Annotated in this window: 13 protein-coding genes (2 of these 13 cut by a window edge); all 13 read left to right on the top strand. The window is 68.5% G+C overall.

Annotated features, from left to right (window positions below):
* Positions 1–18,687 carry the 3' portion of an SDR family NAD(P)-dependent oxidoreductase gene (locus LVJ94_06295; protein WXB06843.1) on the top strand. 114 nt of this gene lie to the left of the window's left edge, so the window shows 18,687 of its 18,801 coding nt (coding positions 115–18,801); its start codon lies beyond the left edge, outside the window; it ends in the stop codon at positions 18,685–18,687.
* 2 nt (positions 18,688–18,689) lie between these two features.
* The gene (locus tag LVJ94_06290) at positions 18,690–24,215 is read left to right on the top strand and encodes an SDR family NAD(P)-dependent oxidoreductase (GenBank protein ID WXB06842.1); all 5,526 of its coding nucleotides are present in this window, start codon (positions 18,690–18,692) and stop codon (positions 24,213–24,215) included.
* A complete protein-coding gene (locus tag LVJ94_06285; protein ID WXB06841.1) occupies positions 24,202–43,905 on the top strand; it encodes an SDR family NAD(P)-dependent oxidoreductase in 19,704 nt (6,567 codons plus the stop codon). Before LVJ94_06290 ends, LVJ94_06285 begins: the two co-directional genes overlap by 14 nt.
* The gene (locus LVJ94_06280) at positions 43,902–45,368 is read left to right on the top strand and encodes a polyketide synthase docking domain-containing protein (protein ID WXB06840.1); all 1,467 of its coding nucleotides are present in this window, start codon (positions 43,902–43,904) and stop codon (positions 45,366–45,368) included. Before LVJ94_06285 ends, LVJ94_06280 begins: the two co-directional genes overlap by 4 nt.
* 68 nt (positions 45,369–45,436) lie before the next feature.
* Positions 45,437–49,996, top strand: coding sequence for an SDR family NAD(P)-dependent oxidoreductase (locus LVJ94_06275; protein ID WXB06839.1), 4,560 nt, complete (start codon positions 45,437–45,439; stop codon positions 49,994–49,996).
* A gap of 23 nt (positions 49,997–50,019) precedes the next feature.
* Complete coding sequence (locus tag LVJ94_06270) at positions 50,020–51,354, top strand: hypothetical protein (GenBank protein ID WXB06838.1); 1,335 nt, start codon at positions 50,020–50,022, stop codon at positions 51,352–51,354.
* 17 nt (positions 51,355–51,371) lie between these two features.
* Positions 51,372–52,091: a class I SAM-dependent methyltransferase gene (locus LVJ94_06265; GenBank protein WXB06837.1), complete on the top strand. Its 720-nt coding sequence runs from the start codon at positions 51,372–51,374 to the stop codon at positions 52,089–52,091.
* On the top strand, positions 52,088–52,957 hold the full coding sequence (locus tag LVJ94_06260) for a 3-hydroxyacyl-CoA dehydrogenase NAD-binding domain-containing protein (protein WXB06836.1): 870 nt from the start codon (positions 52,088–52,090) through the stop codon (positions 52,955–52,957). The genes LVJ94_06265 and LVJ94_06260 overlap by 4 nt, the downstream gene beginning before the upstream one ends.
* Positions 52,954–54,015, top strand: coding sequence for an HAD-IIIC family phosphatase (locus tag LVJ94_06255; GenBank protein ID WXB06835.1), 1,062 nt, complete (start codon positions 52,954–52,956; stop codon positions 54,013–54,015). The genes LVJ94_06260 and LVJ94_06255 overlap by 4 nt, the downstream gene beginning before the upstream one ends.
* A gap of 372 nt (positions 54,016–54,387) precedes the next feature.
* The gene (locus tag LVJ94_06250) at positions 54,388–54,648 is read left to right on the top strand and encodes a phosphopantetheine-binding protein (protein WXB06834.1); all 261 of its coding nucleotides are present in this window, start codon (positions 54,388–54,390) and stop codon (positions 54,646–54,648) included.
* Positions 54,645–55,805 (top strand): acyl-CoA dehydrogenase family protein, encoded by a 1,161-nt coding sequence (locus LVJ94_06245; protein WXB06833.1) that lies wholly within the window; start codon positions 54,645–54,647, stop codon positions 55,803–55,805. Before LVJ94_06250 ends, LVJ94_06245 begins: the two co-directional genes overlap by 4 nt.
* Positions 55,802–56,521, top strand: a complete 720-nt coding sequence (locus tag LVJ94_06240; GenBank protein WXB06832.1) for an alpha/beta fold hydrolase — start codon at positions 55,802–55,804, stop codon at positions 56,519–56,521. The genes LVJ94_06245 and LVJ94_06240 overlap by 4 nt, the downstream gene beginning before the upstream one ends.
* A gap of 21 nt (positions 56,522–56,542) precedes the next feature.
* Positions 56,543–57,671: the 5' portion of a cytochrome P450 gene (locus tag LVJ94_06235; GenBank protein WXB06831.1), read on the top strand. It continues 101 nt past the right edge of the window; only the first 1,129 of its 1,230 coding nucleotides appear in the window; the start codon lies at positions 56,543–56,545; the stop codon falls past the right edge of the window.

The following is a 57,671-nucleotide window of genomic DNA, read 5'->3' as shown; positions in this document are numbered from 1 at the left end:
GTCGTCGGGATGGCGTGCCGGTTCCCCGGCGGCGACGGACTCGAGCCGTTCTGGGAGACGTTGCAATCGCATCGGGACATGATCCGCGAGGTACCCGATTCGCGCCTCGTGGGACCTTGGCCGGCCGGGGTTCCGCGATGGGCGGGTCTGCTCGACGAGGAACCGGATGGTTTCGATGCGGACTTTTTCGGCATGGCACCGCGCGAGGCCATCGCGCTCGATCCGCAACAGAGGCTGCTGCTCGAGATGGGTTGGAATGCGTTGGAGCACGCGGGAATCGTCCCGGAGCGATTGCATGCGTCGCGAACGGGGGTATTCGTCGGGCTTTGCTTCAACGACTACCAGCACCACGTGAGGCGCCGTGCGGATGGGGAACGCGACGCGTACGAGGTCACGGGCAACATGGCCAGCACCGCGGCGGGCCGGCTCTCATACGTGTTCGGGTTCTCCGGCCCCGCGGTGACCCTCGACACGGCGTGTTCGAGCTCCCTCGTGGCCATTCACATGGCGTGTCAGAGTCTCCTCACGCGCGAGTCCGATTTGGCCCTGGCGGGTGGGGTAAACCTGATTCTGTCGGAGCACACGACGGCGGCCCTGGCGCGAACCCAGGCCTTCTCGCCCGATGGGCGGTGCAAGACGTTCGATGCGTCGGCGAACGGGTTCGTGCGGGGCGAGGGCTGCGGCATCGTGGTGCTCAAGCGCCTCTCGGATGCAAAGAGGGACGGCGACGACGTCTTGGCCGTGGTGCGGGGCTCCGCGGTCAATCAAGACGGGCGCTCGACCGGGCTCACGGCGCCGAACGTGCTCGCGCAGGAGAGGTTGCTTCGGGATGCGTTGGAACGCGCCGGGGTGGATCCGAATGTGGTGGGGTTCATCGAATGCCATGGGACGGGAACGTCGCTTGGGGATCCGATCGAGACGGATGCCCTGCGGGCGGTGTTCGGGGCGGCGCGCGCGGATGGGTCGAAGGTGTGGCTCGGGGCGCTCAAGACGAACATTGGGCACTTGGAGGCTGCGGCCGGGGTGGCGGGGCTCATCAAGGTGGTCCTGGCGCTTCGGCATCGGAGGCTGCCGGCGAATTTGCACCTTCGGCATATGAGCCCGCTGGTGCGGCTCGCGGGGACGCCGCTGTGTCCATTGACGGAAGGGGTGGAGTGGACGGCGATTGAGGGGCGGCGCGTTGCCGGTGTTTCGGGGTTTGGGCTCAGTGGGACGAATGCGCATGTCGTGGTGGAGGAGGCGGCTGCTCTCCCCCACCCCAGCCCTCCCGCTGCGTTGAAAGTCGGCCGCGGCAAGCCGCGGACCTCCGAGGGGGAGGGAGCCGTAACGGCGTTTGTCTTGTCGGCGAAGACCGAGGTGGCGTTGCGGGCGCAAGGGGAGCGGTTGGGCGCGTACCTCGATGCGAATCCCGAGGTGGGCTTGGTCGATGTCGCGTTTTCGCTCGCGACGGCGCGTTCCCATTTCGATGTGCGGGCCGCCTTTGTCGCGGGGAATCGTGAGCAGGTGCATGCGCAGCTTGCTGCGTTGGTGCCTTCTCGGGTCAAGCGCGACGGCAAGCTGGCCGTGCTCTTCACAGGACAAGGCAGTCAGTTCGCCGGCATGGGGCGCGAGCTCTATGACGCTTTTCCCAGCTTCCGGCAGGCGTTCGACGAGGTGGCGGCTCATTTCGATCCGGCGACGCTCGACGCCGAGCGCATCGACCAGACCGGCGTCGCCCAACCCGCGCTCTTTGCCCTCGAGGTTGCGCTCTTTCGTCTCCTCGAGTCCTGGGGCCTTCGGCCCGATTTGCTCCTCGGCCACTCCATTGGCGAGATTGTCGCCGCTCATGTCGCGGGTGTCCTCTCCCTCGGCGATGCCTGCTCCCTCGTTTCCGCTCGCGCACGTCTCATGCAGGCCCTCCCTCCCGGCGGCGCCATGGTCGCTCTCCAGGCCTCCGAGGACGAGGTGCGGCCGTTCCTCCATCCACGCGTCGACATCGCCGCCATCAATGCTCCTCAGTCCACCGTCCTTGCCGGTGATGACGACGCCGTCCACGCCATCGCCCGCCACTTCGAGCTCCTCGGCCGAAAAACCTCCCGCCTGCGCGTCAGCCACGCCTTTCACTCCCCGCGCATCGACCCCATGCTCGACGACTTCCGACGCGTCGCCGAGACACTCTCCTATCACCCGCCTCGCATCCCCATCGTATCCAACCTCACCGGAACGCGCGCCGAGCCGCTCGACATCGCCTCCCCCGATTACTGGGTTCGACACGTCCGCCACGCCGTCCGCTTTCTCGATGGTGTGCGCTCCCTCCATGCCGAAGGCGCTTCCACCTTCCTCGAGATCGGGCCCCACGGTGTCTTGGCTCCCCTCGCCGAGGCCGCCCTCGGCGCCTCCGACGATCTCGCCTTCGTCCACGCCCTCCACAAGGACCGCGGCCTCGAGACCCTCCTTTCCGCCGTCGGGGCTCTTCATGCCCGCGGTCATCACGTCGATTGGCAGGCCCTCTTTGCGCCGCAACAGCCTTCGCGCGTCGCCCTGCCCACGTACGCCTTCCAGCGTGAGCGCTTTTGGGTCGATGCCGATCCGTCGAACGATGCGACTGGCGATGCATGGCGCTACCGAATCTCGTGGAAGGCGCTTCCTTCGACGAAGTCTGGGCCCCGCATCGACGGCACGGTTTGGCTCGTCACGTCCGCCGAGGCTCCGCAGCACGGGCTCGCGGAAACGCTGTCGGGCGCCCTCTCGGATCAGGGAGCGCACGTGGTGCCCATCGCGGTCGACGGCACGGCTGGGCGTGCGGGCATCGTCGCCCGGCTCACCGAGGCACGCGAAAGGCGTGAAGGGCTCGATGCCGCGTCGGCCCCGCGCGCCGTCGTCTCGCTGCTGGCGCTCGACACGGAAGCGGTGCCCGGGCATGCGGCACTGCCGCGCGGTCTCGCATCGACCCTCGAGCTCGCGCAGGCGCTCGGCGAGCTCGCGTTGCCTGCCCCGCTGTGGATTCTTACGCAAGGGGCCGTGTCGGTCGCGCCCTCCGACCCACTCGCGACGCCTCTTCACGCGCTGAGCTGGGGACTGGGGCGCACGCTTGCGGTCGAGCACCCGGAACGGTGGGGCGGATTGATCGACCTGCCCGCGTCGTTGGATGCGACGTCCGCGCGCAAGCTGGTGGCGGCTCTGGGGCGCGACGACGACGAGATCGCCCTACGTGCGTCGGGGCTGTTCGCGCGACGGCTGGTGCGCGCGCGCTCCGTGAGAAGCAACGACGCGGCATCCTGGAAACCACGCGGCACCGTGTTGGTCACCGGCGGGACGGGCGGCGTGGGGGCTCGGGTTGCACGATGGCTCGCGCGCCATGGGGCCGAGCATCTCGTGCTCACCAGCCGGCGCGGCCCCGATGCACCGGGTGCGCGGGAGCTCGAGGCGGAGATCACGGGCCTGGGTGCGCGCGTCACCCTCGAACGGTGCGACAGCGCGGATCCCGACGCGCTCGCGGAGCTTCTGGGGCGGCACGAGGATCTGCGCGCCGTCTTTCACGCGGCGGGCGTGACGCAGCAGCAGGCTCTCGAGCATATGACGAGAGAGGACGTGGAGCGCGTCCTGTCGGCGAAGGCCGCGGGGGCGATGCATCTCGACCGGCTTCTTGGCGACAGGCCCATCGACGCGTTCGTGCTCTTCGCGTCCGTCGCAGGCACGCTGGGCAATGGGCATCAAGGGGCGTACGCGGCCGCCAACGCGTACCTCGATGCGCTCGCCGAGAATCGGCACGCACGCGGGCTCGCGGCCACCGCCATCGCGTGGGGTCTCTGGGCGGGCGATGGAATGGGGGCGGGCGATGGGGTGGAGGACCATCTGCGCCGCCGGGGCCTGTTGCCCATGGATCCGGAGTGCGCGCTCGATGCGTTGCAACAGGCCCTCGGTCGCGCGGAGCCGTCGCTGCTCGTGGCCGACATCCAATGGGCACAGTTCGCACCGTTTCTGGCTGCGGCGCGGCCGCGGCCGTCGCTGATGGAGGTGCCCGAAGCGCGGAGGGCGCTCGAAGGGCTGGCCTCGGCAACGGACGAGCGTGCGCTGCTCGATCGCCTTCGCGGCCTCGGTGAGGGCGAGCGCTTGCCGCACCTCGAAGCGCTGGTGCTGCGCGAGACGGCGGCCATCCTCGGGCATCGCGATGCGTCACGCCTCGATGCGCGCACGGGCTTCACGAACCTCGGGCTGGATTCACTCATGGCGGTGGGGCTCCGGCAGCGTCTTCGTCGTGCGACGGGCATTGCGCTTCCGGCAACGGTGACGTTCGACCTTCCGTCGCCGCGCCATGTCGCGGGCTTCTTGCTCGAGTCCCTGCACGGTGGCGGGGCAGGTGCGGCGGAGGCGAAGCCGGAGGTTCGGGCCACCGCGCACGACGATCCGGCGATTGCGGTGGTCGGCGTCGGATTGCAGCTCCCCGGCGGGGTCGTCGACCTGGACAGCCTTTGGCGCGTGCTCGCAAGCTCGACGGATACGCTGCGGGCCGTCCCCGCGGATCGGTGGGACGCGGAGGCCGTCTACGACGCCGATCCCGATGCCAAGGAGAAGGCGTACGTTCGGCATGCGGCCTTCTTGGAGCGCGTGGACGGGTTCGATGCCGCCTTCTTCGGGATCAGCCCGCGCGAGGCGCGGCACATCGATCCGCAGCATCGGTTGTTGCTCGAGGCAAGCTGGCAGGCGCTGGAGAATGCCGGGGTCGTTCCGGAGTCGCTCGAGGGCTCGCAAACGGGTGTGTTCGTGGGCATCGGGCCGGGCGAGTACGAGATTCTTCAGCGCCGGGCCAGCGACGGTGAGGCGTATGCGCTCTTGGGGACGCAGCCTTCGTTTGCGGCGGGGCGGTTGGCGTTCACGTTGGGGTTGCAGGGGCCCGCGCTTTCCGTGGATACCGCGTGCAGTTCGTCGCTCGTGGCGCTCCATCTCGCATGCCAGGCCCTGCGCCGTGGCGAGTGCCAGCTCGCGCTCGCCGGCGGCGTCCAGGTCATGGCGGCCCCGGAGCTGTTCGTGTTGCTGTCACGGACGCGGGCGCTCGCGCCCGATGGGCGATCGAAGACGTTCTCCGATGGCGCGGATGGCTACGGGCGCGGCGAGGGTGTGGTCGTGCTCACCTTGGAGCGACTCGACGATGCGCGCGCGAATGGGCGGCGTGTGCTGGCTGTCGTGCGTGGGTCGGCCGTCAACCATGATGGGGCCAGCAGCGGCATCACGGCGCCCAATGGAACTTCGCAGCAGAAGGTGCTCCGGGCTGCGCTCGAGGATGCGCGACTGCGTGCGGCGGATGTCGACGTCGTGGAGTGCCATGGTACGGGGACTGCGCTTGGTGACCCGATCGAGGTGCAAGCCTTGGCTGCGGTTTACGGTGAGGGGCGCGAGGCCGAGCGACCTCTGTTGCTTGGGGCTGTGAAGACGAACATTGGGCATTTGGAGTCTGCCGCAGGGTTGGCGGGCGTGGCGAAGATGATCGCGTGCTTGCAGCATGGGGCGCTGCCCGCGACGTTGCATACGACGCCGCGCAATGGGCACATCGATTGGGATGCGTTGCCCGTGCGGGTCGTGGATTCCTTGGTGCCTTGGGGGGTTGGGGACAGGGTGCGGCGGGCCGGGGTTTCGGCCTTTGGGCTCAGTGGGACGAATGCGCATGTCATTGTGGAGGAGGCGGCTGCTCTCCCCCACCCCAGCCCTCCCGCTGCGTTGAAAGTCGGCCGCGGCAAGCCGCGGACCTCCGAGGGGGAGGGAGCCGTAACGGCGTTTGTCTTGTCGGCGAAGACCGAGGTGGCGTTGCGGGCGCAGGGGGAGCGGTTGGGCGCGTACCTCGACGCGAATCCCGAGGTGCGCTTGCTCGATGTCGCGTATTCGCTCGCGACGGCGCGTTCCCATTTCGATGTGCGGGCCGCCTTCGTCGCGGGGAATCGTGAGCAGGTGCATGCGCAGCTTGCTGCGTTGGTGCCTTCTCGGGTCAAGCGCGACGGCAAGCTGGCCGTGCTCTTCACAGGACAAGGCAGTCAGTTCGCCGGCATGGGGCGCGAGCTCTATGACGCTTTTCCCAGCTTCCGGCAGGCGTTCGACGAGGTGGCGGCTCATTTCGATCCGGCGACGCTCGACGCCGAGCGCATCGACCAGACCGGCGTCGCGCAGCCCGCGCTCTTTGCCCTCGAGGTTGCGCTCTTTCGTCTCCTCGAGTCCTGGGGCCTTCGGCCCGATTTGCTCCTCGGCCACTCCATTGGCGAGATTGTCGCCGCTCATGTCGCGGGTGTCCTCTCCCTCGGCGATGCCTGCTCCCTCGTTTCCGCTCGCGCACGTCTCATGCAGGCCCTCCCTCCCGGCGGCGCCATGGTCGCTCTCCAGGCCTCCGAGGACGAGGTGCGGCCGTTCCTCCATCCACGCGTCGACATCGCCGCCATCAATGCTCCTCAGTCCACCGTCCTTGCCGGTGATGACGACGCCGTCCACGCCATCGCCCGCCACTTCGAGCTCCTCGGCCGAAAAACCTCCCGCCTGCGCGTCAGCCACGCCTTTCACTCCCCGCGCATCGACCCCATGCTCGACGACTTCCGACGCGTCGCCGAGACACTCTCCTATCACCCGCCTCGCATCCCCATCGTCTCCAACCTCACCGGAACGCGCGCCGAGCCGCTCGACATCACCTCCCCCGATTACTGGGTTCGACACGTCCGCCACGCCGTCCGCTTTCTCGATGGTGTGCGCTCCCTCCATGCCGAAGGCGCTTCCACCTTCCTCGAGATCGGGCCCCACGGTGTCTTGGCTCCCCTCGCCGAGGCCGCCCTCGGCGCCTCCGACGATCTCGCCTTCGTCCACGCCCTCCACAAGGACCGCGGCCTCGAGACCCTCCTCTCCGCCGTCGGGGCTCTTCATGCCCGCGGTCATCGCGTCGATTGGCAAGCCCTGTTTGCGCCGTGGCGGCCTTCGCACGTCACCCTGCCCACGTACGCCTTCCAGCGTGAGCGCTTTTGGGTGGACGTGCCGCCGAGCACGGACAACGCGTGGGGGTACCGCATCTCCTGGGAGCCGCTGGCCATCGCGGGCCGTTCCCTCGAGGGTCCGTGGTGGCTCGTCCTCCCCGCCGGCGCCGTCGACGATGCGCTCGTAGAAACGCTGTCGCGCGCCCTCGTGGAGCGTGGCGCCCATGTCGTGCCCATCGTGGTCGACGCGCACGACCGCACGCGGCTCGCCGAGCATCTGCGTGAGACGCTCGCCCGTGGGGCAGCGCCGCACGGCGTGGTTTCCTTGTTGGCACTCGACACGCGTCCGTTGCCGGAGCGCGCGGTCACGCCGGGCGGCCTGGCCGCCACGCTCGGGTTCGTCCAGGCGATGGGCGATGTTGAGCTTCGGACCCCGCTTTGGATGCTCACACGAGGCGCCCTCTCCGTGGGTCACGAGGATGCGCCGGCGTCGCCGCTCCAGGCGTTGACCTGGGGCCTGGGCCGCGTTCTCGCGCTCGAGCATCCGGAACGGTGGGGCGGATTGCTCGACCTCCCCGCCCACCTCGATGCCACCTCGGCCTCCCACGTCACCGCCATCCTGGCCGGAAGCGAGGACCAGGTCGCGCTCCGCGCGGACGGTGTCTTTGCGCGGCGACTCGTACGGGCCCGCGAAACGGCCATGGCTCCTTCGTGGAAGCCGCGCGGAACCGTCTTAATCACGGGGGGCACGGGGGCGCTCGGTGCCCATGTGGCGCGGTGGCTCGCGCGGAATGGGGCCGAGCACCTCGTGCTTACCAGCCGGCGCGGCGCCGATGCACCGGGTGCCCACGCCCTGTGCCGCGAGCTCGAGGCGCTCGGTGTTCGCGTCTCCATCGAGGCATGCGACAGCGCCGATCCCGAGGCCCTCGCCGCACTGCTCGGGCGGCTCGAGGGGCTGCGCTCGGTCGTGCATGCGGCAGGCATCGTTCAACTGCAGGAGCTCGACGCCATCTCGCTCGACGATCTGCACGACGTGCTCGCAGCGAAGGTGGCCGGCGCGTTCCATCTGGACCGGCTTCTCGAGGATGCTCCGCTCGATGCCTTCGTGCTGTTTTCGTCCATTGCGGGCGTGTGGGGCGGTGCGCAGCAAGGCGCGTACGCCGCCGCCAACGCCTACCTGGATGCCCTGGCCGAGGCGCGGCGGGCGCGCGGACTCGCCGCCACCGCGATCGCATGGGGGCCATGGGCGGAGGGCGGTATGGCGGCCGACGCCTGCGCGCAGAGTTTCCTGGAGCGACGCGGTCTTCGGTTGATGGCCCCCAGCCGCGCGATCGAAGCGCTGCATCGGGCGCTCACCGAGGGCGCGACGACGCTCGCCGTGGCCGATGTCGACTGGCCGCGCTTCGCTCCAACGTTCGCCTCCGGGCGAGCGCGCCCGCTTCTTCACGCGCTCCCCGATGCGGTCCGTGCCCTCGAGGCACTCGAGGCCGCATCGGCCCCACCCGAAGCCAACGACACACTCGCCGCTCGGTTGCGCGGCCTTGGCCAGGACGAACGCCTCGAGCACGTCGTCGAACGCGTGCGCGCCGAGTGCGCGGCGGTCCTGGGGCACGACGATCTTGCGCAGCTCGATCCTCAGACGGGCTTCGCCGATCTCGGCCTCGATTCCCTCATGGCCATCGAGCTGCGACGCCGCTTGCAACGGGTCACGGGCGTGGCCCTCCCTGCGACGCTGACCTTCGATTTCCCATCGCCTCGTCACGTCGCAGGCTTCTTGCTCGAGGCCCTCGGGCTCGCCGCGGCGGCCACGCACGATGCGCCTCGTGCGCTCACCGCCGACGGTGACGCCCCCGTCGCCATCGTGGGCGTCGGACTGCGGCTTCCGGGCGGCGTCGTCGATCTTGCGTCGTTCTGGCATCTGCTCGCGTCGTCGGCCGACACCGTTCGCCTCGTCCCGGAGGACCGATGGGACGCCGAGGCGGTGTACGATCCCGACGTCAGCGCCAAGGACAAGTCCTATGTCCGGCACGCGGCCTTCTTGGATCGCGTGGACCTGTTCGACGCCACGTTCTTCGGCATCAGCCCGCGCGAGGCGCGGCACATCGATCCGCAGCATCGACTGCTGCTCGAGGCGAGCTGGAAAGCGCTGGAGGATGCGGCCCTCGTTCCCGACACGCTTCGCGACTCGCAGACCGGTGTCTTCGTGGGCATCGGGCCCAGTGACTATGAGTTGCGGCTGCACGATCACGACGCCGAGGCGTATGCCGTCACCGGAACGCACACGTCGTTTGCGGCGGGGCGGTTGGCGTTCACGTTGGGGTTGCAGGGGCCCGCGCTTTCCGTGGATACCGCGTGCAGCTCGTCGCTCGTGGCGCTTCATCTCGCCTGCCAGGCCCTGCGCCGGGGCGAGTGCCAGCTCGCGCTCGCCGGCGGCGTCCAGGTCATGGCGGCTCCGGAGCCCTTCGTGTTGGCGTCGCGAACGCGGGCGCTCGCGCCCGATGGGCGATCGAAGACGTTCTCCGATGGCGCGGATGGCTACGGGCGCGGCGAGGGCGTGGTCGTGCTCACCTTGGAGCGGCTCGACGATGCGCGCGCGAATGGGCGGCGTGTGCTGGCTGTCGTGCGTGGGTCGGCCGTCAACCATGATGGGGCCAGCAGTGGCATCACGGCGCCCAATGGAACTTCGCAGCAGAAGGTGCTCCGGGCTGCGCTCGAGGATGCGCGACTGCGTGCGGCGGATGTCGACGTGGTCGAGTGCCATGGTACGGGGACCGCGCTTGGTGACCCGATCGAGGTGCAGGCCTTGGCTGCGGTTTACGGTGACGGGCGCGAGGCCGAGCGGCCGCTCTTGTTGGGCGCCGTGAAGACGAATATTGGGCATTTGGAGTCTGCCGCAGGGTTGGCGGGCGTGGCGAAGATGATCGCGTGCTTGCAGCATGGGGCGCTGCCCGCGACGTTGCATACGACGCCGCGCAATCGGCATATCGATTGGGATGCGTTGCCCGTGCGGGTGGTGGATTCCTTGGTGCCTTGGGGGGTTGGGGACAGGGTGCGGCGTGCTGGGGTGTCGGCGTTTGGGCTCAGTGGGACCAATGCGCATGTTGTGATTGAGGAAGCGCCTGCGCTCCCCCACCCCAACCCTTCCGCTGCGTTGAAAGTCGGCCGCGGCAAGCCGCGGACCTCCGAGGGGGAGGGAGCCGTAACGGCCGGCGCCCCATCCGTGGTGGCGTTCACGCTATCTGCGAAGACGGAAAGTGCGTTGCGGGTGCAGGGGGAGCGGTTGGGCGCGTATCTCGAAGAGCATCCCGAGGTGGGCTTGGTCGATGTGGCGTATTCGCTCGCGACGACGCGCTCGCAATTCGAATGGCGGGCGGGGTTTGCGGCGCGGGATCGCGAGCAGGTGCGGCAGGCGCTGGCGACGTTGACGGCTTCGAAGGTGACGCGCGGCAGGAAGCTGGCGGTCCTCTTTACGGGGCAAGGTAGCCAGTATGCGGGCATGGGGAGCGTTCTCCATGATGCGTTTCCGCGATTTCGCGAGGTCTTTGACGAGGTGTGCGCGCGCTTCGATTCGTCGATGCTCGATGCGGAGCTCATTCACGAGACGGGGGTCGCGCAGCCGGCGCTCTTTGCGCTCGAGGTCGCGCTCTTTCGGCTCCTCGAAGGCTGGGGCCTTCGGCCCGATCGACTCCTCGGGCACTCCATTGGCGAAATCGTCGCAGCACACGTGGCCGATGTTCTCTCGCTCGAGGATGCGTGCACCCTGGTCGCGGCGCGGGCGCGTCTCATGCAGGCGCTTCCGCCGGGCGGCGCCATGATCGCGCTGCAAGCTACCGAGGACGAAGTCCGGTCTCGGCTCGACCCGCGCGTCGACATCGCCGGCCTCAACGGTCCCCAGTCCACCGTCATCGCCGGCGACGACGAGGCCGTCCAAGCCATCGCCCGCCACTTCGAAGCCCTCGGTCGAAAGACGTCGCGGCTCCGCGTCAGCCACGCGTTTCACTCCCCGCTCGTGGAGCCCATGCTCGACGACTTCCGGCGCGTGGCCGAAACCCTTTCCTACCAGCCTCCCCGCATTCCCATCCTTTCCAACCTCACCGGGCTCCAGGCCGAGCCGTCCGACATCGCCTCGCCCGATTACTGGGTGCGGCATGCGCGGCACGCGGTTCGCTTTCTCGATGGCATCCGCGCACTTCGTGCCGACGGCGTGACCACCTTCCTCGAGCTCGGCCCGCACGGCGTGCTTTCGCCCCTCGCCCAAGCGTGCCTCGATCCCGACGAGGACCTCGCGTTCGTGCCCACCCTGCACAAGGGGCGCGGCGTCGAGACGCTGGCATCCGCCCTGGGCACGCTCCACGCACGTGGACATCGCATCGACTGGGAGGCCTTCTTCGCGCCCCTTCGGCCATCGCGCGTGGCGCTCCCCACGTATCCTTTCCAACCCGAGCGCCATTGGATCGAGCGCACCGAACGTCGCGGCACGCAGGCAGGACGCTACCCGTTGGCGGGGCAGCGGTTCGACCTCCCCGATGGCACAGTGCTGCACACCCTGGAGATTGGACCGTCGGTCCAATCCTACCTCCAGGACCACCTGGTCTACGGCCGCATCGTGGTGCCGGGCGCCTTCTACGTCGCCGTCCTCCTCGCCGTGGCGGAGGCGCATTGGCCGGATCAGGCGCTCGAGCTGCGCCAGGTCGAGTTCCTGCGCCCCATTTCCTTCGAACGCGCCTCCGAGCGGGTCACGCTGCATCTCCAACTCTCGCGCGCAGCGCAGGGCTTCTCCGTGCGGCTCTGCACGCGCCACGGGGACGAGTGGACCACGCATGTGACGGCGGCCATCGAACCGTCGAACCTCCCGACGTCCTCGGAGCGTGCGGCCCTTCGGGCGCCCGCATCGGACGAGACCCCGGAGGCCACGTCGCGCCTCGATGCGTTGCTGCGCGCGTTGCAGGTCGACTTTGGTCCTCGGTGGCGGTGGCTCCACCAGATCGATGGCACCCGCGAGCGAACGGGGCTCGCGCGGCTGCACGCGCCCGACGACGTTCCGCCGGACGATGCGCCCATGCCCGGTGGGCTCGTTGACAGTGTCTTTGCACTGGCGCTTTGGATTCGCTCGGAAGCGGGCGGTCGCGAAGTCGACAACCCGACGCCGCGTCTGCCGTTCGCCGTCGAGCGTCTCGTTTGGTACGGGCGGCATGCTGTTCCCGTGTGGGCCGAACACGCGCTGCGCGGCGAGACCGCCGATGGTGACGTCAGCTTCTCCGAAATGTCGTTCTGGGACGCCGAAGGCTTCCCCCTGGCGCACATCGAAGGCTTTTCCGCGCGGCGCGCCCCCGCGACACAGTTCTTCGCGAACCAGACCCCGCCCGACCTGTATTCCCTCGCCTGGGGCGAGCTCCCCGCCGCCGAGGCGCCCAACGAAGCGTGGGCCATCGTCGGCGAGGACGCCCTTCATCTGGGCGCGGCGCTCGATGCCAGGGTCTACCCCGATCCGAACGCGCTCCGTGAGGCCGTCGCCCAGGGCGATCCGCTGCCCGCGGTGGTGGCGCTTGTCCTCGCGAGCGATGCGGCCGATGAAACCGAGGGCGATGTCCCTGCGCGCGCCCATCGCGCAGTCCACCGTTTGCTCGCGGTGCTGCAGCCCTGGCTCGCGCACGACGACTTCGCCGCGTGCCGGCTCGTCGTCCTCACCCGCGGTGCCGTCGCCGTCCACGGCGATGAGGCGCTCGATCCCGCGCACGCTCCCATTTGGGGACTCGTGCGCTCGGCGCAGGTCGAGCACCCTGCCCGGCCCATCGTCCTGCTCGACGTCGACGCAGTCGATGCCCGGGCCATCCGCACCGCGGCCACCCTCGCCGAGCCGCAGCTCGCGCTGCGACAAGGTGCACTGCACATGGCGCGTCTCGCGCGGGTCAAGGCGGAGGCGGAGGCACGCCCCCTCGATCCGAACGGCACGGTCCTCGTCACGGGTGCCACGGGGGCGCTCGGCGCCGAGGTCGCGCGGCACCTCGTGGCCCACCACGGCGTGCGCGATCTGCTCCTCGCGTCGCGCCAAGGCCCCGACGCCCCCGGAGCCGACACGCTCCTCGCCGAGCTGCGCGCGGCGGGGGCGCGGGTCACGCTTCGGGCCTGCGACGTCGCCCGCGCGGACGACCTGGCGCAGCTGCTCGAGCGGGTCGCGCCCAAGCATCCGCTCACCGCCGTCGTGCACACGGCGGGCGTGCTCGACGACGGCCTCGTGGCATCCCTCACCGAAGACCGTGTCGACGCCGTCCTTCGGCCCAAGCTCGATGCGGCGTGGCATCTGCACGAGCTCACGCGCCACCTCGATCTGCGCGCCTTCGTTCTCTTCTCGTCGCTTGCCGGTGTCCTCGGCAGCGCGGGGCAGGCCAACTACGCGGCGGCCAACGGCGCGCTCGATACCTTGGCGGCGCATCGCCGCGCGCAGGGATACCCCGCGTGCTCACTCGCGTGGGGACCGTGGGACGGTGTCGGCATGGCCGCACGCTTGCCCGAGCAAGACCGCGCACGCATCCGGCGGCAGGGCATCGTGCCGCTGTCGACGCAGGACGCGCTGGCGCTCTTCGATGCCGCGCTCGCACGCCCCGAGGCCCTGCTCGTTCCGGCGCGCTTCGATGCGGCGGCGCTCGCGCAGAGGGGCGACGCCCTGCCGACGCTGCTCCGATCCCTGGTTCGCGCCCCCGCGCGAAAGGTCGAGGCGCCGGCGCGCGCCATCGATGCGCTCACCGAGCGGCTTCGGTCCCTCGGTGAAGCCGACCAAGTCCGGGCGCTGCTCGACTTCGTCCGGCAGCACGTGGCCAGCGTGCTCGATGCCAACCCTGGGTCCATCGAGCCTTTGCGTCCGCTCCAGGAGCTCGGCCTCGATTCGCTGATGGCCGTCGAACTCCGCGACCGACTCGCCTCGGCCTCCGGGCGCCGGCTCTCGGCCACGCTCCTCTTCGATTATCCCACCCCCGATGCCCTCGCGCGGTGGCTTCGCACCGAGCTTCTCGGCGATCTCGCGGTGGCTTCCCCCGCGGTGCCCGTGGCGGCTCGCGCGGGCCATGACGCCGACGATCCCATCGCCATCGTGGCCATGAGCTGCCGCTACCCCGGCGGCGTGCGCTCCCCGGAAGATCTCTGGCAGCTCCTTCACGAGGAACGCGATGCCATCGCGGCTTTTCCGATGGACCGCGGGTGGGACATCGACGCGCTCTACGATCCCGATCCCGACGCCAAGGGCAAGATCTACGTGCGCGAGGGCGGCTTCCTCGAGCGGCCCGATCTCTTCGATCCGGCCTTCTTCGGATTGAGCCCGCGCGAAGCCATGTACCTCGACCCGCAGCAGCGGCTCTTTCTGGAGACGTCGTGGGAGACTTTCGAACGCGCTGGCATCGACCCTCTCTCGATGAACGAGACGCCCACGGGGGTCTTCGTCGGCGTTTGCTACAACGACTACGAGCTCGTGGTGCCGACGCCGCGGGAGGCCGAAGATGGATATCCCGCATTGGGAACGTCCACGGCCATCGCGTCCGGACGCATTGCGTACACGCTCGGCCTCCAAGGCCCCACGGTGACCGTCGATACGGCGTGCAGTTCGTCCCTGGTGGCGATTCACCTCGCCTGCCAAGCACTGCGCAACCACGAGTGCTCGCTCGCCCTCGCCGGCGGTGCCACGGTGTTTGCCACCCCCGAGCCGCTCGTCATCTTCAGCCGACTCAAGGCACTCTCGCCCGGAGGCCGATGCCGTGCGTTCGCGGCCAACGCCGACGGTGCGGGCTGGGGTGAAGGCGCGGGCATGCTGCTCCTGGAGCGGCTCTCCGACGCACGCAAGAATGGCCACCCCGTTCTCGCGCTCGTTCCCGGCTCCGCGATCAACCAAGATGGAAAGAGCCAAGGCCTCACCGCCCCCAATGGCCCCGCCCAGCAGCGGGTGATCCGGCAGGCACTCGCGCGCGCCCAGCTCTCGCCCCAAGACGTGGATGCCGTCGAGGCCCACGGCACCGGCACGCCGCTAGGCGATCCCATCGAGGCGGCGGCCCTCGTAGCCACGTATGGTCGCGAGCATTCGCCCGAGCGCCCGCTGTGGCTCGGCACCGTCAAGTCCAACGTGGGGCACACCCAGGCGGCCGCCGGCGTGGCCGGGGTCATCAAGATGGTCCTGGCGATGCAGCACGAGCTTCTGCCCAAAACGCTGCACGCCGATTCGCCTTCGCCGCACATCGATTGGTCGAGCGATTCGGTCCGGCTTCTCCACACGTCGACACCGTGGCCCGCGAACGGGCGGGCGCGCCGCGCAGCCGTTTCGGCCTTCGGAATCAGTGGAACGAATGCGCACGTCATCTTGGAAGAGGCTCCTCGTCGCTCTTCTTCCGTCGAGGAGACCGCCGCCGTCACGGGCCCGCTCGTGGTCCCCGTCTCGGCCAAGACCGACGAGGCGCTTCGTGCGCAGGCTTCACGACTTCGCGAGCACGTCGAAGCGCATCCCGAGTTGGCCGTCGCCGACATCGCGCATTCGTTGGCCACCACGCGCTCGCACTTCGAGCGGCGTGCCGCCCTCGTCGTGCGCGATCGCGACGAGTTGCTTGGCGCGCTCGCCGTCGTTCGCGATGGCTCCACGGCACCGCACGTCGTGTCGGGGAGGAAGAAGGGCGAGGGAAAGGTCGCCTTCGTGTTCCCCGGCCAAGGGTCGCAATGGCCGGACATGGCGCGCGCGTTGCTCGCGTCGTCCAACGTCTTCCGCGAGCGGCTCGAGGCGTGCGACCGTGCGATCGCGCCGCACGTCGATTGGTCGCTCCTCGGGGTGCTGCGCGGTGACGATGGGGCGCCGTCGCTCGAACGGGTCGACGTCGTGCAGCCGGCCCTCTTCAGCATGATGGTCTCCCTGGCGGCGCTCTGGCGCTCCCTGGGCATCGAGCCCGATGCGGTCATCGGACATAGCCAGGGCGAGATCGCCGCCGCCTGCGTCTCCGGGGCACTTTCCCTGGACGATGCCGCCAAAATCGTGACCCTCCGCAGCAAGGCGCTGCTCCGCGTCGCGGGCCAAGGTGCCATGGCGTCCGTCGAGCTCGACGCCGAAACCGTGGCCCTCCGCATCGCGCCCTACGGCGAGCGCCTTTGCGTGGCGGCCATCAATGGGCCTCGCTCCACCGTGGTTTCGGGGCTGCCCGAGGCCATCGACGACTTCCTCGCCCGAATGACCGCCGACCAGATCTTCGCGCGCAAGGTGCGGGTCGACATCGCGTCCCACTCTCCTTGCATGGATGCGATGCGCGACGAGCTCCTTCACGTCGTCGACGACGTGCGGCCCACCGCAGGCAGCACGGCTCTCTATTCGACGGTGGAGGCTGCGCCGCTCGATGGGCAGAGCCTCGATGCCGCGTACTGGTTCCGCAACCTGCGGCAGCCGGTGCGCTTCGCCGAGACCACCGAGAAACTCGTCGCAGACGGATTCTCCTTCTTCGTCGAGCTAAGCCCGCACCCCATTCTCTCCATCGCGCTGCAGACGATCCTCGAGGCCGCGGGGCGCGAGGGAACGGTGGTCCCTTCGCTGCGGCGTGACGAAGGCAGCATGGTGCGGATGCTCGCCTCGCTCGGTGAACTTCACGTCGCCGGACTCCGGCTCGATTGGAGCACGGTCCTTCCGCGCGCACGAACGGTAGCCCTTCCGACGTACGCGTTCCGCCGGGAGCGCTTTTGGACCGAGGCCAAAGCGGCGAATGCCACGGAGGCCTCGGCCCCCGGGGATGCCCGGTTCTGGGACGCCGTCGCCAAAGGGAACCTCGACGCGCTCAGCGCATCGCTGCGCATTGACGATCCCGCCCAGCGCGATTCCCTCGCCTCCGTGCTGCCCGTGCTCGCGCGGTGGCACCGGGAGCGCTCGGATCGGAACACCGTCGATGCCTGGCGCTACCGGGTGATCTGGAAGGCGCTCTCGCCCTCGGCCTCGGGCGCGCGGATCGCGGGCACGTGGTGGCTGGTCAGCACCGCAGAAAACGGCGAGCTCGCCGGCACCATGGCGCGCACGCTCACCGACCATGGCGCGCACGTCGTGCACGTGGCCGTGGACGAACACGACGACCGCGCGGGCCTCGTCACGCGCTTGCGGGAGATCTTGGACTACGCGCCGGCGCCGAGCGGCATCGTCTCGCTGCTGGGCCTCGATACCGCATCACTGCCCGCGCATCCGGCACTGCCCCGCGGGTTTGCCAGCGCATTCGCGCTCGCGCAGGCCTTGGGCGATCTCGCGGTGGTTGCGCCGCTCTGGCTTCTCACGCGCGGCGCCGTGTCCACGGGGCGCTCCGATCCGCTGGCCTCGCCGCTCCAAGGGCTGACGTGGGGCATGGGGCGCGTGCTCGCCCTCGAACATGCGCCGCGCTGGGGCGGGTTGATCGACTTGCCGCCCTCCCTCGACGCGACCTCCTTGCAGCGTCTCGTCGCCGGTCTCGCGGGCGAGGAGGACCAGCTCGCGCTGCGCACCTCGGGGCTCTACGCGCGCCGCCTCGTGCGCGCGCCGTCCGGCGGCGAGATGCCGGCGTCGACATGGAACGTGCGCGGAACCGTCTTGATCACGGGCGGCACCGGTGCCCTCGGTGCACACGTGGCGAGGTGGCTCGCGCATCAAGGTGCCGAGCATCTCGTGCTGGCCAGCCGGCGCGGCCCGGAAGCACCGGGCGCACGCGAGCTGTGCGAGGAGCTGCAGGCCATGGGTGCGCGCGTCTCGCTGGAGGCGTGCGACAGCTCCGACCCGGAGGCCCTCGCGGCGCTTCTCGAGCGGCACGGTGATCTGCGTGCCGTCGTGCACACCGCGGGTGTGACGCAGCAGAAGGCCCTCGAGCAGACGACGCTCGACGAGCTGCACGACGTGGTGGCCGCCAAGGTGGCCGGTGCCTTCCACCTCGACCGGCTCCTCGGCGATCGGCCGCTCGATGCCTTCGTCCTCTTCTCGTCCATCGCGGGCGTCTGGGGCAGCGCACAGCAATCGGGCTACGCCGCCGGCAACGCGTACCTCGATGCGCTCGCCGAAAATCGGCGGGCACGCGGGCTCGTGGCCACGGCCATCTCGTGGGGATCGTGGGCCGAGGGAGGAATGGGCTCGAGCTCGGAGGTTCGAAGCTTCCTGCACCGCCTCGGTCTGTTGCCCATGGCGGCCGCGCGAGCCCTCGCAGCCTTGCGGCAAGCCGTCGACGATGGCGAGGCCACGCTCACGGTCGCGCATGTGGATTGGACGCGCTTCGTACCGTCGTTCGCATCGGGGCGGCGTCGTCCGCTCCTCGAGGCGCTGCCGGATGCGGTGCGCGTGCTGGAGGAGCTCGCACGCGCGTCGGTGGAGAGCGGAGGCGATGCATTCGTCGCAGAGCTTCGCGCCCTCTCCGACGTGGAGCGAATGGAGCATCTCATCGCGCTGGTGCGGACGGAAACGTCCGCGGTGCTCGGCCATCCCGATGCCTCGCGACTGGATGCGCACACGGGGTTCGTCGACCTCGGTCTCGACTCGCTGATGGCCGTCGAGCTCCGACGAAGCTTGCAGCGAAAGGCCGGCGTGACGCTCCCCGCGACACTCGCGTTCGATCATCCGTCGCCCCACAGGGTGGCGAGCTTCGTGCTTTCACTTCTGCGCGATGCCTTGGGCGAGGATGCCCCCCGCGAAAGCGGCACGCTCGAGCGCACGCGCGACACCAAAGACGACCCCCTTCGCCCCGATCTGGATGCGCTCGAAGACGAAGCCCTTCTCGCCGTTGCAAGCACCTTTCTGGAGGTGAGCTGATCATGGGACAAGAAAGCCCGTCGCAAACGAAGCTCCGCGAAGCCCTGGTTCGATCTCTTCGTGAGGTGGAACGCCTGCGCGACCGCCTGGCCACCTACCAGGCCGCATCGAGCGAGCCGCTCGCCATCATCGGGATGGGTCTACGCGTGCCGGGTGGGGTCGTCGACCTCGAGAGCTTCTGGAACCTCCTGGCCAGCGGCGGCGACGCCATCCGCCCCGTGCCCGAAGACCGATGGAACGCCGACGAGGTGTATGATCCGGATCCCGACGCCAAGGACAAATCGTACGTGCGGGAGGCGGCATTTCTCGACCGCATCGATCTGTTCGATGCGGCGTTCTTCGGTATCAGCCCGCGTGAAGCGAAGAACGTCGACCCGAGGCACCGTCTGCTCCTCGAGGCGAGTTGGCACGCCCTCGAGGATGCCGGTGTGGTCCCGGGCGCGCTCAAGGATTCCCAGACCGGCGTGTTCGTGGGCATCGGTCCTGGGGACTACGACTTCGTGCGGGGCCCCGCCGACGAGGCCGAGGCCTACGTGCTCACCGGCAGCCAGCCGTCGTTTGCGGCGGGTCGCTTGGCGTTCACGTTGGGGCTGCAAGGGCCTGCGCTTTCCGTGGACACGGCATGCAGTTCGTCACTCGTGGCCTTGCACCTCGCGTGTCAGGCCCTGCGCCGCGGCGAATGCCAGCTCGCGCTGGCCGGCGGTGTCCAGGTCATGGCTGCGGCCGAGGGTTTCGTCATGCTGTCGCGAACACGGGCGCTCGCGCCCGATGGGCGGTCGAAGACGTTCGCGGAGAGCGCGGATGGGTACGGGCGCGGCGAGGGCGTGATCGTGCTCGCGCTCGAACGGCTCGACGATGCGCGGGCACACGGGCGGAGGATTCTCGCCGTCGTTCGAGGGACGGCGGTCAATCATGATGGGGCGAGCAGTGGAATCACGGCGCCCAATGGCACGTCGCAGCAGAAGGTGCTGCGGGCGGCGTTGGAGGATGCGCGGCTGCGGGCAGCGGATGTCGATGTCGTCGAGTGCCATGGCACGGGGACGGCGCTCGGGGATCCCATCGAGGTGCAGGCGTTGGCCGCCGTTTACGGTGAAGGACGTGAAGAGGGACGGCCTCTCCTCTTGGGCGCCGTGAAGACGAACATCGGGCATCTGGAATCGGCCGCAGGGCTGGCGGGCGTGGCCAAGGTCATTGCCTGTTTGCGGTACGGCGCGCTGCCGCCGACGTTGCACACGAACCCGCGCAATCGGCATATCGATTGGGACGCGTTGCCCGTGCGGGTCGTGGATACGGTGGTGCCTTGGGGCGGGGGGGATAGGTTGCGGCGGGCTGGGGTTTCGGCCTTTGGGCTCAGTGGGACGAATGTGCATGTCATTGTCGAGGAGGCGCCTGCGCTCCCCCACCCCAGCCCTCCCCCGGGGGGGGAGGGTGCCGTTATGGCGTTCTCGCTATCTGCGAAGACGGAGGGGGCGCTTTTGGAGCAGGGGGCTCGGTTGGGGGCGTACCTCGATGCGCATCCCGAGGCGAGGCTGGTCGATGTGGCGTATTCGCTGGCGACCACGCGATCGCATTTCGAGTGGCGGGCGGCGTTCGTGGCGCGCGATCGCGAGCAGGTGCGCGAGGCGTTGGCGAACTTGGCGCCGCATCATGGGCATGGCTCGAAGAAGCTGGCCCTGCTCTTCACGGGGCAAGGGAGCCAGTGGGCGGGGATGGGGCGGGCTTCGTACGACGCGTTTCCCGTGTTTCGGGATGCGCTCGATGCCGTCTGCGCGCAGCTCGATCCACACTTGGAGCGACCCCTGCGCGATGTGCTCTTCTTCGACGAGGAGCGCATTCACGCGACGGGCTTCACGCAGCCCGCGCTCTTTGCGCTGGAGGTGGCGCTCTTTCGGCTGCTCGAGTCGTGGGGGCTTCGCCCGGATGTTCTCCTCGGGCACTCCATCGGCGAAATCGTCGCGGCGCACGTGGCGGGCGTCTTCTCGCTCGAAGATGTCTGCACCCTCGTGGCCGCGCGCGCTCGGCTCCTGCAAGCGTTGCCGGCCGGCGGGGCCATGATGGCCATCCAAGCCACGGAAGACGACGTGCGGCCGCGGCTCCGCGGGCGCGTCGACGTGGCGGGCATCAATGCGCCCAACTCCACGGTGGTCGCCGGCGAGGAAGCCGCGGTCGTGACCGTCGCCGAGCACTTCCAGGCCCTCGGGCGCAAGACCACACGGCTCCGGGTCAGCCACGCGTTCCACTCGCCACTGGTCGAGCCCATGCTCGACGATTTCCGGCGGGTCGCGGAGAAACTCGTCTACCACGCGCCCCGCATCCCCATCGTGTCCAATGCGACCGGGGCCCGCGCGGAGGCGCGCGACATCGCCTCCGCGGAGTACTGGGTGCGCCATGTGCGGCAGGCCGTCCGCTTTCTCGACGGAGTCCGCACGCTCCACTCCGAGGGCGCGACGACCTTTCTCGAGCTCGGCCCCCATGGTGTGCTCACACCGCTCGCCCAGGCGTGCCTCGATGAGATCGACGGCCTCACCTTCGTTCCTACGATGCAGAAGGACCGCGGCGTCGATGCCATCGTCTCGGCGCTCGGGGCCATCCACGCGCGCGGGCACCATGTCGACTGGGAGGCGTTCTTCGCGCCGCACAGGCCCTCGCGCCGGACCTTGCCAACGTATCCGTTCCAAGGTGAACGCTATTGGGTCGATTCGGGCCAGCGCCAGGCTTCGTCCCTGGGCTCGCCGGCGGGACGCTATGCGCTCGCAGGGCGGCGGTTCGATCTGCCGGACGGCTCCGTGCTGCACACCATCGACATTGGACCGTCGGTCCAACCCTATCTACGGGACCACCTCGTCTACGGACGCATCGTGGTGCCGGGCGCCTTTTACGTGGCCATTCTCCTCGCCGTGGCCGAGTCCCATTGGCCGGATCAGCCTCTCGAGCTGCGCCAGGTCGAATTTCTGCGGCCCATCTCGTTCGAGCGCGCCACCGAGTGCGTCACTTTGCATCTGCAGCTCGCGCGTGGGGCGAGCGGCTTCTCCGTCCGGCTCTGCACGCGCCAGGACGACGCGTGGACCACGCACGTCACCGCGACCCTCGACGTGGCCCCCCTTGCGCCGGCTGCGCAACGCGCATCCCTGCGCCCGCCGGCCGAGGAGCCTGCGTCGCTCGGCTACCTCGACGTGCTCCGTGCCCTCCAGATCGAGTGGGGTCCGCAATGGCGCTGGCTGCGGCAGGCATCGCGCGTTCGCGAGCGGGTCGCGGTGGGACGGCTCGCGGCCCCGGAGGGTGTCGGCGGCGACGATGCTCCGATACCGGGTGGGCTCATCGACAACGTCTTCGGCCTGGAGATCTGGAGCGCCGGGCTTCCCGCCACGGGCGAGGTGCCACGGTTGCCGTTCGCCATCGAGCGGGTCGTCTGGTACGGGCGGCACGTCGTTCCCACCTGGGCCGAGCACGCGCTCGTCACCGAGACCACCGAGGGCGCGGCGGACGCCGACGTCACGCACGCCGACATGGCCTTCTGGGATTCCGACGGCGTCCCGGTCGCGCACATCGAAGGATTCTCCACGCGGCGAGCGCCGGCTGCGCAGTTCTTCGCAGCCCAGGCCTCCTCGAACCTGTATGCGCTTGTCTGGCGAGAGATCCCGGCCCCGGCATCGCCGGCCCATGCCACGTGGGCGATCGTCGACGACGACCCCCTCGGTCTCGTGGGCGCGGCGACGGGGGCTCGCGCATACCTCGATGTGAACGAGCTCGGTCGTGCCGTTGCGCAAGGGATGCCCTTGCCCGACGTGGTGGCGATCGCATTCGGCTCCGGCGAGGCGGACACGCCGGACGTGCCCGAGCGCGCGCACCGGGCCACGCACCGGTTGCTCGCGACATTGCAAGCATGGTTCGCCGACGAGGTTTTCGCGCCGTGCCGGCTCGTGGTGCTGACCCGCGGGGCCGTGGCCGCCCGGACGGAGGACACGGTGGATCTCGTGCAGGCCCCGCTCTGGGGACTCGCGCGTTCCGCCCAGCTCGAGCACCCCGGCCGGCCGCTCACGTTGCTCGACGTCGATGCGCTCGACGCCAAGGCTGCCCGGGCTGCGGTCTCCCTCGCGGAGCCGCAACTGGCCTTGCGACAGGGTACGCTGCGCGTGCCGCGGCTCATACGTGCCGCGGCATCCTCGGCCTCGGGTGCGCGGTCGCTCGATCCGAATGGCACGGTTCTCGTTACGGGTGCCACGGGTGGCCTCGGTGCGGAGCTCGCGCGGCACCTCGTGATCCGCCATGGCGTGCGGCATCTGCTCCTGCTATCGCGCCGCGGTCCCGAGGCGCCCCTGGCGAACGATCTGGTCGCCGAACTGCAAGCGGCGGGTGCTCGCGTCACCCTTCGCGCCTGCGATGTGGGCCGCGCCGACGAGCTCGCGCAATGCCTCGAGCACGTCGCGCCCGAGCATCCGCTGACCGCCGTCGTGCACGCGGCAGGTATCCTCGACGATAAACTCCTCGCCTCGCTTTCCCAGGAAAGCCTCGACGCGGTGCTCGCGCCCAAGCTCGATGCGGCGTGGCATCTGCACCGGCTCACGGGGCACCTCGACCTGCGCGCGTTCGTGCTCTTCTCGTCGTTCGCCGGGGTGCTCGGTGGGCCGGGGCAGGCCAACTACGCCGCCGCCAATGCTGCACTCGATGGACTGGCAGTCCAACGAAATGCGCTGGGTCTGCCGGGTTGCTCCCTCGCATGGGGGCCGTGGGATGGCACCGGCATGGCCGCACGCCTTCCCGAGGCGGATCGCGCGCGCCTTCGCCGGCAAGGGCTGGTTCCGTTTTCCGCGGAGGAGGCTCTCGCACTTTTCGACGCCGCGGTGGCCCGCCCCGAGCCGTTGCTCGTACCGGTGTGCCTCGATGCCGCGGCGCTCGCGGCGCGTGGGGATTCCCTGCCGCCGATGCTGCGCGATCTGGCGCGTGCGTCGGTGCGGCGCGTGGAGGCGCCTGCGCGCCAAGGCGAAGAGCTCGCGCGACGGCTCGGCATGTTGGAACCGGCCGAGCGACTTCGGGCGGTGCTCGATGTCGTCCGGCAGCACGTGGGCGCCGTTCTCGATGCCGATCCCCATGCGCTCGAGCCGTCGCGGCCCCTGCAGGAGCTCGGGCTCGATTCGCTCATGGCGGTGGAGCTTCGAAACCGGCTTGCATCTGCAACCGGGCTGCGTCTTCCAGCAACGCTGCTGTTCGACCACCCGAGCCCCGCAGCGCTGACCCATTTGTTGCTCGAGCAGCTTCTCCCCGATGCATCGAAGGAGAACGGCCCGTCCATGCTCGCGATGGGCGTGGAACTCGATCGGGTGGAAAGCACGCTGACGGAGCTCCATGCCAACGAGGCGATGCGCGAGACGCTCACCCATCGTTTACGGGCGCTCCTGAGCAGATGGGCGGGCGGCCCGAACGCGGCTGCCGAGGTGACGTTCACGAAAAAGATCGATGCCGCCGGGGTCGACGAGTTGCTTCACATCCTCGATCAGAAGTTCGGAGACAATGCCCATGTCAGCTCGTGAAGAGAAGCTCGCCGAGTACCTCAAACGCGTCACCCACGAGCTGCACGCGGCCGAATCACGGCTGCGCAAGGTGGAGGAGAAGTCGTTCGAGCCCATCGCCATCGTGGCCATGGCGTGCCGTTTTCCAGGCGGCGTCACCTCGCCCGACGAGCTCTGGCAGCTTCTCCGCGATGGCGCCGACGCCATCTCCGCCTTTCCCTCCGACCGCGGGTGGGATCTTTCGAGCCTTTACGATCCCGACCCCGACGCCAAGGGCAAGGCCTACGTCCGCGAGGGCGGCTTCCTTCACGATGCGCTGGGCTTCGATCCGGTTTTCTTCGGCATCAGTCCGCGTGAAGCCCTGACGATCGATCCGCAGCAGCGCCTTTTGCTCGAGACCGCGTGGGAATCCCTCGAGCGCGCGGGCATTGCGCCGGCGTCCCTCCAAGGCAGCTCCACGGGCGTCTTCGTCGGCGTCATGTATCAGGATTATGCCGCCCGGCTTTTTCATGCGCCCGAGATCTTCGAGGGGCACGTGGGGATTGGCAGTGCACCGAGCATCGCCTCGGGAAGGATCGCGTACACGCTCGGGCTCGAGGGGCCGGCCATCACCGTCGACACCGCGTGCAGTTCGTCGCTCGTTGCCATCCATCTTGCCGTACAGGCGCTGCGTCAGGGGGAGTGTTCGCTGGCCCTTGCAGGTGGGGCCACCGTCATGGCCACCCCGACGAGCTTCATCGAGTTCAGTCGGCAGCGAGCGCTGGCCCCGGATGGGCGGTGCAAGTCGTTCTCGGCGGATGCCAATGGCGTGGCCTGGAGCGAAGGCGTCGGCATGTTGCTCTTGGAGCGTCTGGCCGATGCCCGACGCCTTGGCCATCCCGTGCTCGCGCTCCTGCGCGGCTCGGCGCTCAATCAGGACGGAAAGAGCCAGGGTCTCACTGCGCCCAATGGCCTTGCCCAGCAAAGGGTCATTCGCCAGGCCCTCGCCGCCGCCAACCTCGCCGCCCACGACGTCGATGCCGTCGAGGCTCACGGCACCGGGACCACTCTGGGCGATCCCATCGAGGCCGCGGCGCTCATTGCTACCTATGGGCGCGCGCGCTCCGCCGAGTCGCCTCTTTGGCTCGGGACCATCAAGTCCAATATGGGACACACCCAGGCCGCCGCCGGTATCGCGGGCGTCATCAAGATGGTCCTCGCCATGCAGCATGGGCTCTTGCCCAAGACGCTGCATGCGGACACGCCTTCGTCCCACGTCGATTGGAGCGAGGGTACCGTGCGCCTGCTCGATGTGGCCAGGCCTTGGCCTCGACGTGGGCGGCCACGCCGCGCTGCCGTTTCGTCCTTTGGGCTCAGTGGGACCAATGCGCACGTTATTTTGGAGGAGATCGAACCCGAGGCCTCCCCGCAGCGAGCCCCGGGCTTCATCTCCTACCCCGGAGCGGGGGGTTGGGGGGGGGTGCCGGCCCTCCTCTCGGCCAAGAGCGAAGTGGCGCTGCGCGCTCAGGTCGAGCAGTTGGACGCCTTTCTCGAGGCGCAGCCCGATGTGGGCTTGCTCGATGTGGCCTATTCGCTGGCCACGGGCCGTTCCCATTTCGAATGGCGTCTTGCTTGCGTGGCGACCGACCCCGCATCCATCCGCCAAGCGCTTGCGACCGCGACGCCACGCCATGCATCGGACTCCCGAAAGCTCGCCGTCCTTTTTACCGGCCAGGGCGCCCAATACGAGGGCATGGGGCAAGCTCTCTATGACGCTTTTCCCGTCTTCCGCGACGCCTTCGATGCCGCGCGCTCTCGCCTTGGTCCCTTGGCCGACGATGCGCGCATTCATGAGACCGGATTTGCCCAGCCGGCGCTCTTCGCACTCGAGGTGGCGATCTTTCGGCTCCTCGAGGCTTGGGGCCTTCAGCCCGATTTTCTCCTCGGGCACTCCGTTGGCGAAGTGGTCGCGGCCCATGTCTCGGGGGTGCTCTCCCTCGACGACGCGTGTTCTCTCGTCGCCGCGCGCGCTCGGCTCATGCAGGCGCTCCCTCCTGGCGGTGCCATGGTCGCTCTGCAGGCTGTCGAGCACGAGGTGCGGCCCCTCCTCCATGCGCGTGTCGACATTGCGGGGCTCAATGCCCCCGACTCCACAGTCGTCGCGGGCGACGAGGACGCCGTCCTCGCTCTCGCCTCGCACTTCGAAGCGCTCGGGCGCAAGACAACGCGGCTGCGCGTCAGCCATGCCTTTCACTCGCACCTCGTCGAGCCCATGCTCGAGGACTTCCGCCGCGTCGCGGAATCCCTCGCCTACAACGCGCCCCGCATTCCCATCGTCTCCAATCTGACCGGCACGCGCGTCGACCCCAGCGACGTTGCCTCACCCGATTACTGGGTGCGCCATGCTCGCCACGCCGTGCGCTTTCTCGATGGCGTGCGATTTCTCCACGCCCAAGGGGTCACCACCTTCCTCGAGCTCGGACCTCACGGCGTCCTGGCCCCACTCGCCGAACGCTGCCTCGACGCCGACGACCGCCTCGCCTTCCTTCCCACCCTGCACAAGGATCGCGATGCATCGCTCCTCGTCGCGAGCGTTGCCGAGCTCCATGCTCGCGGGCACCAAGTCGATTGGCGAGCTTTCTTCGCCCCCACGCAGCCCTCGCCCGTTGCGCTGCCGACGTATCCTTTTCAGCGAGCGCACTATTGGCTGAACGCTCCGGCGCCGGCCCATGCGCCATTGCTCGGCCTCGTGCCGGCGTCGCATCCGATGCTCGGCGCGGTGATTCACCTTGCCGATCGCGATGAGTGGATCTTCACCGGCCACGTTTCGCTGACCCGCCATCCTTGGTTGACCGGCCATACCGTTCACGGGGCCGTCCTGCTGCCCGGGACGGCGCTGCTCGAGCTCGCGTTGGCCGCAGGCGAACGCGCCGGGGTCGCGCATCTGGGCGAGCTCACGCTTCACGCGCCGCTCACCTTCCCCGCGACGGGCGCCGTGGATGTGCAACTCGTGCTCGGACGTGCGGACGACGCCGCGCAGCGAACGCTCGCCCTTTACGCCCGCCCCGCAGAGGCCACCACGGACGCCGCGTGGACGCTTCATGCCAGCGGCGTGCTCCAGCCCGCAGACGATGCGCGCCACGGCGGGACCGAGCATGGAGTTCTTTCCGAGTGGCCGCCGCCTCGGGCGACGGCCATGGACCTGGCCAGCGTGTACGAGGAGCTCGCGGCCGTAGGGGTCGCGTACGGTCCGGAGTTTCAGGGGCTGCGGGCGGCGTGGACGCGGGGGACGGAGCTCTTCGTCGAGGTGGCCCTCCCGGCGGGGGGCTCGGACGGGACGTTCTTGCTTCACCCGGTGCTCCTCGATGCGGCGCTTCACGGGCTTGGCGTGCGCGCGCTTCGCGAAGGTGGCCCGCTGGCCCTGCCCTTTGCGTGGACGGGCGTGTCGTTGCATACCGCGGGGGCGACGTCGCTTCGCGCCCGGTTCTCGCGGCGCGAGGAAGCGAACGCGGTGTCGGTGGTCATCGCGGACGCGGCAGGCAACGCCGTGGCCACCATCGATTCGCTCGCCACGAGGCCCGCGTCGTTCGAGGCGGTGCGCGGCATCCATGAGGCCATGCATCACCTCGAATGGGTGCGCCTTTCTCTCGCCGAGGCCGGCGCAGAGGGGGCATGGGCCGTCCTGGGCGAGAATTCACTCGGCCTCGAGGCAAGTGTGTACCCCGATCTGGCTACGCTGCGCGGGGCCATCGAGCAGGGGGCAACCCGGCCCGACGTGGTGGCGATCGCGTGCGCGGCGGCTCCCGACGAGGAGGGTACGCCCGCCAAGGCGCACGCCGCGACGTGCCGGGTGCTCGCGCTGCTGCAAGCGTGGCTCGCCGACGAAACCTTCGCCGCCTGCCAGCTCGTGGTGCTCACGCGCGGTGCCGTCGCAGCCGGCCCGGAAGACGATGTCGCCGACCTCGTGCATGCACCGCTCTGGGGGCTGGTGCGCTCGGCACAACTCGAACACCCGACGCGCGCCCCGCGGCTGGTGGACGTCGATGCCCTCGACATGAAGCTCCTTCGCGCGGCCATCGCTCGACCGGAAACGCAGTTGGCGATGCGAAACGGTTCGCTTCTTTCGCCGCGGCTCGCACGCGCGAGCGCATCCCGCGACGAGCTCGCGCGGCCTCTCGATGCGGAGGGCACCGTCCTCGTCACGGGTGCGACGGGGGGCCTGGGCGCCGAAATCGCGCGGCACCTCGTGGCCCATCACGGCGTACGCCACCTGCTGCTCGCCTCGCGCCAAGGGCCCGGTGCACCCGGGGCCGAAGCTCTCGTCACCGAGCTGGAGGCTGCAGGGGCCCAGGTGTGCCTGCGGGCGTGCGATGTTTCGAACGCGGATGAGCTGACGCGGCTGCTCGAGCATGTCGCATCCGATCATCCGTTGACGGCGGTCGTGCATGCGGCCGGTGTTCTCGATGATGGGCTTCTCGCGTCGCTCTCGGACGAACGACTCGCAACGGTGTTGCAACCGAAACTCGATGGCGCGTGGCATTTGCATCGGCTCACGGCCTCGCTCGATCTTCGAGCCTTCGTGCTCTTCTCGTCGCTCGCAGGTCCGCTCGGCAGCGCGGGGCAGGCCAGCTACGCGGCGGCCAACAGCGCGCTGGACGCACTGGCCGCGCATCGTCGCGCACGAGGTTTGTCGGGGTGCTCGCTTGCCTGGGGGCCTTGGGAGGCCGTGGGCATGGCGGCGCGACTGCCCGAGCTGGATCGTGCACGGATCCGGCGGCAGGGGCTCGTTCCGATGTCGTCCCCCGAGGCGCTCGCGCTGTTCGATGCGGCGCTCGGCCGCTCGGAGGCGTTGCTCATGCCGGTTCGCTTCGATGCCGCAGCCTCGAGGGCTCGCACGCGTGAACCTCGTCGCGCCAACGCGTCGCTGCAAGAGCGACTGCGCCCACTCGACGACGCGGAACGGCTGCGGACACTGCTCGACGTGGTGCGGGCACACGTTGCCGCGGTGCTCAACGTCGAGGCGGCATCCATCGAGCCGCTGCGGCCGTTGCAGGAGCTCGGGCTCGACTCGCTCATGGCCATCGAGCTCCGAAATCGACTGGCGTCGGCGACGGGCATGCGGCTCTCGACGACACTGCTTTTCGACTACCCGACGCCCGATGGTCTTGCGCGATGGCTCCGCACCGAGCTGCTCGGCCAGGATTCGGGCCCCACCGTCGCGAGGACCGTGCAGCCGGCCGCGGAGGCTGCGGATCCCGTGGCCATCGTGGCCATGGGGTGCCGATTTCCGGGCGGCGTTACCTCGCCCGACGAGCTCTGGCAGCTTCTTTGCCATGGCTCCGATGCCATCTCACCTTTTCCCTCCGACCGCGGGTGGGATCTCGACGCCCTTTTCGATCCCGATCCCGATGCCAAGGGGAAAACGTATGTCCTCGAGGGCGGCTTTCTTCGCGATGCGCTCGGCTTCGACCCCGCCTTCTTCGGCATCAGTCCGCGCGAAGCCCTGACCATCGATCCGCAGCAGCGCCTTTTGCTCGAGACGGCGTGGGAGTCCCTCGAGCGTGCGGGCATTGCGCCGGCGTCCCTCCAAGGCAGCTCCACGGGCGTCTTCGTCGGCGTCATGTATCAGGATTATGCGGCGCGGCTCTTTCAAGCGCCGCCGGAGACGTTCGAAGGACAGATTGGGATTGGCAGTGCGCCGAGCATCGCCTCGGGGAGGATCGCGTATGCGCTGGGCCTCGAGGGGCCGGCCATCACCGTCGACACCGCGTGCAGTTCGTCGCTCGTTGCCATCCACCTTGCCGCACAGGCGCTGCGTCAGGGGGAGTGCTCGCTCGCGCTCGCGGGTGGGGCCACGGTCATGGCCACGCCGACGAGCTTCATCGAGTTCAGCCGGCAACGGGGCCTTGCGCCCGATGGGCGGTGCAAGTCGTTCTCGGCGGACGCCAATGGTGTGGCCTGGAGCGAAGGCGTCGGCATGTTGCTCTTGGAGCGTCTGGCCGATGCCCGACGCCTTGGCCATCCCGTGCTCGCGCTCCTGTGCGGCTCGGCGCTCAATCAAGATGGTAAGAGCCAGGGGCTCACTGCCCCCAACGGCCTTGCCCAGCAAAGGGTCATTCGCCAGGCTCTCGCGGCGGCCAACCTTGCCCCCCAAGACGTCGATGCCGTCGAGGCTCATGGCACCGGGACCACTCTGGGCGATCCCATCGAGGCTGCGGCGCTCATGGCTACGTACGGGCGGGCTCACTCGGACGATGCGCCTCTTTGGCTCGGGACCATCAAGTCCAATATGGGACATACCCAGGCTGCCGCGGGGGTCGCGGGCGTCATCAAGATGGTTCTTGCCATGCAGCATGGGCTCTTGCCCAAGACGCTGCATGCGGACACGCCTTCGCCCCACGTCGATTGGGCCGAGGGTGCCGTGCGGCTGCTCGATGCGGCCAGGCCTTGGCCTCAACGTGGGCGGCCGCGACGCGCTGCTGTTTCGTCCTTTGGGCTCAGTGGGACCAATGCGCACATCGTGCTCGAAGAAGCGCTCCCCCACCCCAACCCTCCCGCTGCGTTGAAAGTCGGCGGCGGCAAGCCGCGGTCCTCCGAGGCCGGGACGGCGATTCATGTGCCGGTGCTCCTTTCGGCCAAGAGCGAAGCGGCGCTGCGCGCTCAGGTCGAGCAGTTGGGCGGCTTTCTCGAGGCGCAGCCCGATGTGGGCTTGCATGACGTAGCCTATTCACTGGCCACCGGCCGTTCCCACTTCGAATGGCGACTTGCCTGCGTGGCCCAGGATCGTGCCGCGCTGCAGACCGCTCTGGCATCGGCAACGCCCTCCCAGGCGCTTGGCGCCCGAAAGCTCGCCGTGCTCTTCACCGGCCAGGGTTCCCAATACGAGGGCATGGGGCAAGCTCTCTACGATGCTTTCCCCGTCTTCCGTGACGCCTTCGATGCCGCTCGCTCCCGCCTTGGTCCCTTGGCCGGCGATGGGCGCATTCATGAAACCGGCTTTGCGCAGCCCGCGCTCTTCGCGCTCGAGGTTGCGCTCTATCGACTCCTCGAGGCTTGGGGCCTTCAGCCCGATTTTCTCCTTGGGCACTCCATTGGCGAAATGGTCGCGGCCCATGTCGCGGGCGTCCTCTCCCTCGACGACGCTTGCTCCCTCGTTGCCGCGCGCGCTCGGCTCATGCAGGCCCTTCCTCCGGGCGGCGCCATGGTCGCTCTTCACGCCTCCGAGGACGAGGTCCGACCGCTCCTCCATGCGGGCGTCGACATTGCGGGGCTCAATGCTCCCAATTCCACCGTCGTCGCGGGCGACGAAGATGCCGTCCTCGCCCTCGCCGCACACTTCGAGGCCCTTGGCCGCAAGGCCTCCAGGCTCCGCGTCAGCCATGCTTTTCACTCGCCACGCGTCGAGCCCATGCTCGAGGACTTCCGGCGCGTCGCCGAGTCCCTCGCCTACAACCCTCCGCGCATCCCCATCGTTTCCAATCTCACGGGTTCTCGCGTCGAGCCGTCCGACATGGCCTCCCCGGATTACTGGGTGCGCCATGCTCGACACGCCGTCCGCTTTCTCGATGGCGTCCGCTTTCTCCACGCCCAAGGCGTCTCTTCCTTCCTCGAGCTCGGGCCCCACGGCGTCCTCGCTCCACTCGCCGAACGCTGCCTCGAGGCGGACTCCGACCTCGCTTTCCTTCCTACCCTCCTCAAGGGCCGCGACGCCTCTTCGCTCGTCGACGCAGTCGCAGAGCTCCACACCCGCGGACACCATGTCGATTGGAACGCCTTCTTCGCCCCCGTTCGGCCTTCGCGCGTTGCGCTGCCTACGTATCCCTTTCAACGGGAGCGCTTTTGGCTGGATGCGTCGCCGCCTGCCAACGACACGCCGGCGGAGGATACGCGCTTCTGGGAGGCCATCGAACGAGGAAACCTCGATGCGCTCAGTGCGTCGCTGCGCATCGACGCCCCCGAGCAGCGCAAGTCGCTGGCTTCGTTGCTGCCCGCCCTCTCGGCGTGGCACCGAGAACGCTCCGATCGGAACGAACTCGATGCGTGGCGTTACCGCATCGCGTGGAAGGCTCTCGCCTCCGCCGCGTCTGCCGCGCGCCTCGAGGGCACCTGGTGGATCGTCGCCTCGGCCCGAGGTATCGAGTCGGCCATGGCGCGGGCCCTTTCCCGCGCGCTCACCGAGCATGGGGCCGACATCGTGGCGGTGGTGCTCGAGGAGGACGGTGGAAACCTCGCGGCGCGTCTCGCGGAATCGGCGCCGCGCGGGGTTCTCTCGTTGCTCGCGCTCGATATGGAACCATTGCCTGGGCAACCGTCCATGCCGCGCGGGCTCGCGTCCAACCTCGCACTCGTGCGGGCGCTCGCGGACTGCGCCGTGCCGGCTTCGCTCTGGCTCCTCACGCAGGGCGCGGTCTCCATCGGGCGCTCCGACCCACTGACCTCGCCGCTGCAAGCGTTGACGTGGGGCCTGGGGCGCGTGGTCGCGCTCGAGCAGCCCCAACTCTGGGGCGGATTGTTGGACGTCCCCGCAGCGCTGGATGCAGCGGCCCTCTCGCGGCTCGTGTTCGCGCTCGCCCAGGACGAGGACCAGATTGCACTTCGCACCTCGGGGCTGTTCGCGCGACGGCTCGTTCGGGCGCCGCAGAAGGACGTCGCACGGGCATGGAAGCCGCGTGGCACCGCCCTGGTCACGGGGGGCACGGGCGCGCTCGGGGCGCATGTGGCGCGGTGGCTGGCCCGCCGTGGGGTCGAGCACCTGGTGCTCACCAGCCGGCGCGGGGCCGATGCCCCTGGTGCACGCGAGCTGCATGACGAGCTCACCGCCCTGGGGTGCCGCATCTCGCTCGAAGCGTGCGACGCGTCGGATGGCGATGCCCTCGAAGCACTGTTGGGGCGCATCGGCGAGGTGAACGCCGTGGTGCACACCGCGGGCGTGGTCGAACACCGGGCGCTCGCGCAGACCTCCACGGAAGACATGCACCGGGTGGTCGCGGCGAAGGTCGCGGGGGCCTTCCACCTCGATCGACTCCTTGGCGAGAGGCCGCTCGATGCCTTCGTCCTTTTCTCCTCGGTGGCCGGCGTGTGGGGCAGCGCAGGGCAGTCGGCGTATGCCGCTGCCAACGCGTACCTCGACGCGCTGGCCGAACATCGACGCGCGCGCGGGCTCGCCGCCACCGCATTGGCATGGGGCCCCTGGGCCGACGGCGGAATGGCCGATGCCGACGGCGCACACGAGCACCTGCGCCGGCGCGGACTATCGCCCATGGCGCCTTCCCGCGCCCTGCTCGCCTTCGCAGGGGCCGTCGACTCCGAGGAAGCCGCCATCACGCTGGCCGATGTCGACTGGAGCCGATTTGCTCCATCCTTCGCGGCGGCGCGTCCTCGGCCCTTGCTGCGCGCCTTGCCCGAAGCGGTCCACGCGCTCGAAGCGGCCGCACCGGCATCCGGGGAGGACGATGCGCTCCTCGCGCAACTGCGTGGCCTTTCCGTCGCGGAAAGGCGCGAGCACTTGGTGGGCGTGGTGCGCACCGAGACGGCGGCGGTTCTCGGGCACGCCGATCCTGCGCGGCTCGATCCGCAAACCGGCTTCGCCGACCTCGGGCTCGATTCGCTCATGGCCGTGGAGCTTCGGCGGCGGTTGCAACGGATCACGCGCGCGCCCCTGCCGGCCACCCTCGCATTCGATTTTCCCTCCCCTCGTCACGTGGCTGGCTTCGTGCTCCAGGCCACCGGCATGGACACCGCGGTGCACGCGGTGGCGGCTGCACCGAGCGAGAACGGCGGTGCGGAGCATCGCGCGGTGGCGATCGTGGGCATCGGTTTGCGGCTTCCGGGTGGCGTCGTCGACCTGAATGGCTTCTGGCGGCTGCTCGAAGGCGGTGTGGATGCGGTGGCGGGCATCCCGGAGGACCGGTGGAACGCGGAGGATGTGTACGATCCGGATCCGGACGCCAAGGACAAGTCGTATGTGCGGGAAGGCGCCTTCTTGGAGCGGGTGGACCGATTCGATGCCGCCTTCTTCGGCATCAGCCCGCGCGAGGCGGCCCACATCGATCCGCAGCATCGGTTGCTGCTCGAGGTGGGTTGGGAAGCGCTCGAGGATGCGAGCATCGTTCCTGGGTCGCTGCGCGATTCGCGGACCGGAGTCTTCGTGGGCATCGGGCCCAGTGACTACGAGTTGCGGCTTCGAAAGAACGGTGCCGAGGCGTACGCCGTCACGGGGACGCATACGTCGTTTGCCGCGGGCCGGCTGGCCTTCACCTTGGGACTCCAGGGGCCCGCCCTTTCCGTGGATACGGCGTGCAGTTCGTCCCTCGTCGCGCTCCACCTCGCGTGCCAGGCCTTGCGGCGGGGTGAGTGCCAGTTCGCGTTGGCGGGCGGCGTCCAGGTCATGGCGGCGCCGGAGCCTTTCGTGCTGCTGTCGCGAACGCGGGCGCTTGCCGCCGATGGGCGGTCGAAGACGTTCTCCGAGAGCGCGGATGGGTACGGGCGCGGGGAGGGCGTGGTGGTGCTCGCGCTCGAGCGACTCGATGATGCTCGGGCACAGGGACGCGAGGTGCTCGCCGTCGTGCGGGGGACGGCGGTCAACCATGATGGGGCCAGCAGTGGCATTACGGCGCCCAATGGCACTTCACAGCAGAAGGTGCTCCGGGCCGCGCTGGAGGACGCCGGCCTTGGCGCTGCGGAGGTCGATGTGGTCGAGTGCCATGGTACGGGGACCGCGCTCGGCGATCCCATCGAGGTGCAGGCGTTGGCTGCCGTTTACGGCGAGGGGCGCGCGGCGGAGCGGCCACTCTTGTTGGGCGCTGTGAAGACGAACATTGGGCATTTGGAGTCGGCCGCGGGGTTGGCCGGCGTCGCCAAGATGGTCGCGTGCTTGCGGCATGGGGCGTTGCCGCCCACATTGCATACGACGCCGCGCAATCGGCATATCGATTGGGATGCGCTGCCCGTGCGCGTGGTGGATGCGATGGCGCCTTGGAACGCGGGCGATAGGGTGCGGCGCGCCGGGGTGTCCGCCTTTGGGCTCAGTGGGACCAATGCGCACGTCATTGTCGAGGAGGCGCCCATCGAGCATGGAGCGCCGGCTTCCAGCCGGCGGTTCGCCGCCTTCCAGGCGGCTGCGCTCCCCCTCCCCAGCCCTCCCGCTGCGTTGAAAGTCGGCCGCGGCAAGCCGCGGACCTCCGAGAGGGAGGGAGCCGTAACGGCCGGCGATCCATCCGTGTTGCACTCTCTTGCGACATCAACCGCGTTCGTTTTGTCGGCGAAGACGGACAGCGCGTTGCGGGCTCAGGGCGAACAGTTAATAGCTTATCTCGAAGAGCGTCCCGAGTTGAATCTGCTCGATATTGCGTATTCGCTGGCGACGGCGAGATCGCATTTCGAGTGGCGGGCGGCGTTCGTGGCGCGGGATCGTGAGCAGGTGCGGCAGGCGCTGGGCGCGCTTGCGCCGAGTGCGGCGCGTGCGTCGAAGCTCGGGGTGCTCTTTACGGGGCAAGGGAGCCAGTGGGCGGGGATGGGGCGTGCGCTGGACGAGGCGTTTCCTGCCTTTCGCGAATCGCTCGATGCGGTGTGCGCGCAGCTCGATCCGCATTTGGAGCGCCCGCTGCGCGATATTCTCTTTTCCGACGAAGAGCGCATTCACGAAACCGGATTTACGCAGCCGGCGCTCTTTGCGCTGGAGGTCGCGCTCTTTCGGCTGCTGGAGGGTTGGGGCCTTCGCCCCGATATCCTTCTCGGGCACTCCATTGGCGAGGTCGTCGCGGCGCACGTCGCGGGCGTGTTCTCCCTCGAGGACGCATGCACCTTGGTGGCCGCGCGGGCTCGACTCATGCAGGCGCTGCCTGCTGGCGGCGCCATGGTCGCCCTGCGCGCCTCGGAAGAGGAGGTTCGTCCGCTGCTCCGTCCGGGCATCGACATCGCCGGGCTCAATGCGCCCCATGCTACCGTGGTGGCGGGCGACGAAGTGGCCGTCTTGGCCCTGGCCTCGCACTTCGAGGCGCTCGGACGAAAGACCTCGCGCTTGCGCGTCAGCCACGCGTTTCACTCGCCGCGGGTCGAGCCCATGCTCGAAGACTTCCGCCGCGTCGCCGAAACCCTCACGTACCAACCTCCCCGCCTGCCCATCGTGTCCAACCTCACCGGCGAGCGCGTGGAGCCCCAGGATATGGCGTCCGCGGATTACTGGGTGCGCCATGTGCGGCAGGCCGTCCGCTTTCTCGATGGCGTCCGCACGCTCCATGTCGAGGGCGTGACGACCTTCCTCGAGCTCGGCCCCCACGGCGTGCTCACACCGCTCGCCCAGGCGTGCCTCGAAGGGAACGACGATCTCACCTTCCTGCACACCGTGCAGAAAGATCGCGGCGCCGAGTCTCTCGTCGCGGCACTGGGGGCGCTCCATGTGCGCGGGCACCACATCGACTGGGACGCGTTCTTCGCGCCGCAGCGGCCCTCGCGGGTGAAGCTTCCGCCGTATGCTTTCCAACGCGAGCGCTTCTGGGTCGATGCACCGCCGGCTCACGATGGCCCGGCGGCCGCAGGGGATCGGCTCTTCTGGGACGCCGTCGAAACGGGCAACGTCGATGCACTCGGCACGTCGCTGCACCTCGACGATCCCACGCAGCGCGCGTCGCTGGCCACGTTGCTTCCCGCGCTGTCGGCGTGGCACCGCGAACGCTCCGATCGCGACGCGCTCGATGGGTGGCGCTACCGCATCACGTGGAAGCCGCTGCCGGCAGCCCCGCCGGCGCGGCTCGAAGGTACCTGGTGGCTCGTGCGCTCGGCGCACGACGGCGAGCTCGCCGATGCCATTTCGCGCGCGCTCACCGAGCACGGCGCGCAGGTCGTGTCCGTGCTGGTCGAGGACGACGATCGCGTTGCACGCCTGCGGGAGGCGCTCGATCGCGCGCCGGCCCCACGCGGCATCGTCTCCCTGCTCGCGCTCGACACGTCGGCCTCGCCGGCGCATCCCGCCGTGCCCCGCGGCCTTGCCTCCACCCTCGGCCTGGCCCGAGCCTTCGGCGAACTCTCCCTTGCGACGCCGCTCTGGATCCTGACGCGCGGTGCCGTGTCCATCGGGCGCTCCGAGCAACTGGCATCGCCGCTCCAAGCGCTCGCGTGGGGGCTCGGACGCGCGCTCGCCCTCGAACATCCGCGGAGCTGGGGCGGACTGCTCGACCTGCCCGATTCCCTCGATGCGATCGCGCTTTCTCGCATGGTGGCGGCCTTCGGGCGCGGCGAAGATCAGGTTGCCCTTCGGGCCTCGGGGCTGTTTGCGCGGCGGCTCGTGCGGACCCGCGGGTCGTCGGTGGCACCGACGTGGAGGCCGCGGGGGACCGTCTTGATCACCGGTGGCACGGGCGCCCTCGGTGCGCATGTGGCGCGATGGCTGGCCCGTGAAGGGGCCGAGCACCTCGTCCTCGCCAGCCGGCGCGGCCCGAACGCGCCGGGCGCGCGGGAGCTGCACGAGGAGCTCACGGCCATGGGCGTCCGTGTTTCCGTCGAAGCGTGCGACAGCTCGGATCCCGAGGCCCTGGCCGCATTGCTCGATCGCATTCCCGATGTGCGCGCGGTCGTGCACACGGCGGGGGTGCTCCAGCACGTGCCCCTCGAACGGACGTCGCTCGACGAGGTGCAGAGCGTCCTCGCAGCGAAGGTGTGCGGGGCGTCGAACCTCGATCGGTTGCTCGGCGACAAGCCGCTCGACGCCTTCGTTCTCTTTTCGTCCATCGCGGGAGTCTGGGGAAGCGCAGGACAATCGGCCTACGCCGCCGCCAATGCGTACCTCGACGCGCTCGCCGAGAACCGACGCGCGCGCGGGCTCGTGGCCACGGCCGTGGCGTGGGGACCTTGGGCCGACGGCGGCATGGCGGAAGGAGACGGTGCGCGCGAACACCTGCGCCGGCGCGGACTGTCGCCCATGGCGCCTTCCCGAGCCTTGGGTGCGCTGGCGGGCGCGCTCGGAGCCGACGAGGCGACCCTCACCGTCGCCGACGTGGACTGGACTCGATTCGCGCCGGCCTTCGCGGCTGCACGCCATCGCCCTTTGTTCGATGCGCTGCCCGAAGCGGTCCGCGCCCTCGAGGTGTCGGCACCGGAGGTCTCGGGTGACGACGCTGCGCTCGTGGGTCGACTGCGCGGCCTTCGCGAGGGCGAGCGGCTCGAGCATCTCGTCGATCGGGTGCGCGCCGAGTGCGCGGCCGTCTTGGGGCACGACGATCCCGCGCGACTCGATCCCCGAACTGGATTCGCCGACCTCGGGCTCGACTCGCTGATGGCCGTCGAGCTCCGCCGCCGGTTGCAGCAAGCCACGCGGGTCGCACTGCCGGCGACGCTCACCTTCGATTTCCCATCGCCCCGTCGCGTTGCCGGCTTCTTGCTCGAGACCCTCGGGCTCGCCGTCGCCACGGCGCACGATGCGCTTCATGAAGCCGTCCAGCAAGAGGGCAGTCCCAGCGTTGCCATCGTGGGCATCGGCTTGCGGCTGCCCGGTGGCGTCGTGGACCTCGCTTCGTTCTGGCACCTCCTCGCATCCTCGGTCGATACGCTCCGCGTGGTCCCGCAGGATCGCTGGGACGCCGATGCGACGTACGACCCCGATCCCGAGGCCAAGGACAAATCCTACGTCCGGCACGCGGCCTTCCTGGACCGGGTCGATGGGTTCGATGCCTCGTTCTTCGGCATCAGCCCGCGCGAGGCGCGGCACATCGATCCGCAACATCGGTTGCTGCTCGAGGCGGGCTGGCACGCGCTCGAGGATGCGAGCATCGTTCCCGAGTCGCTGCGCGATTCGCGGACCGGCGTCTTTGTGGGCATCGGGCCCAGTGATTACGAATTGCGCCTGCAAGATCACGACGCCGAGGCCTATGCCGTCACGGGGACGCATTCGTCGTTTGCCGCGGGCCGGCTGGCCTTCACCTTGGGACTCCAGGGGCCCGCCCTTTCCGTGGACACGGCGTGCAGTTCGTCCCTCGTCGCGCTCCATCTTGCGTGCCAAGCTTTGCGGCGGGGTGAGTGCCAGTTCGCATTGGCGGGCGGCGTCCAGGTCATGGCCGCCGCCGAAGGGTTCGTGACGCTGTCGCGAACGCGGGCGCTGGCCGCCGATGGGCGGTCGAAGACGTTCTCCGAGGGGGCCGACGGCTACGGGCGTGGCGAGGGTGTGGTGGTGCTCGCGCTCGAGCGACTCGACGATGCACGGGCGAATGGGCGGCGGGTCCTGGCGGTCGTGCGGGGGACGGCGGTCAACCATGATGGGGCCAGTAGCGGCATTACGGCGCCCAATGGGACTTCGCAGCAGAAGGTGCTCCGGGCCGCCCTCGAGGATGCGCGGCTGCGTGCCGCGGAGGTCGATGTGGTCGAGTGCCATGGTACGGGGACCGCGCTCGGCGATCCCATCGAGGTGCAGGCGTTGGCTGCCGTTTACGGCGAGGGGCGCGCGGCGGAGTGGCCACTCTTGTTGGGCGCCGTGAAGACGAATATTGGGCACTTAGAGTCGGCCGCGGGATTGGCCGGCGTCGCCAAGATGGTCGCCTGCTTGCGGTATGGGGCGTTGCCTCCGACGTTGCATACGATGCCGCGCAATCGGCATATCGATTGGGATGCGTTGCCCGTGCGGGTGGTGGATGCGATGGTGCCTTGGGGGGCGGGCGATAGGGTGCGGCGGGCTGGGGTGTCGGCCTTTGGGCTCAGTGGGACCAATGCGCACGTCATTGTGGAGGAGGCTCCTACGCTCCCCCTCCCCGGCCCTCCCGCTGCGTTGAAAGTCGGCCGCGGCAAGCCGCGGACCTCCGAGGGGGAGGGAGCCGTAACGGCGTTCGTCTTGTCGGCGAAGACGGAGAGCGCGCTGCGAGTGCAGGGGGAGCAGTTGGCGGCGTATCTCGATGCGAATCCCGACGTGGGCTTGGTCGATGTGGCGTCTTCGCTGGCGACGGCGCGATCGCATTTCGAGTGGCGGGCGGCGGTTGTGGCGCGGGATCGCGAGCAGGTGCGGCAGGTGCTGGGCGCGCTCGCGCCTTGTGCGGCGCATCGAGCGAAGAAGCTCGGGGTGCTCTTTACGGGACAGGGGAGTCAGTATTCGGGGATGGGGCGGGCCCTGTACGAGAGCTTTCCGGCGTTTCGTGAGGCGCTCGATGCGGTGTGCGCGCACATCGATCCGGCGTTGCCTGGGATCGTCTTTTCCGAGGATGCGCGCATCCACGAAACGCGGTTCACGCAGCCGGCGCTCTTTGCGCTGGAGGTGGCGCTCTTTCGACTGCTCGAGTCGTGGGGGCTTCGACCCGATGTCCTTCTCGGGCACTCCATCGGCGAAATCGTCGCGGCCCACGTGGCCGGCGTCTTGTCGCTCGAGGATGCCTGCACCCTCGTCGCCGCGCGCGCGCGTCTCATGCAGGATCTTCCGCCGGGCGGCGCCATGGTCGTCGTTCAGGCCACGGAGGACGAGGTCCGGCCCCACCTCGATGCAGGCGTCGACCTCGCGGGGCTCAATGCGCCGCAGTCCACCGTCGTCGCCGGCGGCGAGAACGCCGTTCACGCCATCGCGCAGCACTTCGAAGCCCTCGGCCGCAAGACCACGCGGCTGCGGGTCAGCCACGCGTTTCACTCCCCCCTCGTCGACCCCATGCTGGACGACTTCCGGCGTGTGGCCGAGTCGCTCTCGTACCAACCTCCGCGCATTCCCATCGTCTCCAACCTCACCGGGCAGCGCGCCCATCCCGCCGACATCGCCTCGGCCGATTACTGGGTGCGGCACGCCCGCCACGCCGTCCGATTCCTCGATGGCGTCCGGTCGCTCCACGCCGAGGGCGTGACCACCTTCCTCGAGCTCGGGCCCCACGGCGTCCTCACTCCGCTGGCCCAAGCCTGCCTCGATGGCCACACCGACGATCTCGCGTTCATCACCGCCCTGCGCAAAGACCGCGGGGTCGAGGCACTCGTTTCCGCCATCGGAACGCTGCACGCGCGCGGGCATCACGTCGACTGGGAGGCCTTCTTCGCGCCCCTGCGCCCGTCGCGCGTGGAGCTACCCACCTATCCCTTCCAGCAAGAGCGCTTTTGGCTCGAGCGCCACGAACGTCGGACCACGCATGCCCTCGGCGCCTCGGGCGGGCGCTACCCGCTGGCCGGACGGCGGATCGATCTGCCCGATGGCTCGGGGCTGCACCTGCTCGACATCGGCCCGACGGTGCAGTCGTACCTTCACGACCACGTCGTTTACGGACAGATTGTCGTTCCGGGTGCCTTCTACGTCGCCGTCCTTCTTGCGGTCGCGGCGTCGCATTGGCCCGACCAGCCCCTCGAGGTGCGCGATCTCCAATTCGTCCGAGCGTTGACGTTCGAAGGAGATCTCGAGCCGACGACCTTGCATGTACAACTTTCCCCTCTCGTCCCGGCGGGCTTTTCGGCGACGCTCTCCACCCGCGGGGAAGAAGGCTGGTCGACGCACGTCATCGCCACGATCGCCCCCAGCACGGCGCCGGAACGGGCGCCCCTGCAGACGGACCTACGCGAAACTTCACGCCGAGCGTCGCTCGATGCGGTCATCGCGCTCTTTCAATCGATGAACATCGATTGGGGTCCCCAATGGTGCTGGCTCCGCGATGTGGGCTACACCCGTGAGCGCACGGGGCTCGGCCAATTGGCGGTGCCGGAGCGCAGCCCCATCGATGCGCCCCTTCCCGGTGGTCTCATCGACAGCGCCTTCGGGCTCGGCTTCTGGACCGCGTCCGCGGCACTGGGGGGCGAGCATCCCTCGTCGTCGAATCAAACCGCCCGCGTGCCGTTCGCCGTCGAGCGCCTCGTTTGGTACGGGCGCACCTCGCTTCCGGCATGGACCGAGCACGCCTTGCGCGGCGAAGTCGACACCGACGCCGACGTCAGTCTGTCGGACCTGGCCTTCTGGGACGCGGACGGCGTCCCGGTCGCCCACATCGAGGGCTTCTCCACGCGACGCGCCCCCTCGTCGCAGTTCTTCGCGAAAGACAGCGCCGCAGCTCCGTTGCACGCGGTCCTTTGGAGCGAGGTGCCCGCCCCCGCGTCCGCGCCCGCCACGGCATGGGCCCTCATCGGGGACGGTCGCCTCGACACGGTCCCCGCGTACCCCGATCTCGAGGCGCTCCAGCGCGCCATCGCGGAAGGCGCACCCGTGCCGAACGTCGTGGTGCTCGCATTCGTCTCCGAAAACACCGAGGCCGACGTCCCCGCCTGCGCCCATCGGGCGACGCACCGCTTGCTCGCGCTGCTGCAGTCGTGGCTCGCCGACGATGCCTTCGGGCCGTGCCGGCTCGTCGTCCTCACCCGTCGTGCCATCGCCACGCAGCCCGATGAAGACGTCCTCGACCTCGCCCACGCACCGGTGTGGGGATTGACCCGATCCGCGCAAATCGAGAACCCGTCGCGCGGCATCGTGCTCGTCGATGCCGACGACGCGGACATGCCCACGCTCCACGCAGCCCTCGCGCTCGACGAGCCGCAGATCGCCATCCGGCAGCGCGCTCTTCGGACTCCGCGCCTTGCGCGCACCAAGTCCGTCGCCGGTGTGCCGTGCCCCCTCGATCCGAACGGCACCGTGCTGATCACCGGCGCCACGGGCGCCCTCGGTGCCGAAGTGGCGCGTCACCTCGTGAACCACCACGCCGTGCGGCACTTGCTCCTCACGTCGCGCCAAGGGGCCGAGGCCGCAGGCGCCGGCGATCTCGTCGCCGAGCTGCACGCCGCGGGCGCGCACGTCGATCTTTGCCCCTGCGACGCGGCCGACCCCGATGCGCTCGCACGGACGCTCGCCCGCGTGGACTCGGAGCATCCCCTGACCGCCGTCGTGCACGCCGCCGGTGTCCTCGACGATGGACTTCTCGCGTCCCTCTCGCCCGAACGCATCGACGCCGTCCTTCGGCCCAAGCTGGATGCGGCGTGGCATCTGCACCGACTCACCCGCCACCTCGATCTGCGAGCCTTCGTCCTCTTCTCTTCGCTCTCCGGGGTGCTCGGCAGCCCGGGACAAGCCAGCTACGCGGCGGCCAATGCGGCGCTCGATGCGCTGGCGGCGCATCGTGTGGCCCACGGCCTTCCGGCGAGCTCCCTCGCGTGGGGGCCTTGGGACGGCATCGGGATGGCCGCGCGCCTTCCCGAGCAAGATCGCGCGCGCATCCGCCGGCAGGGCCTCGTTCCCCTGGCCACGTCGGAGGGATTCGCGCTCTTCGATGCCGCCCTCGCGCGCCCCGAGCCTCTGCTCGTTCCCGTTCACTTCGATGCGGCCGCCCTGGCGACCCGTGGGGATGCCCTCCCGCCGATCCTCCGCGGCCTCGTTCGTGCTCCGGCACGAGGAGCACGCACCGGCCAACCCCCGGTCGATCCCCTCGCGGCAAAGCTTCGCACCCTCGACGAGGCCGGCCAGCTTCGGACCCTGCTCGACTTCGTTCGACAACACGTGGGCGCCGTCCTCGATACCCACCCTTCATCCATCGAACCGCAGCGTCCTCTCCAGGAGCTCGGCCTCGATTCCCTCATGGCCGTCGAACTTCGCAATCGACTCGCCTCCGCGTCCGGCCTTCGTTTCTCGGCCACACTCCTGTTCGACTATCCGACCCCCGACGCGCTCACCCGTTTCCTTCGCGCCGAACTCGTCCCGGAAACCGACGTCCCGAAGATCGAGCCGATCGCGACGGAGGACGAACCCGATGCACTCGAGTCGATGAACCTCGACGCCCTCGTTCAACTTGCTCTCGCCGAGGAACCTGCATGACCATCTCCCAGGACAAGATCACCGAAGCCCTCCGTACCTCGCTGCGCGAAGTCGAGCGCCTCAAGAAACGGAATCGAGACATCGAGGCGGCGGCGAAGGAACCCGTGGCCATCGTGGCCATGGGGTGCCGCTTTCCAGGAGGCGCCGACAGCCCCGAGGCGTTCTGGAAGTTGCTCGAGGGAGGAAAGGATGCCATCTCGGGCTTCCCCACCAACCGCGGGTGGGACGTGGACGGACTCTACGATCCCGATCCCGACGCTCCCGGGAAAAGCTACGTGCGCGAGGGCGGCTTTCTCTACGACGCGGACCGCTTCGACGCGGCCTTCTTCGGAATCGGACCGCGCGAGGCGGCTTCGATGGATCCGCAACAGCGGCTGCTGCTCGAGACGTCCTGGGAGACCATCGAGCGCGCGGGCATCGCGCCCACGTCGCTGCATGGCAGTCCCACGGGCGTCTTCGTCGGCATCATGTACCAGGACTACAGCGCCAACTTGATGCAGGCAGCCGAGAGCTCCGAAGGGTACGTGGCCATCGGAAGCGGGGGAAGCATCGCGTCGGGCCGCGTGGCCTACACCCTCGGATTGCACGGCCCCGCCGTCACCGTCGACACTGCGTGCAGCTCGTCGCTGACTGCGATTCATCTGGCGTGCCAGGCACTGCGCAACGGGGAGTGCACGCTCGCCCTCGCCGGTGGGGTCACCATCATGGCGACGCCCACGTCCTTCGTGGAGTTCAGCCGCCAGCGTGTGCTGTCCACCGACGGGCGGTGCAAGCCCTTTTCCGAGAAGGCGGACGGCGCGAGCTGGGGCGAGGGCATCGGGATGATTCTGCTCGAGCGCCTCTCTGACGCGCAACGAAACGGGCACCCCGTGCTGGCCGTCCTTCGTGCGTCGGCGCTGAATCAGGATGGGCGAAGCCAAGGCCTCACGGCCCCCAACGGGCCCGCGCAGCAGCGGGTGATTCGGCAGGCGCTCCTCAGCGCGCAGCTCGCGCCCGGTGACATCGACGTCGTCGAGGCGCATGGCACGGGGACCACGTTGGGCGATCCCATCGAAGCGCAGGCCCTGCTCGCGACGTACGGCCGGAACCGCGGGAAGGAGCAGCCGCTCTGGCTCGGCAGCATCAAGGCCAACCTGGGGCACACGCAGGCGGCGGCCGGCGTGGCGGGCGTCATCAAGATGGTGCTGGCGATGCAGCACGGGCTCCTGCCAAAGAGCTTGCACTCCGATGTGCCGTCGCACCACGTCGATTGGGGTTCGGGGGCGGTCCGCCTCTTGAGTGCGGCCACGCCTTGGCCGGTCAATGGGCATCCTCGGCGCGCGGCGATTTCGTCGTTTGGTCTCAGTGGGACCAATGCGCATGCCATTTTGGAGGAGCCGCCGAGGCTCCCCCTCCCCGGCCCTCCCGCTGCGTTGAAAGTCGGCCGCGGCAAGCCGCGGACCTCCGGGGGGAGGGAGCCGTAACGGCGCTTCTTATCTCGGCCAAAACTGATTCGGGCCTTCGCGGGCAAGCTGCAAGGCTTAGAGAACACATGGAGGCGCATCCGGAGTTCAAGCTGGTCGATCTGGCGCACTCGTTGGTCACGACGCGCAGTTCGTTCGAGCGGCGCGCCGTCGTCGTGGCGCGGACGCGGGAGGCGGTTCTTGCGGCCCTCGATGCGTTGAGCGCGGGGAATGCGCACGCCGATGTCGTGGTGGGTGATGCCGATACGGCGGGGAAGATCGCCTTCGTCTTTCCGGGCCAAGGCTCGCAGTGGACGGGGATGGCGCGCGAGCTTCTCGAGGCATCCGACGTCTTTCGCGCGCGCATCGACGCGTGCGCCCAGGCCTTGGCGCCGTACATCGACTGGTCGCTTCTCGACGTCCTTCGCGGCGAGCCGGGAGCTCCCTCCTTGGAGCGCATCGACGTGGTGCAGCCTGCGCTCTTCGCGATGATGGTATCGATCGCGGCGCTCTGGCGATCCTTGGGCATCGAACCCGATGCCGTCGTGGGCCATAGTCAAGGCGAAATCGCGGCCGCCTGCGTCGCCGGCGCCCTCTCACTCGAGGACGGCGCCCGCGCCATCATGGTGCGCGCCCGCGCGCTCGGAAAATTGGAAGGCCGCGGCGCCATGGCCGCCGTCGAGCTCCCGGCCGCCGACCTGACGCCCTACCTCGCGCGCTGGGGTGAGCGCCTCGCCATCGCAGCGATCAATAGCCCGCGCTCCACCGTCGTCTCCGGCGACGACGAAGCGATCGACGCACTGATGACCGAGCTCGCGGGCGCCGACGTCTTCGCCCGCAAAGTGGGCATCTCCTCCCATAGCGCCCAGGTCGACGTGCTTCGCGACGAGATCCTCCAGCAGCTCGCGGTCATCGCCCCGCGGGCGCCGGAGGTGCCGTTTCACTCGACCCTCACCGGGGGCAAGCTCGAGGACACCGCCCTGGATGCCGAGTACTGGTTTCGCAACCTGCGGCACACCGTTCGCTTTGCCGATGCCGTTCAGGGGCTCTTGGCCGATGGGCATCGCTTCTTCGTCGAGGCGAGCCCCATGCCCACGCTGACCTTCACCTTGCACGCGAGCCTCGACGGCGCACGCGGGACCGAGAAAAACGACGACGGCGGCGTGGTCACCGGCTCCCTGCGCCGTGGCGAGGGGGACATGGGCCGCGTTCTTCTCTCGATCGCCGAGCTCCACGTGAACGGCCTGGCCATCGACTGGGCGAAGATCCTTCCGCCCGGCCTCACGGTCGCTCTTCCCACGTACGCCTTCCAACGCGAACGGCATTGGCTCTGCGCGCCGAAGGCCTCGGGCGGCCCGAGCTGGATCCCCAGCAAACACCCGCTCCTCGGCGCCGCGAGCATGGTCGCGGACAGCGGGACGTGGCTCTTCAACGGCACCGCGTCGCGACGCACGCCGGCGTGGGTCGGCGATCACGTGGCGCTCGGGCGGACGCTTCTTCCCGGGGTGGCCCTGTTCGGGCTCGCGCAAGCGGCCGCCTCGTGCAGCCACCCCACGCGGGTGCTGGTGCTGCGCGAAGCCATGGTGCACACGCCCGTCTTGGTGCCCGAACGCGGCGAGCTTCGCCTGCAGGTGAGCGTCGCCCCCGACGACGACACGGGCGAGGGCATTCGCGTCCGCATCCATAGCAGCCCGATCGCCCAGCGCGCGGACGACGTCGTGTGGACGCTCCACGCGGAGGGTTCCTTCGAGCCGCGCGATGCCCTGCCCTCGCCCCCACCCGCGCTCTGGGAGGTTCCGCCGAAGCACGCCGAGGCGGAGTCGCTCGACGGGTACTATGCCGCACTGCAGGAGCACGGCCTCGCCTATGGCCCGACGTTTCAGACGCTGCGCGCATCGTTCCGCGACGGCAACGGGCGCTGGGTCCGCAGCGAGCTCCCCGAGGCGCTGCAATCCGAGGCCGGCACGTACGCCCTGCACCCGGCGCTGCTCGATGGAGTCCTGCATGCGCTCGGTCTGTGGCAGGCCGAGGCCCAGCAAGGCATGTTTCTGCCGTTCTCCCTCGAGGGCATGACCGTGTGGCGCGAAGGGGCCACCGCGGTCTGGGCCCACGTGGAACGCCATGGCGAGGGCGAGGAAATCCATCGCGCCGAGGTGGTGCTTTATGACGACCACGGTGTGCCCGTCGGAGAGCTCCGCGGGCTTCGCCTGAAACGGGCCGACGAGGCAGCCATGCGCCGCGCGACCGGCGCCGAGCGGCATCGATATGAATTGCGATGGGATCGCGTTGCAGCCCGCGAGGGCCGTCCGGGCTTCGACGGGTTCCTCCACGATTGGCCCGCGCCCTCGACCGATGCCGAGACCCTGGTCGCGAAGACCCACACGCAGACGGCCGAGGCGCTCGCCGAGTTGCAGGCGCTCGTGGCCCGCGAAGAGCCTCCCCGCCGCGTCGTATGGCTCACGCGGGGCGCCGTCGCGACCGGCGATGCCGATCCCGCACTGTCGCTGGCGCAGTCACCGCTCTGGGGCCTCGGCCGCACCGCCCGCAACGAGCACCCCGAGCTCGGGCTGCGCCTCATCGATGTCGGCACGGGCAACGTCGACGCAAAGGTGCTCGACGCGGCACTGGCGATGGACGACGAGCCCGAGTTGGCCATTCGCGATGGCCAACTGCTCGCGCCACGGCTGGTGCGCCCGGGGCCCTCGCCGGACGAAGCCCTGCCCGCGATCGAGCAGCACGCCACGTACCTCGTCACCGGTGGTCTCGGTGCGCTGGGCCTCGAGGTCGCACGATGGCTCGCCCAACGCGGGGCCGGGCACATCGCCCTCGTCTCTCGGCGCCCGGCGACCGACGATGCGACGATCCAGGCGCTCGATGCGCTGCGTGCGCTGGGCACGACGGTCACCGTGGCGGCGTGCGACGTCGCTGACCCCGACGCGGTGCGTGGACTGGTCACCACCTTGGCGGGACTGCGCGGCATCTTCCATTGCGCCGGGGTGCTCGACGACGGGGTCCTTCGCAAACAGACCGCCGAGCGTTTTGCGGCGGTCATGGCGCCGAAGGTCGCCGGCGCGTGGAACCTGCATCGCGCCACGGAAGGCCTCACACTCGACTTCTTCGTGCTGTTCTCCTCCGTCGCGGGGCTCCTCGGCGGCCCCGGCCAAAGCAACTACGCGGCGGCCAATGCTTTCCTCGACGCCCTCGCCCACCACCGCCGGACGCGCGGGCTCTCCGCGACCGCCCTCGCCTGGGGCTACTGGGCCGTGCAAAGCAACATGACGGCACACCTCCAGCAGGCGGACATCGCGCGCATGGCCCGCCTCGGCCTCGCGCCGCTCGCGGTGGACGAAGGAATGCGCCTCTTCGAACGCGCCCTGGAATCGGGTGACGTGCTCTCCGTGCCCGTGGCCTTCGACCTCGCCCGCATGCGCACCTCCCTTTCCCGCTCGGGCTCGGGCGAAGCCATTCCGCCGCTGCTTCGCGCCCTCATCGCCGCGCCCTCGCGCAACGCGTCCTCGGCATCACCGCTCCTTCGCGCGAAAATCAAGCGACTGCCCGAGGCGGAGCGCGTCCGGGCGGTGCTGGACATCTTCTGCGAAAAAGCGGCGCAGAAACTCGGCCTTCGTTCGGCACGCGACATGGCGCACGATCGATCGCTGCTCGAGCTCGGGTTGAACTCGCTCATGGCCGTCGAGCTGCGGCAAGAACTGAGCGCGCACCTCGGGATCAAGCTGCCGGCCGCCCTTCTTTTCGAGTCCCCCACACCGCGCAAGGCCGCCGCGGCCATCCTGCGAAAGCTCGAGGCCGAGCACGACGACGGGGATACCGCGCCCGCGCTCGATCTCCCCGCGGGCCTGCTCGCGCTGTTTCGCAGAGCGTACGCCGAAGGCCAGCACGACCACGCCTGGGAGCTCCTCGAAATCGCCGCCCGCGCCCGTGCTCCCCGCATGGCCTCCGAGGCCTCGCAAGGCAGCGCCCCTGCACCGGTCTGCCTCGCACGGGGCGAGGCGCGACCGCGGCTGTTCTGCTTTCCCTCGCTCGCCGCGCCGACGGGCCCCATTCAGTACGCCCGCCTGGCGGCATCGCTCAAGGAACTCCGCGAAACGTGGGTTCTCCCGCACACCGGATTCGGCACCGGCGAGCCGCTCCCCCGCGAAGCCGCCGCGGTCATTCGCGATCATGCCGATACCGTACTTCGATATAGCGCCGACGAACCTTTCGCCCTCATGGGATGTTCCTCGGGCGGGTGGATCGCCTACGAAGTCGCGCGCGAGCTCGAACGCCGCGGCGTTTCGCCCGCCGGTGTGGTGCTGCTCGATACGTACCTGCCCGACGAGGTCCCACCGCGCTTCCAAGAGGCCCTGCGGCGCGTCTGGATGGGGCAGCTCGACTCCGCACCCCGCATGGACGACGAGCTCACCGCCATGATGTGGTACTTCCGCCTCTTCGCCGGCTACCGACCCGCGCCCATAGCCGCACGCACTTTGGTCATTCGGGTCGCGGAGCCGCTGCCGGGCATGGGCGACGGCGACGCATGGCGCGCGCATTGGGAGCACCCGCACGACGTCATCGAAATACCGGGCGACCACGTCACCATGATTGCCGAACACGCAGGCGCATCGGCGCGCGCCATTCACGATTGGCTTTAATTCAACCCAGAACGGAGGACCCCATGTCCAAGCAACTCGACCATCCGCGTGGTTCGGCCATCGTCATTGGCGCGAGCATGGCCGGTCTCTGCGCAGCCCGCGCATTGGCCAATCACTTCCAAAACGTCACCGTCTTCGAGCGTGATGCATTGCCCAATAGCCCGACCGACCGACGCGGGGTCCCCCAAGGCCGTCACTTTCACGGCCTGCTCATCGCCGGCCAGCGCCGCCTGGAAACATGGTTTCCGGGGTTCACCAAGGACCTGATCGCCGGCGGTGCCGTCCCCATCAGCCTCACGCGCGACGGTCATTTCTACATGAATGGGGGCACGCGCGTTCGATTCGATTCCGACTTGAAAATGCCGGCCTGCTCGCGCTCGTTGCTCGAGCACCATGTGCGGGAGCGCGTTCGCGATTTGCGGCGCGTGACCTTCCGCGCCGAGACGACCATTGCCGATCTCACGAGCACCGACGACGGCCGGCGCATCACCGGGGTGCGGCTGGGCAATGGAGTGACCTACCGCGCCGATCTCGTGGTGGACGCATCGGGCCGGGGCGCCCGATCGCTGCGCTGGCTCGCGCCGCTCGGCTACGAGCCGCCCCCCACGGACAACGTGACCATCGACGTGGGCTATGCGACACGCGTCATCCGCCCGCCCGAAGGAGAAATGCGCGATTGGCGCTTTGCCATGGTCTCCGCCGATCCGCCCACGCGACTGTGCGCCCTGTATCCCATGGAAAGGGGGCGCTGGGTGGTCACGCTCGCGGGGTATCACGGCGATCATCCGCCCACCGACGACGCCGGCTATTTGGCATTCGCCAAGAGCCTCCCCAGCCCCGTGGTGGCCGATCTTCTGACCCGATCCGAGCCGCTCGGCCCCGTCGTGGGGTATCGCTTTCTCTCCAGCCAACTGCGCCACTTCGAGCGAGCCGCGCGTCTGCCGCACGGCCTCATCGTACTCGGCGACGGCATTTGCAGCCTCAATCCCGTTTATGGACAGGGCATGACGTCTGCGGCCTTGCAGTCGGAGGCCCTCGATGCCACCTTGGAGCGCACCCCGGGCCTCGATGCTCAACTTGCCCGCGCATTTTACCGGCGGGCAGCCAAATCCGTCGTTCCGCTCTGGCAGATGGCCACCGGCGGCGACCTGACCCTTCCCGGCACCGCCGGGCCCACGCCCTTCCTGGTCGCCGCAGCACGGCGCATGGCCAATTGGTACATGCAGCGATTGATGCGCGCGGGTTCGGTCTCCGCAACCGTCAGCCAGCGCATGCTCGAAGTGCTCCACCTGGTGAGCCCACCGTCGGCGCTCCTTTCCCCCGGCATGATCTACCGCGCCCTCGGCGGACAGCCCTGATCGCAAAAGGAATATCCATGTACCTGACACGCAATATGCTCGCCGACCGCGGCGCCGCGTTCGATTGGTCCGACTTCTTCGCGCGAGGCAACGTCGACCGGCACCTCGGCCAATTGGATCCCCTCACCTTGGTCAACGATCTTCGCGACCTTCTCCGCGAGAACCGCCCGCAGTTCACCTTCGTGGTGACCCGCATGCTGCGCGCGCTGCTCCAGAACGTCGACACCCCGGGACGCAAGGTCCTGGAGCTCGGCGCCGGCACCGGATTTCTCACGCGATGGCTCGTTTCGATTTACGGCATGAAGGGCACACTCGTCGACAACAACGTCGAGGCACGGCGCGCCTTCGACGCACTCGACGATGACACCAAATCGAGCATCGACTACGTGATGTCCGACCTCTTCGCCTATCGCCCGAGCGAGCGCTTCGACGTCGTATGCAGCTTTGGGGTCATCGAGCACTTCGCCGACAAGACCGACATTCTGCGGGCCCACGCCGATCAACTCCACGACGATGGTCGCTTGCTTCTTCTGGTGCCGATGGATACACCCCTATCGCGTCTCTTTTACGAACTCCACCCGGAGCTCAATCTCGGATACCGCGAGCTCTGGAGCGCACGCGAATTTCAAACGATGTTGGAAGGATATGGCTTCGACGTCGAGCGGCTCGAGACGAGCCGCGGTTACGTCTATGACATGATGGGCGCCGTCTGCCGGCGAAGGAGGAATATCCAATGAGCTCTGGAAGTACGGTATTGGTCGTCGGCGCCGGCACCATGGGCGCCGATCTCGCGCTCGATCTGGCGAGCCACGGCCACTCGGTCATTTTGAAAGACATCGACGAGGGGGCCCTCGTGCGCGCCAAGGCACGGTTCGCCGAGTTGTGGCGGCTCGTGAACCTCATGGATCGCCAGCGATACGCGGGCCGAAAGCTGGACGACGTGCTGGCCCGCATCGTGATGAGCACGCGCTACGAGCACGCAAGCGAAGTGCGCTTCGTCATCGAAAACATCGTAGAAAACGTGGAGTCGAAGCAACGCGTCTACCGCGAACTCGGGCCGCTGCTTTCCCCGGAAACCGTGTACGCGGTGAACTCGTCGTGCATCTCCATCACCAAGGTCGGCTCCTGGATGCCCCGCCCCGACCGGGTCATCGGCATGCACTTGCTCAACCCGGTGCCGCTGAAGCAACTGGTGGAGGTGATTGTCGGGCACCATACTTCGAAGGAGACGATCGCCGAGGCCGAGGCGCTGCTCCGCTCCCTCGGCAAAGATGCGGTGGTGGTCAACGACAGCCCGGGCTTCGTCACCAACCGCATCTTGATGCTGACCATCAACGAGGCCGCCTTCGTGGTGCAAGATCGGGTGGCCTCGCCGGACAAGGTGGATCGCATTTTCACCGATGGGTTCGGGCACAAAATGGGGCCGTTGGCCACCGGCGATCTGATCGGCCTGGATACGATCCTCCACTCCCTGGAGGTGCTCTACCAGAGCTACTGCGATCCCAAATTCCGACCGTGCCCTCTTCTGGTGAAGATGGTCGACGCCGGGCTGCTCGGGCGAAAGAGTGGAAAAGGCTTTTTCGATTACGCGGAGACACCATGATGCGGGCGGAAGGAAAAGACGTCAAATGCGTCGTCTGGGATCTCGATGGCACGCTGTGGGACGGCGTCCTGACGGAATCGGGCGCCGTCGCGCTGAAGCCGGAGATCCCGAGCATCCTACGCACCCTGGACGAGCGCGGGATTTTGCTTTCGATTGCCAGCAAGAACAACTTCGAGGACGCCGCGACCAAGCTTCGGGAGGAGGGCTTGTGGCACTATTTTCTTTACCCGGAGATCCATTGGGGCGCCAAATCGGAGTCGATCGCGCGCATTCGCCAGAACCTCAACATCGGCGCCGACAGCATCTTATTCATCGACGACGATCCCTTCGAGCGCGGTGAAGTGGCCAGTACGCACGCCGAAGTTCAATGTGCCCCCGCGGAAACGTACGGCGAGCTCGTGGCCGACCGGCGCTTGATTCCTCGGTTCATCACCTCCGATTCCGCGCGCCGGCGGCAGATGTACATCGAAGACGACCAGCGAAAGCGCGCCGAGGAGACCTTCACCGGGCCAAACGAGGGCTTCCTGCAAAGCCTGGGCATGCGCTTCGCCATCTCCCACGCCGGCGAGCACGATCTCCAGCGTGCCGTGGAGCTCACGGTGCGCACGAACCAGCTCAACGCCACGGGGAAGACGTATTCGTACGAGGAGCTCGATGCCTTTCGACGCTCCGACCGGCACGCGCTCTACATGTGCGAGCTCACCGACATCTATGGTTCTTATGGCAAAATCGGACTTGCACTCGTCGAGAAAGACGAGACAACATGGCATTTGCGGTTACTATTGATGTCGTGCCGCGTGATGTCGCGCGGCGTTGGAACCGTGCTTCTCGGCTTCATCATGCGCGAGGCCTCTCACACCGGCGTACGCCTCCTCGCCGACTTCGTCCCCACCGATCGAAACCGCGCCATGCTCGTCGCCTTCAAATTCAACGGCTTCCGCGAAACCGACACCCGCGACGCCAAAATACACCTGGGCAGCACGCACATTCTCGAAGCCGACCTCTCGCGCGCCCCCCCGTTCCCCGACTACCTCGTCGTCACCACACCTTCCTCATGAATGGGCGGGCGCGATTCTCGAGCAGAAGGGAGAAAACCGCCAGGACGCCAAAAAGAGTCGCCAGGATCGCCACGTGAACCAACCATAAACCCTTCTTTTTTTTGTTTATTGCCGTTTCCGGTGGCGATCCTGGCGTCCTGGCGGTTTCCTTCTTCATATTCGAGAATTCCGTTTCAACAGCTCCAAGGAACCGTGTGGGCACAAGCAAAAAGAAGAAGAAACCGCCAGGACGCCAGGATCGCCACGTGAACCAACCATAAACCCTCTTCTTTTTGGTTTATTGCCGTTTCCGGTGGCGATCCTGGCGTCCTGGCGGTTTCCTTCTTCATATTCGAGCATTTCGTTCCAGACAGCACCCACGAAAGGACCATCATGGCCACGATTGCATCGGTACGCGAATTCATCCAAGGAAACGTGCTGGCTCAGAAGCAAAGTGTCACCTTGAGCGACGACGATGATATTTTTCGATTGGGGTTCGTCAACTCAATGATGGCGCTCAAGCTCGTTACTTTCATCGAAAAAGAGTTCGACATCAAAGTAGCCGACGACGAACTGGACATTTCGACGTTCAGCACGATCAGCCAAATTCGACAATTCCTCCAACGAAAAATTGGCAACCCGATCGAATCATGAAGCTCTCGCTCACCCACGAGCAAACGGTCGCCGTGGAGGGGGCGCGTGCGTTCGCGCAGATGCGCCTCCGTCCACGGGTGGCCGAGTTCGAAGAACGCGGGGTGCCCAAAGAGCTCGTGCGCGAGCTCGGGGATGCGGGCCTTCTCGGCGCCCTCGTTGGCGAGGAATGGGGAGGGCGCCCACTGGATCCCGTCGCCTGGGGGCTGGTGACGGAGGAGGTGGGGAAGGTCTGTTGCAACACCCGCTACATCCTCACCGTCCATGCGTCCATCGTGGCCGGCACCCTCGCCCGTTGGGGATCCGCTGCGCAAAAGTCGACTTGGCTCCCACGGCTCGCGCGCGGGGAAGCGCTCGCCGCCTTCGCTTTGAGCGAGCCCGACGTGGGGAGCGACGCCGCATCGGTCCGCACGTCCTACGAGGTGACGGACCGCGGCTTCGTCTTGCGCGGAGCCAAACGCTGGACCTCGCTCGGTGCGCTGGCCGACGTCTTTCTGGTCATCGCGCGGGACGCGAATGGCCCTGGCGTCACCGCGTTCCTCCTTCCACGGGCATGCGCAGGGGTGCGGGTCGAGCCGATTCGTGGCCTCATGGCCGCGCGCGGCTCGCACATCGCCGAGCTGCACTTCGACAGCGTGGAGCTGGCTCGGGAAGACGCCGTGGGCCGGCTCGGCTCCGGGTTCACGTACGTCACGTCCACGGCCTTGGATCTGGGCCGCTACAGCGTCGCCTGGAGCGCGGTGGCAGTTGCCCAAGCCGCCATCGAGGCCATGGCCTCGTATGCCCTCCGGCGCGAACAGTTCGGCCGGCCGCTCCAAGATTTCCAACTGATCAAAGCCATGGTGGGCGATGCCGTGGCCGACACCCACGCAGCCCGCGCGCTGTGCCTGCACGCGGGGGAGCTCCGGCGCGCCAGTGATCCCGAAGCCATCATGGCCACCAACGTGGCCAAACAATTTGCTGCGCGCGTGGCCACGCGAACCACGACCACCGCGCTGCAGCTGCACGGGGCCAACGGACTCTCCGGCGACTACGATGTCGAGCGCCTCTTTCGCGAGGCGCGGGTGCTGGAAATCATCGAAGGAAGCACGCAAATCCAGCAGCTTCTCCTCGGCGATTACGGATTGCAGACGTACGCACGCGCGACGGGATATCCATGAATCTATTTTGCTTTTCCTACGCCGGAGGAAGTGCTCAATCCTATTTCGGGCTCAAGCAAGCGCTCTCGGGGCCGAAGGCCATTCTGCTGGAGCTGCCCGGGCGGGGAATGCGCTTCCGCGAGCCGCTACTCACATCCATGGAGGCCGTCCTCGACGAATACGAACGGCAAATGCAACCGCAGCTCGAGCGCGCCGAACCGTTCGCATTTTTCGGCCACAGCATGGGAGCGCTCGTGGCGCATCTTCTCACCCTGCGCTTCGCAGCCCGCGGCCTTCCCGGCCCGAGCCATCTTTTTCTGTCGGGGAAGTCCGGCCCTGGATGCGCCCCCGCCACCACACCGAAGCACCTTCTGACGCAAAGCGAATTCCGAGCCTACTTGGAAATACTGGGAGGATGCCCCCGCGTCGTTTTGGCGGACGAGGAACTCATGCAGCACTTCTGCCGGGTCGTGCGTGCCGATTTCGAGGTATTGGAAACCTGCGACGAGCGCGCAGATGCCCGCCACGTCATCCCGCTGACGGCCTTTGCCGGTGACGAAGACGCCATCACCCCCGACCTCGTCCGAGGTTGGCACAAGGTGGCGGCGGCCGGATGGGACGTTCACGTTCTACGGGGCGGCCACTTCTTCCTGCAATCCCATTGGCCGGGTATCGCGCGGATCATCGAGCGCGCCCTCGCGACGCCCCGCCTCACCGCGGCCCAGCCCACCGCATGATCAGACAAAGGAGACGCGACGATGGATATTCTGAGCGAGAAAAAGATAGACGACTTCGTCCTCGACATGGACGCCCCGACCTTTCTGATCGACCCGCATCCAACGTTCCGCTGGCTGCGCGAGAACGCGCCCGTGTACCAATGGCAATCCCGCCAAGCGGTGGTCGTTAGCCGATACCGCGATGTCAAAGCCATCCTCAACGATCGCCGCTTCAGTAACAATTACAAATTGTGGGAGTTTGCCCCGCCCGAGCAATGGCCCCCGGAGCTCGCGGATTTCCAGAGGCTGCTCGACAATGGCTTGAGCAACTTGCCCAATCACCGCCACGGACCGGTGCGCAAGCTCGTCGCGAGCACGATGACCCCGCGCAGCGTCGAACGAATGCAAAGCCGCATTCAGAAAACCATCGACGCGCTCCTCGACAAGATCGTGGAGGGCAATCGTTTGGACATCGCCAAGTTCGCGGGCCCTCTGCCGTCGGAGGTCATTTGCGACATGCTGGCCATCCCGGAGGAAATGCGGGAGGATCTCTGCGCCTTCGGCCTCGCCGCTGCGCGGAGCGCCAACATCGCTTTACCGCCGGACGAGATCATCGCCGCCATCGCGCCGACACCGCGGTGGGTGGCCATGTTGCACAGGGTCATCGCAGAACGTCGCGACAACCCTCGCGAGGACGATCTCTTGAGCACGCTCATTACCGCGCGTGACGCAGACGCCAAACTGTCCGAAGAAGAACTTCTGTCCCTGGTCTTCACCTTCTTCGTGGCGGGCGGAGACGCGACGAAGAACGGCATCGCGTGGGCGGTACGCACGCTGCTCCGGCACCCCGCCTCTCTGGCGGAAGTGCAACGCGATCCCTCACTCTTGCGCAACGCCGTCGAGGAGACGTTGCGATTCGACATGTTCGCGAAGACGGGATTTCCCAAATACTGCACGGAGGCCATGGATTTTGCGGGTATCCAGCTACGAAAAGGGCAAATGGTCATTCCGCTCTTGGGTGCGGCGCTTCGAGACGAAGAGGTGTTCCCCAACCCGGAGCAATTCGACATTCGTCGCGATCTGAAACAGACCGTTGCCTTCGGGGCGGGACAACAGACGTGCCTGGGCGCCGCGCTCGCGCGCTTGCAGCTGGTGATGGCGGTGGGAACGC

The sequence above is a fragment of the Sorangiineae bacterium MSr11367 genome (genome assembly GCA_037157805.1).
Taxonomy (GTDB): Bacteria; Myxococcota_A; Polyangia; order Polyangiales; family Polyangiaceae; genus Pendulispora; species Pendulispora rubella.
This window is presented reverse-complemented; position numbering and strand designations above follow the sequence as displayed.

Coding starts and splice junctions, on each gene's coding strand:
- LVJ94_06280 (WXB06840.1), top strand. CDS start 43,902: ATGACCATCTCCCAGGACAAGATCACCGAAGCCCTCCGTACCTCGCTG.
- LVJ94_06265 (WXB06837.1), top strand. CDS start 51,372: ATGTACCTGACACGCAATATGCTCGCCGACCGCGGCGCCGCGTTCGAT.
- LVJ94_06260 (WXB06836.1), top strand. CDS start 52,088: ATGAGCTCTGGAAGTACGGTATTGGTCGTCGGCGCCGGCACCATGGGC.
- LVJ94_06240 (WXB06832.1), top strand. CDS start 55,802: ATGAATCTATTTTGCTTTTCCTACGCCGGAGGAAGTGCTCAATCCTAT.
- LVJ94_06285 (WXB06841.1), top strand. CDS start 24,202: ATGTCAGCTCGTGAAGAGAAGCTCGCCGAGTACCTCAAACGCGTCACC.
- LVJ94_06290 (WXB06842.1), top strand. CDS start 18,690: ATGGGACAAGAAAGCCCGTCGCAAACGAAGCTCCGCGAAGCCCTGGTT.
- LVJ94_06245 (WXB06833.1), top strand. CDS start 54,645: ATGAAGCTCTCGCTCACCCACGAGCAAACGGTCGCCGTGGAGGGGGCG.
- LVJ94_06255 (WXB06835.1), top strand. CDS start 52,954: ATGATGCGGGCGGAAGGAAAAGACGTCAAATGCGTCGTCTGGGATCTC.
- LVJ94_06250 (WXB06834.1), top strand. CDS start 54,388: ATGGCCACGATTGCATCGGTACGCGAATTCATCCAAGGAAACGTGCTG.
- LVJ94_06270 (WXB06838.1), top strand. CDS start 50,020: ATGTCCAAGCAACTCGACCATCCGCGTGGTTCGGCCATCGTCATTGGC.
- LVJ94_06275 (WXB06839.1), top strand. CDS start 45,437: ATGGAGGCGCATCCGGAGTTCAAGCTGGTCGATCTGGCGCACTCGTTG.